The sequence below is a fragment of the Actinosynnema sp. NPDC049800 genome (assembly GCF_040656635.1).
In the GTDB taxonomy this organism is placed as follows: Bacteria; Actinomycetota; Actinomycetes; order Mycobacteriales; family Pseudonocardiaceae; genus Actinosynnema.
The window spans coordinates 1-56972 of sequence record NZ_JBFAMT010000047.1 but is presented as its reverse complement, the minus strand read 5'-3'; the positions used below and the strand labels follow the sequence as shown (position 1 = coordinate 56972).

The 56972-nt window shown below is 71.5% G+C and carries 57 protein-coding genes; 33 read left to right on the top strand and 24 right to left on the bottom strand.

Features of this window, described 5'->3' with window-relative positions:
- Positions 1 to 153 precede the first annotated feature (153 nt).
- From AB0I91_RS34635 to AB0I91_RS34625, 3 genes are read right to left on the bottom strand one after another with little or no spacing between them, the layout of a single operon-like run.
- Positions 154 to 1644, bottom strand: coding sequence for an aldehyde dehydrogenase (NADP(+)) (locus AB0I91_RS34635; protein ID WP_499640667.1), 1491 nt, complete (start codon positions 1642 to 1644; stop codon positions 154 to 156).
- Positions 1641 to 2462 (bottom strand): NAD-dependent epimerase/dehydratase family protein, encoded by an 822-nt coding sequence (locus tag AB0I91_RS34630; protein ID WP_498773984.1) that lies wholly within the window; start codon positions 2460 to 2462, stop codon positions 1641 to 1643. The genes AB0I91_RS34635 and AB0I91_RS34630 overlap by 4 nt, the downstream gene beginning before the upstream one ends.
- A 29-nt stretch (positions 2463 to 2491) precedes the next feature.
- A complete protein-coding gene (locus AB0I91_RS34625; RefSeq protein ID WP_073895339.1) occupies positions 2492 to 3274 on the bottom strand; it encodes an IclR family transcriptional regulator in 783 nt (260 codons plus the stop codon).
- 727 nt (positions 3275 to 4001) lie between these two features.
- On the opposite strand from AB0I91_RS34625, the gene AB0I91_RS34620 reads away from it, so the two are divergent.
- The 8 genes from AB0I91_RS34620 (at position 4002) to AB0I91_RS34585 (ending at position 11078) form a co-directional block, all read left to right on the top strand.
- A complete protein-coding gene (locus AB0I91_RS34620; RefSeq protein WP_498773986.1) occupies positions 4002 to 4904 on the top strand; it encodes a 5-dehydro-4-deoxyglucarate dehydratase in 903 nt (300 codons plus the stop codon).
- On the top strand, positions 4901 to 6157 hold the full coding sequence (locus AB0I91_RS34615) for a glucarate dehydratase family protein (protein WP_498773988.1): 1257 nt from the start codon (positions 4901 to 4903) through the stop codon (positions 6155 to 6157). Before AB0I91_RS34620 ends, AB0I91_RS34615 begins: the two co-directional genes overlap by 4 nt.
- Before the next feature lie 14 nt (positions 6158 to 6171).
- On the top strand, positions 6172 to 7293 hold the full coding sequence (locus tag AB0I91_RS34610; RefSeq protein ID WP_498773990.1) for a hypothetical protein: 1122 nt from the start codon (positions 6172 to 6174) through the stop codon (positions 7291 to 7293).
- Positions 7294 to 7485: 192 nt separating this feature from the next.
- Positions 7486 to 7962: a hypothetical protein gene (locus AB0I91_RS34605; protein ID WP_498773992.1), complete on the top strand. Its 477-nt coding sequence runs from the start codon at positions 7486 to 7488 to the stop codon at positions 7960 to 7962.
- An 88-nt stretch (positions 7963 to 8050) separates the two neighbouring features.
- Positions 8051 to 8569: a hypothetical protein gene (locus tag AB0I91_RS34600; protein ID WP_498773994.1), complete on the top strand. Its 519-nt coding sequence runs from the start codon at positions 8051 to 8053 to the stop codon at positions 8567 to 8569.
- A gap of 36 nt (positions 8570 to 8605) precedes the next feature.
- Positions 8606 to 9295 carry an SDR family NAD(P)-dependent oxidoreductase gene (locus AB0I91_RS34595; protein ID WP_499640665.1) on the top strand — a complete coding sequence of 230 codons (690 nt, stop codon included), beginning with the start codon at positions 8606 to 8608 and terminating at the stop codon, positions 9293 to 9295.
- Between the two features lie 14 nt (positions 9296 to 9309).
- Complete coding sequence (locus AB0I91_RS34590) at positions 9310 to 9678, top strand: MerR family transcriptional regulator (RefSeq protein ID WP_498773998.1); 369 nt, start codon at positions 9310 to 9312, stop codon at positions 9676 to 9678.
- 56 nt (positions 9679 to 9734) lie between these two features.
- Positions 9735 to 11078: a jacalin-like lectin gene (locus AB0I91_RS34585; RefSeq protein WP_499640663.1), complete on the top strand. Its 1344-nt coding sequence runs from the start codon at positions 9735 to 9737 to the stop codon at positions 11076 to 11078.
- Positions 11079 to 11082: 4 nt separating this feature from the next.
- On the opposite strand, the gene AB0I91_RS34580 is transcribed toward AB0I91_RS34585, so the two are convergent.
- The gene (locus tag AB0I91_RS34580) at positions 11083 to 11316 is read right to left on the bottom strand and encodes a hypothetical protein (RefSeq protein ID WP_498774002.1); all 234 of its coding nucleotides are present in this window, start codon (positions 11314 to 11316) and stop codon (positions 11083 to 11085) included.
- Positions 11317 to 11444: 128 nt separating this feature from the next.
- On the opposite strand from AB0I91_RS34580, the gene AB0I91_RS34575 reads away from it, so the two are divergent.
- Both AB0I91_RS34575 and AB0I91_RS34570 read left to right on the top strand, forming a co-directional pair.
- Complete coding sequence (locus AB0I91_RS34575) at positions 11445 to 12293, top strand: helix-turn-helix domain-containing protein (RefSeq protein WP_499640661.1); 849 nt, start codon at positions 11445 to 11447, stop codon at positions 12291 to 12293.
- A complete protein-coding gene (locus AB0I91_RS34570; protein ID WP_499640659.1) occupies positions 12290 to 12478 on the top strand; it encodes a DUF397 domain-containing protein in 189 nt (62 codons plus the stop codon). Before AB0I91_RS34575 ends, AB0I91_RS34570 begins: the two co-directional genes overlap by 4 nt.
- A 21-nt stretch (positions 12479 to 12499) precedes the next feature.
- Here AB0I91_RS34570 and AB0I91_RS34565 read toward each other — a convergent pair whose 3' ends face one another.
- On the bottom strand, positions 12500 to 14155 hold the full coding sequence (locus tag AB0I91_RS34565) for a fumarate hydratase (RefSeq protein WP_499640684.1): 1656 nt from the start codon (positions 14153 to 14155) through the stop codon (positions 12500 to 12502).
- A 105-nt stretch (positions 14156 to 14260) separates the two neighbouring features.
- Here AB0I91_RS34565 and AB0I91_RS34560 point away from each other — a divergent pair, with 105 nt between their 5' ends.
- Positions 14261 to 15181: a phosphotransferase family protein gene (locus tag AB0I91_RS34560; RefSeq protein ID WP_499640657.1), complete on the top strand. Its 921-nt coding sequence runs from the start codon at positions 14261 to 14263 to the stop codon at positions 15179 to 15181.
- A 184-nt stretch (positions 15182 to 15365) separates the two neighbouring features.
- On the opposite strand, the gene AB0I91_RS34555 is transcribed toward AB0I91_RS34560, so the two are convergent.
- From AB0I91_RS34555 to AB0I91_RS34540, 4 genes are all read right to left on the bottom strand, one after another.
- Positions 15366 to 16358 carry a sigma-70 family RNA polymerase sigma factor gene (locus tag AB0I91_RS34555; protein WP_498774010.1) on the bottom strand — a complete coding sequence of 331 codons (993 nt, stop codon included), beginning with the start codon at positions 16356 to 16358 and terminating at the stop codon, positions 15366 to 15368.
- A 202-nt stretch (positions 16359 to 16560) separates the two neighbouring features.
- The gene (gene dtd / locus AB0I91_RS34550; RefSeq protein ID WP_498774012.1) at positions 16561 to 16986 is read right to left on the bottom strand and encodes a D-aminoacyl-tRNA deacylase; all 426 of its coding nucleotides are present in this window, start codon (positions 16984 to 16986) and stop codon (positions 16561 to 16563) included.
- Positions 16983 to 18470: a DUF7782 domain-containing protein gene (locus tag AB0I91_RS34545; protein ID WP_498774014.1), complete on the bottom strand. Its 1488-nt coding sequence runs from the start codon at positions 18468 to 18470 to the stop codon at positions 16983 to 16985. The genes dtd and AB0I91_RS34545 overlap by 4 nt, the downstream gene beginning before the upstream one ends.
- 339 nt (positions 18471 to 18809) lie before the next feature.
- On the bottom strand, positions 18810 to 20303 hold the full coding sequence (locus AB0I91_RS34540) for a PucR family transcriptional regulator (protein ID WP_498774016.1): 1494 nt from the start codon (positions 20301 to 20303) through the stop codon (positions 18810 to 18812).
- A 118-nt stretch (positions 20304 to 20421) separates the two neighbouring features.
- On the opposite strand from AB0I91_RS34540, the gene AB0I91_RS34535 reads away from it, so the two are divergent.
- Positions 20422 to 20736 carry a DUF3099 domain-containing protein gene (locus AB0I91_RS34535; RefSeq protein ID WP_230566574.1) on the top strand — a complete coding sequence of 105 codons (315 nt, stop codon included), beginning with the start codon at positions 20422 to 20424 and terminating at the stop codon, positions 20734 to 20736.
- On the opposite strand, the gene AB0I91_RS34530 is transcribed toward AB0I91_RS34535, so the two are convergent.
- Entirely contained in the window at positions 20718 to 21608 is an 891-nt protein-coding gene (locus AB0I91_RS34530) for a carbohydrate kinase family protein (protein WP_498774018.1), read from the bottom strand. The two genes, AB0I91_RS34535 and AB0I91_RS34530, sit on opposite strands and share 19 nt — an antisense overlap.
- Positions 21609 to 21648: 40 nt before the next feature.
- Positions 21649 to 22557: a pseudouridine-5'-phosphate glycosidase gene (locus AB0I91_RS34525; protein ID WP_498774020.1), complete on the bottom strand. Its 909-nt coding sequence runs from the start codon at positions 22555 to 22557 to the stop codon at positions 21649 to 21651.
- Between the two features lie 31 nt (positions 22558 to 22588).
- On the opposite strand from AB0I91_RS34525, the gene AB0I91_RS34520 reads away from it, so the two are divergent.
- The gene (locus AB0I91_RS34520) at positions 22589 to 22837 is read left to right on the top strand and encodes a DUF3039 domain-containing protein (RefSeq protein WP_141978007.1); all 249 of its coding nucleotides are present in this window, start codon (positions 22589 to 22591) and stop codon (positions 22835 to 22837) included.
- Between the two features lie 6 nt (positions 22838 to 22843).
- On the opposite strand, the gene AB0I91_RS34515 is transcribed toward AB0I91_RS34520, so the two are convergent.
- Positions 22844 to 23992 (bottom strand): YihY/virulence factor BrkB family protein, encoded by a 1149-nt coding sequence (locus tag AB0I91_RS34515; RefSeq protein WP_498774022.1) that lies wholly within the window; start codon positions 23990 to 23992, stop codon positions 22844 to 22846.
- A gap of 173 nt (positions 23993 to 24165) precedes the next feature.
- On the opposite strand from AB0I91_RS34515, the gene AB0I91_RS34510 reads away from it, so the two are divergent.
- From AB0I91_RS34510 to AB0I91_RS34490, 5 genes are all read left to right on the top strand, one after another.
- Positions 24166 to 25881 (top strand): DEAD/DEAH box helicase, encoded by a 1716-nt coding sequence (locus AB0I91_RS34510; RefSeq protein ID WP_498774024.1) that lies wholly within the window; start codon positions 24166 to 24168, stop codon positions 25879 to 25881.
- A gap of 179 nt (positions 25882 to 26060) precedes the next feature.
- On the top strand, positions 26061 to 27197 hold the full coding sequence (locus tag AB0I91_RS34505; protein ID WP_498774026.1) for a sugar ABC transporter substrate-binding protein: 1137 nt from the start codon (positions 26061 to 26063) through the stop codon (positions 27195 to 27197).
- A 123-nt stretch (positions 27198 to 27320) separates the two neighbouring features.
- The gene (locus tag AB0I91_RS34500) at positions 27321 to 28094 is read left to right on the top strand and encodes an ATP-binding cassette domain-containing protein (protein WP_360460122.1); all 774 of its coding nucleotides are present in this window, start codon (positions 27321 to 27323) and stop codon (positions 28092 to 28094) included.
- A 56-nt stretch (positions 28095 to 28150) separates the two neighbouring features.
- On the top strand, positions 28151 to 29581 hold the full coding sequence (locus tag AB0I91_RS34495; protein ID WP_498774029.1) for a sugar ABC transporter permease: 1431 nt from the start codon (positions 28151 to 28153) through the stop codon (positions 29579 to 29581).
- Between the two features lies 1 nt (position 29582).
- Positions 29583 to 30755 carry an ROK family protein gene (locus AB0I91_RS34490; RefSeq protein WP_498774031.1) on the top strand — a complete coding sequence of 391 codons (1173 nt, stop codon included), beginning with the start codon at positions 29583 to 29585 and terminating at the stop codon, positions 30753 to 30755.
- Here the strand turns inward: AB0I91_RS34490 and AB0I91_RS34485 are convergent.
- The 6 genes from AB0I91_RS34485 to ppgK all read right to left on the bottom strand — a co-directional run bounded on the left by AB0I91_RS34485 (position 30648) and on the right by ppgK (position 37801).
- Complete coding sequence (locus tag AB0I91_RS34485; RefSeq protein ID WP_499615084.1) at positions 30648 to 32762, bottom strand: tetratricopeptide repeat protein; 2115 nt, start codon at positions 32760 to 32762, stop codon at positions 30648 to 30650. The genes AB0I91_RS34490 and AB0I91_RS34485 overlap by 108 nt on opposite strands.
- Before the next feature lie 7 nt (positions 32763 to 32769).
- Positions 32770 to 33126 carry an RIP homotypic interaction motif-containing protein gene (locus AB0I91_RS34480; protein ID WP_498774035.1) on the bottom strand — a complete coding sequence of 119 codons (357 nt, stop codon included), beginning with the start codon at positions 33124 to 33126 and terminating at the stop codon, positions 32770 to 32772.
- A 147-nt stretch (positions 33127 to 33273) separates the two neighbouring features.
- Positions 33274 to 33453: a DUF7455 domain-containing protein gene (locus AB0I91_RS34475; protein ID WP_015800348.1), complete on the bottom strand. Its 180-nt coding sequence runs from the start codon at positions 33451 to 33453 to the stop codon at positions 33274 to 33276.
- Between the two features lie 415 nt (positions 33454 to 33868).
- Entirely contained in the window at positions 33869 to 35362 is a 1494-nt protein-coding gene (locus tag AB0I91_RS34470) for a vanadium-dependent haloperoxidase (RefSeq protein ID WP_498774037.1), read from the bottom strand.
- Positions 35363 to 35540: 178 nt separating this feature from the next.
- Positions 35541 to 36869, bottom strand: coding sequence for an RNA polymerase sigma factor (locus tag AB0I91_RS34465; protein WP_211363475.1), 1329 nt, complete (start codon positions 36867 to 36869; stop codon positions 35541 to 35543).
- Between the two features lie 170 nt (positions 36870 to 37039).
- Positions 37040 to 37801, bottom strand: a complete 762-nt coding sequence (gene ppgK, locus AB0I91_RS34460) for a polyphosphate--glucose phosphotransferase (protein ID WP_499615089.1) — start codon at positions 37799 to 37801, stop codon at positions 37040 to 37042.
- Positions 37802 to 37896: 95 nt separating this feature from the next.
- On the opposite strand from ppgK, the gene AB0I91_RS34455 reads away from it, so the two are divergent.
- Positions 37897 to 38697: an inositol monophosphatase family protein gene (locus AB0I91_RS34455; RefSeq protein ID WP_499640655.1), complete on the top strand. Its 801-nt coding sequence runs from the start codon at positions 37897 to 37899 to the stop codon at positions 38695 to 38697.
- A 66-nt stretch (positions 38698 to 38763) separates the two neighbouring features.
- Here the strand turns inward: AB0I91_RS34455 and cei are convergent, their stop codons facing one another.
- Positions 38764 to 39486, bottom strand: coding sequence for an envelope integrity protein Cei (cei, locus tag AB0I91_RS34450; protein WP_498774043.1), 723 nt, complete (start codon positions 39484 to 39486; stop codon positions 38764 to 38766).
- 430 nt (positions 39487 to 39916) lie between these two features.
- Between cei and AB0I91_RS34445 the strand changes: the two genes are divergently transcribed.
- The gene (locus AB0I91_RS34445) at positions 39917 to 40216 is read left to right on the top strand and encodes a DUF4193 domain-containing protein (RefSeq protein ID WP_053717171.1); all 300 of its coding nucleotides are present in this window, start codon (positions 39917 to 39919) and stop codon (positions 40214 to 40216) included.
- A gap of 179 nt (positions 40217 to 40395) precedes the next feature.
- On the opposite strand, the gene AB0I91_RS34440 is transcribed toward AB0I91_RS34445, so the two are convergent.
- Positions 40396 to 40860, bottom strand: a complete 465-nt coding sequence (locus AB0I91_RS34440) for a DUF3093 domain-containing protein (protein ID WP_498774045.1) — start codon at positions 40858 to 40860, stop codon at positions 40396 to 40398.
- A 24-nt stretch (positions 40861 to 40884) separates the two neighbouring features.
- On the opposite strand from AB0I91_RS34440, the gene dut reads away from it, so the two are divergent.
- The gene (gene dut / locus AB0I91_RS34435) at positions 40885 to 41352 is read left to right on the top strand and encodes a dUTP diphosphatase (protein WP_053717169.1); all 468 of its coding nucleotides are present in this window, start codon (positions 40885 to 40887) and stop codon (positions 41350 to 41352) included.
- A 5-nt stretch (positions 41353 to 41357) separates the two neighbouring features.
- A complete protein-coding gene (locus AB0I91_RS34430; RefSeq protein WP_498774047.1) occupies positions 41358 to 41984 on the top strand; it encodes a DUF3710 domain-containing protein in 627 nt (208 codons plus the stop codon).
- Here AB0I91_RS34430 and AB0I91_RS34425 read toward each other — a convergent pair.
- Positions 41981 to 42667, bottom strand: a complete 687-nt coding sequence (locus tag AB0I91_RS34425) for an alpha/beta fold hydrolase (RefSeq protein WP_498774049.1) — start codon at positions 42665 to 42667, stop codon at positions 41981 to 41983. The two genes, AB0I91_RS34430 and AB0I91_RS34425, sit on opposite strands and share 4 nt — an antisense overlap.
- A gap of 105 nt (positions 42668 to 42772) precedes the next feature.
- On the opposite strand from AB0I91_RS34425, the gene AB0I91_RS34420 reads away from it, so the two are divergent.
- From AB0I91_RS34420 to AB0I91_RS34410, 3 genes are all read left to right on the top strand, one after another.
- Entirely contained in the window at positions 42773 to 43150 is a 378-nt protein-coding gene (locus AB0I91_RS34420) for an OB-fold nucleic acid binding domain-containing protein (protein WP_033437072.1), read from the top strand.
- The gene (locus tag AB0I91_RS34415) at positions 43147 to 43914 is read left to right on the top strand and encodes a DUF3159 domain-containing protein (RefSeq protein WP_499615095.1); all 768 of its coding nucleotides are present in this window, start codon (positions 43147 to 43149) and stop codon (positions 43912 to 43914) included. The genes AB0I91_RS34420 and AB0I91_RS34415 overlap by 4 nt, the downstream gene beginning before the upstream one ends.
- Positions 43915 to 44057: 143 nt before the next feature.
- Positions 44058 to 44243: a hypothetical protein gene (locus AB0I91_RS34410; protein ID WP_498774054.1), complete on the top strand. Its 186-nt coding sequence runs from the start codon at positions 44058 to 44060 to the stop codon at positions 44241 to 44243.
- 191 nt (positions 44244 to 44434) lie between these two features.
- Here AB0I91_RS34410 and AB0I91_RS34405 read toward each other — a convergent pair whose 3' ends face one another.
- On the bottom strand, positions 44435 to 45673 hold the full coding sequence (locus AB0I91_RS34405; protein WP_499640653.1) for a helix-turn-helix domain-containing protein: 1239 nt from the start codon (positions 45671 to 45673) through the stop codon (positions 44435 to 44437).
- Positions 45674 to 45807: 134 nt separating this feature from the next.
- Between AB0I91_RS34405 and AB0I91_RS34400 the strand changes: the two genes are divergently transcribed.
- Entirely contained in the window at positions 45808 to 46383 is a 576-nt protein-coding gene (locus tag AB0I91_RS34400) for a bifunctional DNA primase/polymerase (RefSeq protein ID WP_498774058.1), read from the top strand.
- Positions 46380 to 46688 (top strand): hypothetical protein, encoded by a 309-nt coding sequence (locus AB0I91_RS34395; RefSeq protein WP_499640651.1) that lies wholly within the window; start codon positions 46380 to 46382, stop codon positions 46686 to 46688. Before AB0I91_RS34400 ends, AB0I91_RS34395 begins: the two co-directional genes overlap by 4 nt.
- Before the next feature lie 124 nt (positions 46689 to 46812).
- Here the strand turns inward: AB0I91_RS34395 and AB0I91_RS34390 are convergent, their stop codons facing one another.
- Entirely contained in the window at positions 46813 to 47469 is a 657-nt protein-coding gene (locus tag AB0I91_RS34390) for a potassium channel family protein (protein ID WP_053717165.1), read from the bottom strand.
- Positions 47470 to 48132 carry a potassium channel family protein gene (locus AB0I91_RS34385; protein WP_498774062.1) on the bottom strand — a complete coding sequence of 221 codons (663 nt, stop codon included), beginning with the start codon at positions 48130 to 48132 and terminating at the stop codon, positions 47470 to 47472.
- 247 nt (positions 48133 to 48379) lie between these two features.
- Between AB0I91_RS34385 and AB0I91_RS34380 the strand changes: the two genes are divergently transcribed.
- From AB0I91_RS34380 to AB0I91_RS34355, 6 genes are all read left to right on the top strand, one after another.
- Positions 48380 to 50389, top strand: a complete 2010-nt coding sequence (locus AB0I91_RS34380) for an APC family permease (RefSeq protein ID WP_499640649.1) — start codon at positions 48380 to 48382, stop codon at positions 50387 to 50389.
- Complete coding sequence (locus AB0I91_RS34375; protein ID WP_499615107.1) at positions 50386 to 51615, top strand: class I SAM-dependent RNA methyltransferase; 1230 nt, start codon at positions 50386 to 50388, stop codon at positions 51613 to 51615. The genes AB0I91_RS34380 and AB0I91_RS34375 overlap by 4 nt, the downstream gene beginning before the upstream one ends.
- 75 nt (positions 51616 to 51690) lie before the next feature.
- On the top strand, positions 51691 to 53589 hold the full coding sequence (gene dxs / locus AB0I91_RS34370; RefSeq protein ID WP_498774068.1) for a 1-deoxy-D-xylulose-5-phosphate synthase: 1899 nt from the start codon (positions 51691 to 51693) through the stop codon (positions 53587 to 53589).
- A 231-nt stretch (positions 53590 to 53820) separates the two neighbouring features.
- Positions 53821 to 54453: a slipin family protein gene (locus tag AB0I91_RS34365; protein WP_499640647.1), complete on the top strand. Its 633-nt coding sequence runs from the start codon at positions 53821 to 53823 to the stop codon at positions 54451 to 54453.
- Between the two features lie 394 nt (positions 54454 to 54847).
- The gene (locus AB0I91_RS34360) at positions 54848 to 55525 is read left to right on the top strand and encodes a response regulator transcription factor (RefSeq protein WP_230566547.1); all 678 of its coding nucleotides are present in this window, start codon (positions 54848 to 54850) and stop codon (positions 55523 to 55525) included.
- Positions 55515 to 56669 carry a sensor histidine kinase gene (locus AB0I91_RS34355; protein WP_498774096.1) on the top strand — a complete coding sequence of 385 codons (1155 nt, stop codon included), beginning with the start codon at positions 55515 to 55517 and terminating at the stop codon, positions 56667 to 56669. Before AB0I91_RS34360 ends, AB0I91_RS34355 begins: the two co-directional genes overlap by 11 nt.
- Positions 56670 to 56972 lie beyond the last annotated feature (303 nt).

The following is a 56972-nucleotide window of genomic DNA, read 5'->3' as shown; positions in this document are numbered from 1 at the left end:
TTACCGAGGCCGTCGAACGTCGGTTGAAACGAAGAGGAGGCCCGACCAACCCACGGAACGCGCTCAGTGTCCAACTTACGGAACGTGCTCAGTGGCCAACCCGCAGAAGGCGCGTCCGTGACCAATCCGCGGGAGGCACCCGCGGAAGGCGCGTCAGTGCACCCCGAGCACGCCGTCCACCCGCCGCGGGATGCCCAGCGGGTTGCCCTCGCGCAGCTCGGCGGGCAGCAGGGCATCCGGCCAGGACTGGTAGGTCACCGGCGCCACCCACCGCCGGATCGAAGTCGCCCCGACGGACGTGTGGAGCGGGTTGGTGGTGGCCGGCCACGGGCCGCCGTGGTGCATGCCCCAGGCCACCGCGACACCGGTCGGCCAGGCGTTGAAGATCAGCCGACCCACGACCGGCCGCAGCGCCTCGGCGACGCGCCCCGCGTGCTCGTGCTCGGACTCGGCGGCGTGCACGGTGCCGGTGAGCGTGCCCGGCAGCCGGGGGAGGACCAACGCCAGCTCGGCCGGGTCGGTGTAGGTCACCACGACCGCCGCCGGGCCGAAGTGCTCCTCGGTCAGCTTCTCGAGGTTGTCCGCGAACGTCGCCAGCGGCACCTGGAACAGGCGCGGTTCGACGCTCCAGCCCTCGGTGGGCGCGGTGCCCTCGGCCACCAGGTCGGCCAGGCCGGAGGCGGCCAGGCCGTCGGTGCCGGAGCGGTACGAGTCGCGCATCCGCTCGTTCAGCATGGGGCCGCCCGCGGCGGCCGAGACGGCGTCCGCCAGGGCCGGGACGAGGGAGGCCGGGGCGAAGAGCAGGCCCGGGTTGGTGCAGAACTGGCCCACGCCCATGGTCAGGGAGCCGACGAACTCGGCCGCGAAGCCCTCGGGCCGCGCGGCGGCGGCGTCGGGCAGCACCACGGTCGGGTTGACGCTGCCCAGCTCGCCGTAGAACGGGATCGGGTCGGGACGGGCGCCGGCCAGGTCGTACAGGGCGCGGCCGCCCGCGGTGGACCCGGTGAAGCCGACCGCCTTGATCGCGGGGTGCTTGACCAGCGCCACCCCGGCCTGCTGACCGTGCACGATCCCGAACACGCCCGCCGGCACGGCGGAGGCCACGATCCGCGCCGTCTCCCGCGACGTGCCGGGGTGCGACGGGTGCGCCTTCACGATCACCGGGCAGCCCGCGGCCAGCGCGGACGCCGTGTCACCGCCCGCCACCGAGAACGCGAACGGGAAGTTCGACGCGGCGAAGACGCCCACCGTCCCGAGTGGACGGAGCATGCGCCGCAGCACGGGCCGCGGCGGGATGATGCCCGGGTCCGCCGAATCCAGCGTCGCCTCGACGTAGCTGCCCTCGCGCAGCACCTCGCCGAACAGCCGCAGCTGGTTCGTCGTCCGCTTCAGCTCTCCCGTCAATCGCGGCACGCCCAGCGCCGTCTCCGCGTCCGCCAGCTCCACCAGCGCGTCGGCCGAAGCGTCGAGGGCGTCGGCCACGGCGTCGAGCACCGAAGCCCGCTCCACCGCCGGCAACGACGACCAAGCCGGGAACGCCGCCGCGGCCGCCCGGGCCAGCGCGTCCACCTCGCGGTCCGACGTCTCCGGCACCGCCTCGCCCACCGGCTCACCGGTCCGCGGGTTGTAACCCTGCTCGCTCATCGGCCCGCCTCCTTCACCGCGGTGTCGAACTCGGGCGTGCACCACACGCCGCCCAAGTACGTCATGGCCGGGGAGCCGGGATCCGGCGCGCCCGCGGCCAGGACCTCCTCCGCGTACACCTCGGAGTCGTCGGCGGACTTGTACCCCAACGCCTCCGCCTCGCTCAGCGAGAACCACCGCCGCGTGTTGTCCGACACGCCCCACACCACCCGGAACCCGGGCGACGGCGCCGACAGGCACGCCTCGAACAGCCGCGCGCCGTCGTCCGGCGACAACCACGTCGACAACATCCGCGCGTCACGCGGCTTCTCGAAGCACGACCCGATCCGGACCGCGATCACGTCGAGCCCGTACCGCGACGCGTACAGGCTGCCCAACGCCTCCAACGCCACCTTGCTCACGCCGTAGTACGTGTCCGGCTGCGGGAACAGGTAGTCGCCCGCCTCACCCGACCCGCGCTCGTAGTACCCGACCGCGTGGTTGGAGCTGGCCAGCACCACCCGGGACACCCCGGCCCGCCGCGCCGCCTCCAGCACCACGTGCGTGCCGTTGATGTTGACGTCCAGGATCTCCGCCCACGGCCGCTCCAGGCTGTGCCCACCGAGGTGGATCACCGCGTCGACGCCCGCGCACGCCTCCTCCATCGCGGCCTGGTCGGTCACCGACGCCGTGACCAGCTCGACCCGCTCACCGTCGGCGGCGGCCGGCAGCGGCGCGATGTCGAGCAGGCGCAGGGTCCGGTCCGGCGCGGCCAGTCGGGTGCGCATGAGCGTGCCGACTATGCCGGCGGCGCCGGTGATGAGGATTCGCTCGGTCACGTCGAGCCCTTTCGGAATCGGAACGGGAATCAGCGGCCGAACTGGCGCAGCAGTTCGGTGATCGTGCGGGCCGCGTGCAGCAGCGCTTCGACGACCTGGCGCTCGTGGTCCGGGTCGAGCCGACCCAGCGGCACCGAGCAGCTCATCGCGTCGAGCACGGGATTGCGGTAGGGCAGGGCGACGGCGAAGCAGCCGAGGCCCGGCGTGTTCTCCTCGCGCTCGTGCGCGTACCCGACCGCGCGGAAGCCCGCGAGCTGGGCGTGCAGCGCCGGGCGTTCGATGATCGTGTTCGGGGTCAACGGCGTCAGCCGCGCGGGCAGGATCGCGTCGACCTCGGCGGGCGTGCGGGCGGCGAGCAGCGCCTTGCCCAGCGACGTGGAGTGCGCGGGCAGCCGCCGTCCGACGCGGGACACCACGCGCAGGTGGTGCTCGGACTCGCGGCTGGCGAGGTAGACCACGTCCGCGCCGTCGAGGCGGGCCAGGTGGACCGTCTCGTTGATCTCCCGGCGCACCTGCTCCATGACGCGGATGGCGACCTGCACCACCGGGTCGTGGTCGAGGTACGACGTGCCGACGAGCAGGGCGCGCACGCCGATGCCGTACGTGCCGCGGGTGGGGTCGAGCTCCACCCACCCCCTGGCGACGAGCGTCTGCAAGAGCATGTAGAGGCTCGACTTCGGGTAGCTCAGCTCGCGGTGCAGTTCGGTCAGGGTCAGCGGGCGGTCCGACGCCGACAGCACTTCGAGCAGTTCCACAGTCCGATCGGCCGACTTGACCGCGTTCGGCCGAGCGGGTGACGCGGGTCCAGTCACCAAGTCCTCCACGGGAAACGTTCCGGCAACACGCACTTGACACGTCGCTGCGCCGATTCTTACAGTCCGCCCAACACGTTCACAAGTACGACCCTAATTCATATATATGAACAGTACGGCCGTGAACAGGAGTCGCCGTCCATGACACTCTCCCGCCGGTGCGCCACGGCCGTCGCTGTAGTGACCGTTGCGGGTCCGATCACGCACCCGACCTGCGGCTACCGGCCGTCCGACGGAGCGGCGCACCGCCACGCGCCGCCCTCGGCTCGAACGCGCCGCGCGGCGAGGTCGCCCGAGGTCCGCACCAAGTCTCCCGGCGCACGGCTCGGCGTCGAGGCAGACCCCGCCGGAACGACGGCATCCGCCGAACCGGTGAACTCCCGCGAACGGCCCGGGTTGCGCAACTCCTGGACTCGGACCGTCCATTCGCTCAGGGTGTCCCGGTGACACCGGTGGACACCGCCTTGGACGTGGGTGCGACGGCCAGTGGCGGCGGTGCCGTCGCGGCCCACCCCGTGGGGCGATCCCGACCTCGGGGTCGCCCCACGGAACCACACCCGAACCATTGTCACGTCGGCGGGGACTCGCTCATCAGCGCCGATGGTGCCCCTGCTGCTCCACTTCGCCGTCAGTGCGCTCGCCGCCTGCGCGCTGCCGCGCGAGGAAACGCAAAAGTCCTTCCTGCGTGGGATCACCACGGGAGCGATCAAGGGATGAAGGTCTGGGTATGCAACTGGATGGGGTGCTGTTCTTCCCGGTGACGCCGTTCGACGCGGACGGCGCGCTCGCGGAGGACGTGCTGGCCGAGCACGTCGAACGAGGGGTGGCGGCGGGCGCGGGCGGCGTGTTCATCGCCTGCGGCACGGGCGAGTTCCACGCGTTGGAGCCGTCGGAGGTCGAGCGGGCGGTGGCCGTCGCGGTCGAGGCGACCGCCGGGCGGGTGCCGGTGTTCTCGGGTGTCGGCGGCCCGCTGCCGACGGCCAAGCTGATCGCGCGCGCCGCCGAACGGGTCGGTGCGGACGGTTTGCTGCTGCTGCCGCCGTACCTGGTGACCAACCCGCCGAAGGGCCTGGTCAGGTACGTGACGGAGGTGGCGGGCGCGTCGGACCTGTCGCTGATCGTCTACCAGCGCAACAACGCGGTGTTCACGCCGGAGACGGCGGTGGAGGTCGCGTCGCTGCCGACCGTGGTCGGGTTCAAGGACGGGCTCGGGGACATCGACCTCCTGCACCGCATCGTGCTCGCGGTGCGCTCGGGTGTCGACAAGCCGTTCCAGTTCTTCAACGGCCTGCCGACCGCGGAGCTGACCGTGCCCGCGTACCGGGGCATCGGCGTGGACCTGTACTCGTCCGCGGTGTTCTGCTTCGCGCCGGAGATCTCGCTCGGCTTCTACCACGCGGTGCGCAGTGGTGACGACGCGTTGGTCAACCGGTACCTGTTGGAGTTCTACAAGCCGCTGGTCGAGTTGCGCGACAAGGTGCCCGGCTACGCCGTGTCACTGGTGAAGGCGGCCGTGCGGGCCACCGGGCTCGACGTCGGCGGCGTCCGCGCGCCGCTGCTCGACCCGACGCCCGAGCACGTGGCGGAGCTGGAGAAGGTCGTCGCGGCCGGTCGGAGCCTGGCCGCATGAAGATCACCGACATCACCATCACCCCCGTCGCCTTCCGCGACCCGCCCCTGCTGAACTCGGTGGGCGTGCACGAGCCGTGGGCGCTGCGCACCATCGTGGAGGTGCACACCGACGAGGGGATCTCCGGGCTCGGCGAGAGCTACGGCGACATCGGCCACCTCACCCGGATGCGCACGGCCGCGCCCGCGCTGGTCGGCTTGGACGTGCACGCGCTGAACGACATGCACTCCCGGATCGCGGCGGCGCTCGGCGGCGAGGCGGGGTCGGACCGGCACGGGCTGACCGGGCCGCTGACCGTCGAGTCCACTGTGGACCGGGTGTTCTCGCCGTTCGAGGTGGCGTGCTGGGACATCCGCGGCAAGGCCCTCGGCCGCCCGGTGAGCGACCTGCTCGGCGGCGCCGTGCGCGACGCCGTGCCGTACAGCGCGTACCTGTTCTACAAGTGGGCGGGCCACCCCGGCGCGGAGCCGGACGAGTTCGGCGAGGCGCTCGACCCGGCGGGCATCGTGGAGCAGGCCCGGCTGCTCATCGAGCGGCACGGGTTCGGCTCGATCAAGCTCAAGGGCGGCGTGTTCCCGCCCGAGCAGGAGATCGAGGCGATCCACGCGCTGCGCGAGGCGTTCCCCGACCACCCGCTGCGGCTGGACCCCAACGCGGCGTGGACGCCGGAGACGTCGCTGAAGGTCGCCGAGGAGCTCGACGGCGTGGTCGAGTACCTGGAGGACCCCGCGCCGGAGATCGACGGGATGGCGGAGGTCGCGGCCCGCGCGCCGATGCCGTTGGCGACGAACATGTGCGTGATCGCGTTCGAGCACATCGCCCGGTCGGTGGAGGTGGACGCGGTGCAGGTCATCCTGTCCGACCACCACTACTGGGGCGGCCTGTCGCGGTCCAAGGAGCTGGCCGGGATCTGCCGGACGTTCGGCATCGGCCTGTCCATGCACTCCAACTCGCACCTGGGCATCAGCCTGGCCGCGATGACGCACCTCGCCGCGTCCACGCCGAACCTGAACTACGCGTGCGACACGCACTACCCGTGGAACGTCGCGGACGACGTGATCACCACGCCGTTCACGTTCGTGGACGGCGCCATCCCGGTGCCGACCGCGCCGGGGCTGGGCGTCGAGCTGGACCGCGACGCGTTGGCCCGGCTCGCGGAGAACTACCGGACGTGCGGCCTCGTGCAGCGCGACGACACCGGTTACATGCAGGAGCACGACCCGTCTTACGAGAGGAAGCGCCCCCGGTGGTGACCACCGTTGCGCACTTGTACCCCTGGGATGTCGTGGGGGACCCGTCCGCCGTCGAACGGGTCGCGTCGTTGGGGGTGGACGCGGTGGCCCTCGCCGCGTCCTACCACACGGTGCGGGCCGCGACGCCGTTCCACCCATCGCACCGGATGGTGGACGCGCGGCACGCGGCGTTCTACCTGCCCGTGCGGGAGGAGGCGTGGCGGGACAAGCGGTTGGTGCCCGCCGAACCGTCGTGGATGGGCGGTGCGGACTCCTACACCGAGGCTTCGGACGCCCTGCGGGCGGCCGGGTTGCCGGTGTACGCGTGGACCGTGCTGACGCACAGCAGCCGGCTGGGTGACGCTCATCCGGACGTGGCGGTGCGTAACGCTTTCGGTGACCTGTACCCGTACGCGCTGTGCCCGTCGAACGACGACGTGGTCGAGTACGCCCGGACGTTGGTGTCCGAGGTGCTCTCGCTCGGGCGGCCGGACGGGATCGTGCTGGAGGCGTGCGGGCCGCTGGGGTTCTTCCACGGCGGGCACCACGAGAAGACCGACGGCGCGGACTGGTCGGCCGTGCAGCAGAAGCTGCTGTCGCTGTGCTTCTGCGGGGCTTGCGCGCGGCGTTATGACGACCCGGAGGGGTTGCGCGCGCTGGTCCGCGCTGGGGTCGACAACGGTGTCGGCAGCGTGGACGAGGCGTTGGGGGATCGGACTGCCGACGTGCGCGCGGTGCGCACGGAGATCTCCCGTTCGCTGCGGCGCGACCTCGTGGGGTTGATCAGGTCGACGTCGCCGGGCACGCGCATCGCCGCGCACGCGACGGCCGACCCGTGGGGCACCGGGCCGTTCGCCACGGTGGCCGGGGGCGTCGACGCCGACGTCGACGTGCTGACGTTGACGTGCTGGCCGGGCGTGGACGCGTCGCTGCCCGCGATCCGCGCCTTGCGCGCGGAGACCGACGTGCGCACTGCCGCGTACGTGCTGGCCCTGCCGCCGAAGCCGGCGGACGGCGACGAGCTGCTGAAGGAGTGGCTGGCCTACGCGGAGGCCGGCGTCCAGGAGTTCCACCTCTACCACGCGGGCCTGGCCTCCGAACCCCGCCTGGCCGCCCTCCGCCACGCCATCACGGGCCTCGACCAAGCCCTCCGCTGACCCGCGTGTCGAACGTTCAGGTACCCCGAGTTCAACGCTCACGTCGGTCATCCAGGGCGCTGAGCGTTGAATTCAGGGGGTCCTGAGGGTTCGACACGCGGGACCTGGAGGTTCGGCGCGCGGGTTCACTGGATCGGGTAACTGTGAAGAAGGGTGGGCAACCCGCGGGGTGGGTTGGTCCGTCCTTGGGGCATGAGAAGCCTTGGAACCGCTATCGGCGCGGGTGTGCTGCTGGTCGTGCTCGCCGCCTGCGCAACGTCCACGCCCGTCGGTCCGGGCAACGGGCCGACGTTGACCACCTCGGCCGAACCCACCTCGCCCAGCGTCGAGGAGCCGGAGTTCGAGAGCCCCGTGCCGCCGGGCGGCCAGGAAGTGCCCGAGAACCGGATCGACGCGGCCGCCGTCCCCGAGGGCAACCCCACCACCACCTGGACCGAGGGTGACGGCAGCGTGCTCGGCGTCATCGCCCAGGAAGCCGGCTGCGGCAAGGCGAGCGTCGAGATCGCCGAGCAGAACGCCCAGGTGGTGAAGGTGGTGCTGGTCGAGACCACCCCGCTCGACCAGCCGGTCTGCACGATGGACATCCGCTACCCGCCGCTGACCGCGAAGCTCGACGCGCCGCTCGGTGACCGCACGGTCGTCCTGAGCACCCGGCAGGACCAGAAGTAATCCCCTCCGGTGCCCGGTCGGCCTGCCCCCGGTCGGCCGGGCATCGCCCGCTTTGCAACCTCGCGACCCCGAGTACCGTCCTCCAGCTATGAGGAACGTCAAGGTCGCCGTCGCCTTCTCCCTGCTCGCGCTCGCGGGGTGCAGCACCACCACCGACACCGCCCCGCCCGGCGGGTCGTCCACCACGGTCACCACGACGGGTTCGTCGTCTGCCCCGACAACGTTGTCATCCACCGCCGACGCCCAACCGACCGCACCGCCGCCGCAGACCAGCGCCGCGCCGCTGGCCGGCGGGCCGACCGAGGTGTCGGCCACCCAGGTCGACGGCGGCACGCTGCCCGACCACTACAAGCGGCAGGCGTGGACGTCGGCGGACGGCCGCACGGTCCAGGTCGTCGGCGTCGCGGGCGGCTGCCGGACGGCGAGCGCCGAGGTGACCGCCCAGTCCGGCGACCAGGTGTCGATCACCCTCGTCACGACCTACTACCCGCCGCCCGAGGGCGTCCAGTGCACGCAGGAACTGCGCGACGTGCCGCTGAACGTCACCCTCGACGCGCCCCTCGGCTCACGCCGCCTCGTCCTGGAGGCCCGCCAGGACCGGGCTTGACCTTCACGCGGACGTGAAGCTCTACGTTCGGTCCCCATGACGATCTTCACCGGCAAGGCAGTGGTCGTGACGGGCGCGGGCACGGGGATCGGACGTGCCGTCGCACGCGGGTTCGCCGCACAGGGCGCGTCCGTGCTCGCCGTCGGACGGACCGCCGAGACCTTGGCCGAGACCGCCGCCGACCACCCCGGGATCCGCCCGTTCACCGCCGACGTCTCCGCCGCCGAACGGGTGGTCGACGCCGCCGTCACCGAGTTCGGCCGGCTCGACGTGCTGGTCAACAACGCCGCCGTCCCCTCGGGCGACGCGATGGTCGCCACCAACCTGGTCGCCCCGATCCGCCTGGTCGAGGCGGCCCTGCCGCACCTGGAGGACACGCGCGGCGTCGTGGTCAACGTCAGCACGGCCATCGGTCAGCGCGGCTGGCCGATGCCCGGCGGTGAGCTGTACGCGGCGCTGAAGTCGGCGCTGGACTCCCTGACCAGGAGCTGGGCCGTGCAGTACGCGCCGCGCGGCGTGCGGGTGGTGGCCGTCGCGCCGGGTCCGATCGCGACGCCGATGCAGCACGACGAGGCACGGCGCGCAGCGCTGATCGCCCACGTGCCGCTGGGCCGGGTCGGGCAGCCGGACGAGGTCGCGTTCTGGGTGATCCAACTCGCCCGACCCGAAGCCGCGTACACGACCGGTGTGGTGCTGCCCGTCGACGGCGGCGCGCTGGTCGGGTGACTACCCTGCGACGGGTGCGGATCGGCGAACTGGCACGGGCCACCGGCACCTCGACGCGGGCGCTGCGGTTCTACGAGGAGCAAGGCCTCCTCGACTCCGAACGCGCGTCCAACGGCTACCGCCGCTACGGTCCCGACGCGGTCGCCCGCGTGCGAGCCATCCGCTACCTGCTCGACCACGGCCTCACGCTGGAGGACGTCGCCCACTTCCGGCACTGCCTGCACGGCGACGTGGCGAACGCCGAGCCGGCCCCGGAGCTGGTCGCGGTCGCCGAACGCAGGCTCGCCGTGCTGACCAGCCGGATCGACGCGCTGATCGAGGTGCGCGACCACCTCGCGGACGGCGTGCGGCGGGCGCGGGCGGCCGAGCGGGTGAATACCTGAGAAACTTTCGCGTCACGGCTTCCGGTCGGACGGCGGGGCCGCCAGACTCCGATGACGTGAGACGACCTCTCGGCCTGGTGCTCGCCGTCGTGCTCGCGACGACCGCCACCCCCGCGCTGACCGCCACCGCGCTGACCACCCCCGCGTCCGCCGACACCGCCACGTCCGCCGACACCGCCGGGCAGTTCTCCGTGCTGACCTACAACGTCGCCGGCCTTCCGGAACCGCTCTCCGGGTCCGACCCGGCCGAGAACACGCCGCTCATCGGCGCACGCATCCGGGACTACGGGGTGGTCAACGTCCAAGAGGACTTCAACTACCACGCCGCCCTGTACGCCGCCGACAACCACCCGCACCGCACGCCCACCAGCGGGGGAGTGCCGTTCGGCGACGGCCTGAACACCCTCTCGGCCTACCCGTACAGCGACTTCACGCGGGTGAAGTGGGACAAGTGCAACGGCACGGACTGCCTCACGCCCAAGGGCTTCACCTACGCCCGCCTCCACCTGGCCGAAGGCGTCCACGTCGACCTCTACAACGTCCACGCCAACGCCGGCAGCACGGACGCCGACCTGGCCGCCCGCCGCGCGAACATCACCCAGCTGTCCCAGTACGTAGCCCGGAACTCCGCCGGCAACGCGGTGATCATCATGGGCGACACCAACACCCGCTACACCCGCACCGGCGACAACATCCGCGACCTCGTCCGCGCCAACGGCCTCACCGACGCCTGGGTGGAGCGCGTCCGGGGAGGCGTCGAACCCGCCCTCGGGGCGCCCGCGCTGGTGTGCGACCCGGCGAACGTCACCGACACGTGCGAGGTCGTGGACAAGGTCTTCTACCGCGACAACGCCCACGTCGACCTCACCGCCACCGCCTACCGCAACGACCACGCCTCCTTCCTCGACCCGGACGGCGAACCGCTGTCCGACCACTACCCGCACGCCGTCGGCTTCTCCTGGCGGCTCGCCGACCACCTGCGCCTGAGCGAGGAGTTCGGCGGCCCGCACGGCACGCCGTTCACCGACGTAGAGGCCATCCGCCCCGGCACGACGGTGCGCGAGGTGACGCTGAGCGGCGGCGCACGCCTCGACCGCATCGGCCTCACGCTCGCCGACGGCACCGCGCTCGCACACGGCGGCACCGGCGGCACGCCGACCACGCTCACCCTCCAGCCCGGCGAGCACCTGACGACGGCCACGCTCACCCGAGGTCAGCGCGACGGCCGCACCCGGGTCTTCTCCGTCCGCATCACCACCACCCTCGGCCGAACCGTCACCGCCGGCACGCCCACCGCCGACCAGGTCACCTTCACCGCGCCCGCGGGCTGGCACATCGCCGGCTTCACGGGCCGTTCCGGGGCCGAGGTCGACCGGCTCGGCGTGGTCTACACCCGCTGACCCCTCACTCGGCGGTCGCGAAGGACGCCACCCCGTCCCACGCCAGCCACAGGTCCGCGTCGACCTGGTCCTCGTCCGCGACGATCGTGCCCGTCTCGCCGACGTAGAGGCCCAGGTCGCACCGGTGCGCCAGCAGCACCCGGGTCATCCACGCGTGCAGGTCCTCCTTCTCGTCGACGAGCTCCCGCGCGACCGTCCGGAAGTACACCCCGGTCCCGGACGTCTCGATCAAGCTCACCTGGTGGAAACGCGACCCCATTCGCACTCACTCCCCGCATGTGGTTGTATACTCTCTGAATTCGGGACGACTATCTCGTACGTACAGGATGTGCACAAGTCCCGATCGGGTGATGATCGAGGAGAGCGATGACCAGCCCACACCGCAGCGCCGCCCGCATCCAGATCGGCACCACGCTGCGCCGCATGCGCGAAGAGGCGGGCGTGCCCCGGGAGAAGGTGGGCGAGGTCCTGCACTGCACGATGACCAAGATCAGCAACATCGAGAACGCGATCAGCGGCGTCAAGCAGGCCGAGCTGGAGAAGCTGCTGGACCTCTACGGGGCCGACGAGGCGACCCGCGAGGACCTGCTCGCGCTCAACTCCGAGGCGCACCGCCGCCGGCCGAAGAGCAAGATCGGCGGCACGATCCAGCCCTGGCTGCGCCGCATCCTCGACGTGGAGGCCATCGCCACCGAGGCCCTCTACTCGTCGTTCGAGCTGCTCCCCGCCGTGCTCCAGACCGAGGAGTACGCCCGCACCCTGATGACCGGGGTCGGCCTCGGCGGCGAGGCCCTGGAGAAGAACCTCCAGCTGCGCCTGGAACGACGGGCGCTGCTGACCGACCGCGAGCCGCCGCTGCGGTTGTGGGCGGTGATCGCGGAGCCTGCGTTCCGGGCCAACGTCGGCGGCCCCGAGGTCATGCGCGACCAGCTCAAGCACGTGCTCGCCCTGACCGAGCTGGACAACGTCGTGGTGCAGGTGATGCCGCAAGGGGCCGGGGCCCACGCGTTGTCCGGTACTACGCTGACCTTGTTCCGGCTGCCCGAGAAGCTGCCATCGCTGGTCAGCGTCGACACCCCGTTCGGAGACCACTTCGAGGACGGGGCCAACCACGTGGAGAAGACGAGCCGCTGGTTCGACCACACGCGTGCGAAGGCGTTGGGGGTGGAGGAAAGCCGCGAACTCCTGACCCGGATCACGGAGGAGACCACATGACCCTGAAGCCCGGCGAGTGGACGAAGTTCAGCGGCGGCGGCTCGAACTGCGTCGAGGTCATGCGCACGGCCGACGAGGTGCTCGTCCGCAACAGCAACCGGCCTGAAGAAGTCCCACAGCGCTTCACCTTCAGCGAGTGGGACTTCTTCACGCGCGGCGCCAAGCTCGGCGTGTTCGACCTGTAAGACCTGCGAAGGCCGGAAGGGCTACTTCCGGAACGAGATCTGGAGGGTCGGGGCGGAGGTCTCGGCGAAGAAGTCGTTGCCCTTGTCGTCCACCACGACGAACGCCGGGAAGTCCTCCACCTCGATCTTCCAGACCGCTTCCATGCCCAGCTCGGGGTACTCCAGCACCTCGACCTTGCGGATGCAGTCCTGGGCCAGCCGCGCGGCCGGGCCGCCGATCGAGCCCAGGTAGAACCCGCCGTGCGTGGCGCACGCGGACGTCACCTGCTTGGAGCGGTTGCCCTTGGCCAGCATCACCAGCGACCCGCCGGCGGCCTGGAACTGCTCGACGTAGGAGTCCATCCGACCGGCCGTCGTCGGCCCGAACGACCCGGAGGCGTAACCCTCGGGCGTCTTGGCCGGTCCGGCGTAGTACACCGGGTGGTCCTTGAGGTACTGCGGCATCGGCTCGCCCGCGTCCAGCCGCTCCTTGATCTTGGCGTGCGCGATGTCCCGCGCCACCACCAACGGGCCGGTCAACGACACGCGCGTCTTCACCGGCAACGCCGACAGCGTCGCGCGGATCTCCGACATCGGCCGGGTCAGGTCGATGTTCACGACCTCGTCGGACAGGTTCTCGCCGGTCACGTCGGGCAGGAAGTGCGCCGGGTCGCGTTCCAGCTGCTCCAGGAAGATGCCCTCGGGGGTGATCTTCGCCTTGGCCTGCCGGTCCGCCGAGCACGACACCGCGATGCCGACCGGGCAGGACGCGCCGTGCCGGGGCAGCCGGATCACGCGCACGTCGTGGCAGAAGTACTTGCCGCCGAACTGGGCGCCGATGCCGAAGTTCCGGGTCAGCTCCAGCACCTGCTGCTCCAGGTCGACGTCCCGGAACGCGTGGCCCGCGGCGGAGCCCTCGGTGGGCAGGCCGTCGAGGTAGCGGGCGGACGCGAGCTTGGCGACCTTCAGGTTCTGCTCGGCCGACAGACCGCCGACGACCACGGCGAGGTGGTACGGCGGGCACGCGGCCGTGCCGAGCGAGCGCAGCTTCTCGTCCAGGAACTTGGCCAGCCGCGAGGGGTTCAGCAGCGCCTTCGTCTCCTGGTACAGGAACGTCTTGTTGGCCGAACCGCCGCCCTTGGCCATGAACAGGAACTCGTACTTCGGCTCGACGCCGGGCGCGGTGAACAGGTCGATCTGCGCGGGCAGGTTGGTGCCGGTGTTCTTCTCGTCCCAGAAGGTGACCGGCGCCATCTGCGAGTACCGGAGGTTCAGCTCCTGGTAGGCCTCGAAGATGCCGCGCGACAGGGCCTCTTCGTCGGTCCCGCCGGTGAGCACGGACTCGGTGCGCTTGCCCATCACGATGGCGGTGCCGGTGTCCTGGCACATGGGCAGCACGCCGCCGGCCGAGATGCACGCGTTGCGCAGCAGGTCCATCGCGACGAACCGGTCGTTGCCGCTGGCCTCGGGGTCGTCCACGATCGCGCGCAGCTGGGCCAGGTGCGAGGGCCTCAGCAGGTGCTGGATGTCCCGGATCGCCTCCTTGGCCAGCAGCGTCAACGCCGAGGGCTCGACCTGGAGGAACGTCCGGCCGGCGGCCTCGACGACCGACACCCCGTCCGGCGTCACGAGCCGGTACTCGGTGTGGTTGTCCTTGGCCAGCGGCAGGACGTCGGTGTACTGGAACGTCGGTGCCAGAAGGTTCGACGGGGTCACGTCGCGGGCTCCCTTGCGCGCTTCGGGTTCCGCCGAACTTATACCGATCGCGCTCCCGAGTCCGCACGACGTGGTGTGATTCGCGTCGTGGTCGACAGCCTCACCAAGCGCCGGCTCTCCGCCGCCGCCCTCGACGCGTTGGTCCGCCGGGCACTGGGCGTCCCGCTCGGCGCGCACGTCGAGCTGACCGACGGCATGTTCAACACCGCGTACCGGCTCACCGCGGCCGACGGTCGAGAGACCGTGCTGAAGGTCGCGCCACCGCCGGACGTGCCGCTGCTCACCTACGAGCGGGACCTGATGCGCACGGAGGCGTTGGCGTTCGGGCTGATGGCGGCACGCGGCCTGCCCGTGCCGGAGGTGCTGCTCCACGAAGACGACTTCCTGCTGATGACGGCGCTCAAGGGCGAACCGTGGTCGGCCGCGCGTCCCCGGCTGACCGACGCCGAGCACGGTGCGCTGCGCCGTGAGCTGGGCGCGATCGTCCGCGAGCTGCACACCATCCGGGGTGACGTGTTCGGCTACGCGCAGGGGCCGAACGCGGCGACGTGGCGCGAGGCGTTCACGAAGATGGTGGACGCGGTGCTGGCCGACGCGGACCGGTTCGGCGTGGAGCTGCCCGACGTGCGACCGGCGGTCGAGGCTCGCGCGCACCTGCTGGACGAGGTCACCGAGCCGGTGCTGGTGCACTTCGACCTGTGGGAGGCGAACATCTTCCTCGCCGACGGCCACGTCGAGGGGATCATCGACCCGGAACGGGCGTTGTTCGGCGACCCGTTGGCGGAGATCGCGACGCTGGCGCTGTTCACCGACCTGGACGACGACTTCAAGGCCGGTTACGGCTACGCGGGGTTCAGCGGGGCCGAGGAGACCCGGATCGCGCTCTACCGCGCGTACCTGTGCCTGGTGATGATCGTGGAGGGCGTGCCGCGCGGTTATGCCGGCGAGGAACGCGAGGCGCACGTGCGGTTCTTCCGCGAGAAGCTCGCGGAGTACCTGGGACTGTAGAGAAATGCGGAAGGCCGGGCCGGCCCCCGACCGCCCCGACCTTCCTCAGCGTGCGAGCACCTCCGCGCAATGGGGCGGAGGTGTCGCTTGGCTCGTGTAACGCACGACCGTGCCGTGACTGGCGTCACAAGTCAATCCCGCGCAGCGGTGACCGACCCCTGAATCGTCGCTGTATCGCGTCAGCTCAGCTCGCGTAGGCCCGCAGCTTGGCGGCCCGCTCGCCCTGCCGCAGCTTCGACATGACCTCCCGCTCGATCTGCCGCACCCGCTCCCGCGACAGGCCGAACTGCTTGCCGATCTGGTCCAGCGTGCGCGGCTGGCCGTCCTCCAGGCCGTAGCGCAGCCGGATCACCGCCTGCTCGCGCGGGTCCAACGTGGCCAGCACCCGGCGCAGGTCGTCCTGCAGCAGCCCCGAGATGACCGCGCTCTCCGCGTCCGTGGCGTCGGAGTCCTCGATGAAGTCGCCCAGCGGGGCGTCCTCCTCGGTGCCGACCGGCATGTCCAGGCTCACCGGGTCGCGGGCGTGGTCGAGCAGGTCGACGACCTTCTCCGGCGTCAGGCCCGACTCCTTGGCCAGCTCCTCGTTGGTCGCCTCACGGCCCAGCTGCTGGTGCAGGTCGCGCTTGATCCGGGCGAGCTTGTTGACCTGCTCCACGAGGTGGACGGGCAGCCGGATCGTGCGACCCTGGTCCGCCATTCCCCGCGTGATCGCCTGGCGGATCCACCAGGTCGCGTAGGTCGAGAACTTGAAGCCCTTGGTGTAGTCGAACTTCTCCACCGCGCGGATCAGGCCCAGGTTCCCTTCCTGGATCAGATCGAGCAGCGGCATTCCGCGACCGGTGTATCGCTTCGCAAGCGAAACGACCAACCGGAGATTCGCTTCGAGAAGGTGGTTCTTTGCCACGTGGCCATCGCGGATCAAAGCGCGCAGTTCCCGCCGGCGGTCCTCCGGCAGCTCCGGATGCGTCTCCAGCTTGTGCTGCGCGAAGACGCCCGCCTCGATCCGCTTGGCGAGCTCCACTTCGTCCGCCGCGGTCAGCAGCGCTGTCTTGCCGATCCCGTTCAGGTACACCCGAACCAGGTCTGCGGCGGGTCCCTGGGCGTCGAGGTCCAACTCGGCGCTCGTGGTGGTCGTCTCGTTCCCGACCTGACGGTCGAGGAGCTTCGGGACGGTCATGGAGCTCCCTCCCCCTTGTGTCGCGGGCTGGCAGTGCGGTCGTGTCGCACACTCCGCGCTGCGCTGCGCGGCACACCTTTCGGTGTCTGACACTGGTGGAAACGCGAACCGGGGCGAAATGGTTCCCGCTTCCCACGACCAGAAGACGTCACTGCCGTCACAGCGGTTGCGCCGCGAATCCTGAGGATTGGCTGAGAAGGATCTAGAGTTCCACCAACACGGTGAACGGACCGTCGTTCACACTCCGCACCGACATCATCGCGCCGAACCGTCCCGTTTGTACTCGGGCGCCCTTCCGGCGCAGTTCCGAGACCACCTCCGCGACCAACGGCTCGGCGTGCGCGGGCCGTGCGGCGGCGGTCCACGACGGCCGCCGCCCCTTCCGCGTCTCTCCGTAGAGTGTGAACTGGCTCACCACGAGCAGGGGCGCACCGGTCGTGGCGCACGACTCCTCGTCCCTCAGGACGCGCAGCTCGTAGAGCTTTCGGGCCATGACGTGCGCCTTGTCGGCGTCGTCGTCCACGTGGACGCCGAGCAGGACCAATAGGCCCGGTTCCTCGATCGCCCCCACGACCTCGTCGTCCACGGTGACCGACGCCTCTGTGACACGCGCCACAACCGCTCTCACGCGGGCACCACCATGCCGTGCCGGACGAGGTCGCGGACGATCGGGAGAGCCGACTCGGCGAGCGCGTCGGCGTCCAGGTCGTGGGCGTAGGCCAGCAGGGTGACCAGGTCCTCCAGCGGCAGCGCGCCCCGGAAGCCCGCGAGCAGCTTCGCCGCGGTCTCGTCCAGCTCGTGCTGCCAGCCGGGGCCGTCCACGCGGTGCAGGCGGCGCACGACCGCCTCCCAGCCCTCGTCGGTGGGGGAGGAGACCTCTTCCAGCAGCACGGTCTCGGGCACGGTGAAGCGGGTGCCCAGCAGCTGGGCGTTGTCGGTGGCGCGCAGCCAGGCGACGCGGTCCAGCCAGGCGGCGGACTCGGGGCCCAGCGGGTCGTCGAAGGCGTGGCGGAGGTCTTCGCACACGACCTCGGCGTGCTCGGTGTCCGTGCGGCGGAGCGTGACGAAGCCGAACCCGATGCCCTCGACCTCGTTCTCGGCGAACCAGTCCAGCCAGGCGGCGGCCTTGGCCCGGCCTTCGGCGCCGCGCGGGTCGACGCCCGCGTCACGCAGCCACGTGCCGACGTAGAGGGCGGGGTCGGCGACGTCGCGCTGCACGAACCAGGCGTCCACGCCGCCGCGCGGCAGCCACGCGGAGACCCGGTCGGCCCAGTCCTCGCCCTTGCGGTGCAGCCAGGAGGCCAGGAGCTGGCCCACGCCGCCCTCGTTGAGGAACGAGGGCATCTGGCGCACGACCAGGGCGCTGGCGTCGTCGCCGGCGAGGCCGGAGTCGCGGTAGGTGTAGTCGACCCGGGGCGGGCCCACGACGAACGGCGGGTTGCAGACGACCTGGTCGAACCGCCGGCCGCGCAGGGGGCCGAACCACTCGCCCTGGCGGAGCTCGACGTCGACCTCGTTGAGCCGGAACGTGCCCGCGGCCAGGGCGAGCGCGCGCTCCGACAGGTCCGTGGCGGTGATCCTGCGCGCGTGCCTGCTCGCGTGCAAAGCCTGGACGCCGCAGCCGGTGCCCAGGTCGAGCAGGGTGTCGACCTGGCGGCGCGACGTGGCGCGGGCGAGGCTGATGGACGCGTGGCCGACGCCGAGCACGTGGTCGGCCGGGACGGGCCCGCCGCGCTGGTCGGCGTCCTGGTCGGCGACGACCCACCAGGAGCCCTCGTCGTCGCCGTAGGGGCGGATGTCCAGCCCGGCGCGCAGCCCGTCGCCGTCACCGCGCAGCACCTCGGCCTTGACGGCGGTGTCCAGGTCGACGTCCGGGAGCGCGGCCCGCACGGCGGCCTCGGGCTCGGTGTCGCCGAGCAGGAACAGCCGGACCAGGGTGCCGAGGGCGCCCGCGTCCCGGGTGGCCCGCCGGGCGGCCTCGGGTTCGCCGCGGCCGAGCGCGGCGTGGGCCTGGGGCCCGAGCACGTCGACCACCCCGTCCGCGTCGTAGTCGGCGGCTCGGAACGCCTCGCGCAGCCGGGTGGTCAGGTCGGCAGAAAGATCAGGGAGCACGCCGTCATGGTCTCGCGCCCCACCCCCGGCCGCCTGACCAGCCCACCCGAACGCCCACCCCGCCCGTTCCGAACGCGGGACACGCCGGACCTGAGGGTTGGACGCGCGGGCGCCGAGTGTCGACCCGCGCGTGAGTCGAACGCTCAGGTCCCGCGTGTCGACCACCAGCCGCCCTGAGCGGCGACCGCCCGCACCTCGACCCGGCCGCGACCCGCCTCCCGGATCGCCGCCTCCACCCCGGCCGGCACGGCGTCCGGCGCCGCGGCGACGGCCGAGGTCAGCTCGACGCCGAGCGGTTCGAGTTCGGCTTGGACCTGCTGCTCGGCGGGCCGGCGGCGCTCAGGGCGTGATCGCCAGCGTGATGGCCATGGCCAGCCGCTGCTCGGGGTCGTCCAGCGGCAGTGACGTCACCGCCGCCATCCGCTGCATCCGGTAGCGCAGCGTGTTCGGGTGCACCGACAGCACCCGTGCGGCCTCGCGCGAGTCGCCCTGAGCCGCCAACCACGCCCGCAGCGTCGCGGCGTACTGCGTGCCGTGCTCGGCGTCGTGCCGCACGAGGTCCGCCACCGGTCCGCGCGACGGCAACCGCCCGGCCTCCGCCACCGCCGCCAACCGCCGCAACAGCACCCGCGCCCACGCCTGGTCGTACACGATGGGCTCGCCCTCGGACAGGGCCAGGCACTCGTCGGCCTCGCCCCGGGACGCGGGCAGCGACGCGGCGTCCGCCCTGCCACCCACCCCGGCCAGCACGACGGCCTCCGCGGGCAGCTCGCGCCCGAGCGCGCGCACCCAGTCCACCGCCACCGCCGGATCGTCCCCGCACGGCAGCACGGTGTAGAGCACGTTGCCGAACAACGCCGACCGCCCAGGCCGTGACCAGCCGAAACCCGCCGTCGCCCGGGAGAACGCCAGCAGGGCCGCCCCGTGCTCGCCCTCACCGGCGTGCGCCTGCACGGCGATCACCCGCAGGTCGGTCGACGGCAACCCCAGCCGGGCCAGGCCCGCGGGCGAGCCGGAGTCCAACGCCTCGATCACCAGGTCCGCCTCGGCCTGGCGCTCCAGGTCCGCCGACGCCCGCGCCCGCAGCAGGTGCAACGCCGCCGTCCGCGCGCCGTCCACCAGCGCCGCCGCGCGCACCGCGTCCACCGGGTCGTCCACCTCGACCCACACCGAACCGAGCAGCTCGCGCCCGGCCCGCACCGCCACCACCAGCCGCCCGCCGAGCTGGTCGGTCAGCTTCGGCACGAACAGCGGCTCGTCGGACCGGGCCAGGTGGGTGAACACGCCGTACGCGTCCAGGGCCTGCCAGGCCTCCTCCGGCACCCGCCTGCCCAGGATCGTCTGCACCCGAACCGGGTCGACGCCCTGCTGGCGGTAGGAGTACGCCAGCACCCGCGACTGCTGGTCCTCGATCGTCACGGGCCCGCCGACCACCGCCGCGATGACGTCCGCCACCGCGAACAGGTCGCCGGACCCCTGCCCGCCGAGCACGAGGGTCTGCGCGACGTTCGCCAACTGCCCCCACGGCACCGACGGGTCCACCAGCAGCACCGCCGCCCCGGACCTCTTCGCGGCGGCCAGCACCCGCTCGTCCAGCGGCGGCGCGCCGTGCAGCACGACCGCCGCCGCCGACGTGCCGCCGACCAACCGGGCCGCCGCGGCGGGGGAGGGCACGCCCAACCCGAGCAGCACGTCGTCCGCCGCGGCCGTGGTGTGCTCCGCCGGATCGTGCAGCGCCACCCCGCGCAACTCCACGTCACGCCCGCGTGGCGCGCAGCTCAGGTGCGTGCCGAGGCTCCCCAGCACGTCCACCAGGCGATCAAGGGCGACCACAACGGGATCCTAAGGTCACCGGCACGCCCGCGCGGCGGTTGCGGCGGGCCGGCGGAACAGCAAGCAAAAACACACCGGGCAGGTATCCGTCCGGCGCACGCGGTGGGACGATGGGGGCATGGTCAGTCCCGAGCGCGACGGCACACCGGTGCTCATCACCGAGGCGGCGCCCTCCTACGAGGAGCAGCACGCCGCGCGCAAGCGCAAGTACGCGATCATGATGGGCGCCCGCATCCCGTGCCTCATCCTGGCGATGGTCTTCTACCAGACCTGGTGGCTGGCCCTGGCCCTGATCGTGCTGTCCGTGCCGCTGCCGTGGATGGCCGTGCTGATCGCGAACGACCGGCCTCCCCGCAAGGCGGAGAAGGCCAGCCGGTTCGTCAAGGAGCACCGCGCCATCGAGGCGCGCCCGCATCACATCATCGAAGGCTGACGCGCCCCCGAGGGCTGCGCGCCGACCGCGGACACCGCCCGTGCCGCCGCGCGCACCCCGCCCAGCAGCGCGTCCACGCGTGACGCACCGGACAGCCACGCCGTGAGCAACCCGGCGTCGAACGCGTCACCGGCGCCCGTCGAGTCCACGCACTCGACGTCCTCGGCCGGCACGGACACCACGCCGTGGGAGTCCACCCAGCTCGCGCCGTCCGCGCCGGAGGTCAGCGCCACCGCGCCCACCACGTCCAGCAGCGCCGCGGCCGACGACGGCTCCGCCGACCCGGTGAGCGCGACCAGCTCCTCGGTGTTGGGCAGCAGCAGGTCGACGCCGCGGATGTCGTCCAGGAACCCGTCGTAGATCAACGCCGACGACTGCGGGTCGACCGACGTGGTCAACCCCGCCTCACGGGCCGCGCGCAGCACCGCCAGCCCCGCGGGCCGCGACGACGCGTCCAGCAGCACGTACCCGGAAAGGTGCAGGTGGGAGGCGTCCCGCAGCAACCCCTCGTCCAGGTCGCCGGGCGAGAAGCGGGCGTTCGCGCCCCGGTCGGGCAGCATGCTGCGCTGACCGGTCTCGTCCACCAGCACCACCACGCAGCAGGTCGCCGCCTCCAGGTCCACGGCGAACGCGCACCGCACCCCCGCCGACGTCAGCTCGGCGTGCACCTGACGGCCGGCCGAGTCCGCGCCGACCCGCGCCACCAGCACCGGCGACGCGCCGCACGCGGCCAGCCACACCGCCGTGTTGGCGCCCGCGCCACCGGGCTCGATGGTCACGGCCGCCCGCGAGTCGCCGCCGTGCACGATCGGGCCCGCGTGCCGGGCCACCACGTCCAGCCCGGCGTCGCCGACGACGACGATCCCGTTCACGCCGCCACCTCGCCGAGGCGCGTCCGGACCACGAGCCCGCTCACGCCGCCAACTCCACGGCCACCGCCGCGGCCAGGGTGGCGTTCGACACGACCAGCGCCTCGTTGGCGTCCAGGCTCACCCCGCCGCTCGCGGTGTGGAAGTGCTCCAGCAGCACGGGCGTGACCTCCTTGCCGTGCACGTTGCGCTCGCGCAGCAGCTCCAGGCCCTCGGACAGCAGCCGTTCGTGCAGGTCGGCGTCCATCTCGAACTCGACCGGGATGGGGTTGGCCAGCAGCACGCCCGCCGTGCCGGGCGCCCCGCGGTGCGCCGCGACCACGGCCGCGGCGTCGGACGCCGAATCGACCCGCCACGGCACGCCGAACTCCGACTCCCGCCGGTAGAACGCGGGGAAGCGGTCCGTGCCGAAGCCGATCACCGGCACCGAACGGGTCTCCAGCAGCTCCAGCGTCGCGCCCATGTCCAGGATCGACTTCACGCCCGAGCACACCACCAGCACCGGCGTCGTGGCCAGCACGTCCAGGTCGGCGGACACGTCCCACGTCTCGCGCGCGCCCCGGTGCACACCGCCCAGGCCGCCGGTGGCGAACACCCCGATGCCGGCGGCGTGCGCCAGCGCGGCCGTGCTCGCGACCGTCGTCGCGCCGTCGCGCTTCAGGGCGTACGCCGCGCCCAGGTCCCGCCGCGACAGCTTGACCAGGTCGTTGGCCGGGTCGCAGACGTAGTCGAGCTCGGCGGGGGTCAACCCGATCTTGGGCACGCCGCCGAGCACGGCGATCGTGGCGGGCACCGCGCCCGCGGCGCGCACCACGCCTTCGAGTCGTTCGGCGACCTCGCGGTTGCGGCCGGGCGGTAGCCCGTGGGACAGGATCGTGCTCTCCAACGCGACCACCGGCCGGTTCTCGGCCAGGGCGGATCGGACCTCTTCGGTGACGCTCGGCTTGCTCACGAGGGGCCATCATCCCAGGTACGCTGTTCGCGTGAGCACGCAGACTCTGCCCGAGGTGGAGACCCGGCCGGAAGGCACGGACCACACCGGGGACGACACCCCGAAGATGTTCCACTACGTGCGCAAGGCCAAGATCGCGGAAAGCGCGGTGATGGGCACGCACGTGGTGGCGTTGTGCGGCGAGGTGTTCCCGGTGACGAAGTCGCCCAAGCCGGGCTCCCCCGTCTGCCCCGAGTGCAAGAAGATCTACGACGGCCTGCCCAAGGGCGGCGGCGAGTAGGACCCGCTAGGACGGCCCCGGCGTCGAGCCGCCGGGGCCCGACCCGTGCCCGCTCACCGGCGTCTCGCGCGCCGCTCGGCGCTCCACCGGCAACGGCACGGTGTGGTTCGCGTCCGCGGGCGACGGCGCGGTGTGCCTGACCTCCGCCGGAGGCGGCGGACCCGGCCGCGCCCGCTTGTCCTCGTCCGAGCGGATCCGCTCGGCGACCCGCTCCAGCTCCAGCCGCTGCCACCGCCGCCGCTGGCGCCGGGTCATCCTCGCCGGCCACATCTCCTGCAACGCGCTGTTGAAGTACGCGCCCAGCGTGATCGCCAGCCCGATCAGGTAGGCGAACAGCAGGAACGCGATCGGCGTCGCCAACGCCCCGTAGGTGTACCCGGTCGTCGTGATCCACCGGATGTAGAGCCGCAGCCCGATGGACGACAGCAGGAACACCGCCATCGCCAGCACGGCGCCCGGCACGAGCCGGTGCCACGGCAGCTTGTTCGGCAGCGACAGCTTGTACAGCGTCGCCAGCGCCAGCACCAGCAGCACCGCCATGCCCGGGTAGTAGAACGCGCTCAGCCACGACTCGATCGTCGGCTGCCAGGAGTCCGGGAACACCTGCGGCAGCAGGTCCGGCCCCAGCGCCACCACCGGCAGGCCGATGATCAGCAGCACCAGGCTCGCCATGTACAGCAGCAGCGCGAAGATCCGCTGCCACACCTCGTTGCGCACGCCGTACTGGTCGTGCGCGGCGGTGATCGCGTCCACGAACGACGACATCGCCGACGAGCCGGCCCACAGCGAGATCAGGAACCCGACCGAGACGATCTCGCCCTTGCCGGTGGTGAGGATCTGGTCGACGGTGGGCACGATCACCCCGTTGACCACGTCCGGGCTGAAGATCGTCCGGCAGGTGGAGATGATCCGGTCCTTGACCGCGCTGACGACCTCGGGCCCGAACCAGTCGCCGAGGTAGCCCAGGCTGCCCAGCAGCCCGAGCAGCAGCGGCGGGAACGACAGGACCTGCCAGAACGCCGCCTCGGCCGCCTCGGAGAAGATGCTGCCGTCCCAGGCCTTGGACAGCGTGCGCGCCAACAGACGCAGGGGCCCCTTGCGACCCGCGCTGCGTGCTGTCTCGTCCCTCGGCGAACCCATCGCAACATCAAGCATGGTGCATGCCGGGTGATTTCGCGGCATCGGCGACCGTGCGTCGCGGGCGGAGCGGGTAGGCTGTCGATGCCCTCGACGGTCACCCGCACCGAGGGCATTTGCGTGTCCACCACCGCAACACCGCCGCACGGTCCCGCGGCACCGCCGCTGATCAGCGCAGAAAGGGTTCGAGGTTGTCGCAACCGCAAGTCGCCACGACCCGTCCCCTTCGTGCCTGGCAGCGCCGCGCGCTGACCAAGTACCTCGCCGCCCGGCCCAAGGACTTCCTGGCCGTCGCCACGCCCGGCGCGGGCAAGACGACGTTCGGCCTGCGCGTCGCCGCCGAGCTGCTGGCCGACCGCACGGTCGAGGCCGTCACGATCGTCACGCCCACCGAGCACCTCAAACACCAGTGGGCGCAGGCGGCGGCCGAGGCGGGCATCGCGATCGACTCGAACTTCCGCAACACCAACGCGATGACCTCCCGCGACTACCACGGCGTCGCGCTGACCTACGCCCAGGTCGCCGCCCACCCGATGCTGCACCGGGTGCGCACGGAGAACCGCAAGACGCTCGTGCTGCTCGACGAGATCCACCACGGCGGCGACGCCAAGTCGTGGGGCGACGCGATCCGCGAGGCGTTCACGCCAGCGGTGCGGCGGATGTGCCTGACCGGAACGCCGTTCCGCTCGGACGACTCGCCGATCCCGTTCGTCAACTACGAGCCGGGCCCCGACGGCGTGCAGCGCAGCCGCGCGGACCACTCCTACGGCTACTCCGACGCGCTGCGCGACGGCGTCGTCCGGCCGGTGATCTTCCTCGCCTACTCGGGCGAGGCCCAGTGGCGCACCAGCGCGGGGGAGGAGTTCTCCGCCCGGCTCGGCGAACCGCTGACGCAGGAGCAGACGGCGCGGGCGTGGCGGGTGGCGCTCGACCCGACGGGCGAGTGGATGCCGTCGGTGCTCAAGGCCGCCGACATGCGCCTGACCCAGCTGCGCCAGGGCGGCATGCCGGACGCGGGCGGCCTGGTGATCGCCACCGACCAGACCGTGGCCAAGGCCTACGCCGAGATCCTCAAGCGCACCACCGGCCACGACGCCACCCTCGTGCTGTCCGACGACCCGAAGGCGTCCGGCCGGATCGCCGAGTTCGCCGCCTCGCAGGACCGCTGGCTGATCGCGGTCCGCATGGTGTCCGAAGGCGTGGACGTGCCGCGGCTGGCCGTCGGCGTGTACGCGACCAGCGCCTCGACGCCCCTGTTCTTCGCCCAGGCCGTCGGCCGGTTCGTGCGGCAGCGGGCCAGGGGCGAGACGGCCAGCGTGTTCCTGCCCAGCGTGCCGGTCCTGCTCGGGCTGGCCAGCGAGCTGGAGCAGCAGCGCGACCACGTGCTCGGCAAGCCGCACCGGGAGAAGGACGGCTGGGACGACGAGCTGCTGGCCCAGGCCAACCAGGCCAAGGACGAGCCGGGCGAGGAGGAGAAGGCGTTCACCGCGCTGGGCGCCTCCGCCGAGCTCGACCAGGTGATCTACGACGGCTCGTCGTTCGGCACGGCCGCGTTCGCGGGCAGCGACGAGGAGCAGGAGTACCTGGGGCTGCCGGGCCTGCTGGAGCCCGACCAGGTGCGCGCCCTGCTGCGGCAGCGCCAGGAGAAGCAGCTGGTCGAGGCCAGCAAGCGCCAGGTCGCCGCGCCGGCGCCGCCACCGGCCGCGACCCGCCCGGCGAGCGTGCAGGAACGGCTGGCGCAGCTGCGCAAGGAGCTCAACACCCTCGTGGCCATGCACCACCACCGCACGAAGAAGCCGCACGGCAAGATCCACAACCAGCTGCGCGAGTACTGCGGGGGCCCGCCGACGGCGATGGCCAGCATCGAACAGCTCGAGGAGCGGATCGCCACGCTGCGCTCGTGGTGACCTTTGTTGTGACCTGCCGTAACCGGTTACTGCATTAGACGTAGTCAGATGTCCGTTCGGTTACCTCGTCGTTAGCGCATCGTGCCTACTTTACCGGTCAAGTGTGCTTCCGGTCACCGCCTGTCCCGGCATACGTTGTGCGCCACAACATTTACGCTCCTGCGTGAAAGGGATGGCGGATGCGCAGCAAGAGCCTCGCTCTCATCGCCCTTGGCACCGGCCTCGCCGTTGCCATGACGGCATGTGGCGCCAACACGTCCGGCGGGAACACCCCCGCGTCGGACACCAACACGAACAGCGGCTCGGGCGGCGCGAAGGTCGGCGTCATCCTCCCCGAGACCGCCAGCTCCGCGCGCTGGGAGGGCTTCGACAAGCCGCTCCTGAAGAAGGCGCTGGAGGCCGAGGGCCTCCAGGCGGACATCCAGAACGCCCAGGGCGACGTGCAGAAGTTCTCCACGCTCGCCGACGGCATGATCAACGCCGGCGTCAAGGTGCTGATCATCGCCACGCCGAACAGCGAGATCGGCGCGACGGTCGCGAAGAAGGCCGAGGCGCAGGGCATCCCGGTCATCGACTACGACCGGCTGAACCTGGGCGGCAGCTCGAAGTACTACGTCTCGTTCGACAACGAGAAGGTCGGCGAGCTGCAGGGCCAGGGCCTCGTCGAGGGCCTCGCCGCGCTGGCGCCGGGCAAGAAGCCGGCCGAGATCATCGAGATCGAGGGCGCGCCGACGGACAACAACGCGACGCTGTTCTACAACGGCCAGCAGAAGGTCCTCAAGCCCAAGTACGAGGCCGGCGACCTGAAGCTCGTCCAGTCGAAGCCGATCGACAAGTGGGACAACCAGGTCGGTGGCACCACCTTCGAGCAGATCCTGACCGGCAACGGCCAGAAGGTGGACGGCGTCGTCGCCGCCAACGACGGCCTCGCGGGCGCGATCATCACCGTGCTGAAGAAGTACGGCCTGAACGGCAAGGTCCCGGTCACCGGCCAGGACGCCACCCCGGAGGGCCTGCAGGCCATCCTGCGCGGCGACCAGTTCATGACCGTGTTCAAGCCGATCAACGAGGAGGCCGAGGCCACCGCCAAGCTGGCCGCCGCGCTGGCCAAGAACGACACCGCCGCCGCGGACAAGATCGCCACCGCGTCCGTCAACGACCCCACGGGCAAGCGTGAGGTCAAGTCCGTGCTGCTCACGCCGCAGCTGATCACCAAGGACAAGGTCAAGGTCGTCATCGACGCCGGCTTCGTCAAGGCGTCGGAGGTCTGCGTCGCCGACCTGGCCGCCGTCTGCACCGAGCTCGGCATCAAGTAAGTCAAGGCTCGCGCCGGGGCGGGGTGTGCCAGACGCACCCCGTTCCGGCGCGCCCACCCACGTGTGGGGCTGCACCCGAGAACGGGTTGGACCCCTTCAGACGGGTTAGACGGAGGAATTCCAGTGAGCGAGCCGATCCTCGAGCTGCGCGGCATCAACAAGAGCTTCGGTCCCGTGCACGTCCTGCACGACATCGACTTCGACGTGCACCCGGGCCAGGTGACCGCCCTCGTCGGCGACAACGGCGCGGGCAAGTCGACGTTGGTCAAGTGCATCGCGGGCATCCACCCGACCGACTCCGGTCAGGTCCTGTTCGACGGCGAGGAAGTGCACATCCACGGCCCGCGTGACGCCGCGCACCTGGGCATCGAGGTCGTCTACCAGGACCTCGCGCTGTGCGACAACCTCGACATCGTGCAGAACATGTTCCTCGGCCGGGAACGCGGCAAGCTGGGCATGCTCGACGAGGCCGACATGGAGCAGGCCGCCCGCAAGACGCTGACCTCGCTGTCGGTGCGCACGGTCAAGTCGGTGCGCACGCAGGTCGCGTCGCTGTCCGGCGGCCAGCGGCAGACCGTGGCCATCGCCAAGGCCGTGCTGTGGAACAGCAAGGTCGTGCTGCTGGACGAGCCGACCGCGGCGCTGGGCGTCGCGCAGACCCGCCAGGTCCTCGACCTGGTGCGCCGGCTGGCCGAGCAGGGCCTGGGTGTCGTGCTGATCAGCCACAACATGAACGACGTGTTCGAGGTCGCGGACCGCATCGCGTGCCTGTACCTGGGCCGGATGGCGGCCGAGGTCAACACCAAGGACGTCACCCACGGCCAGGTGGTCGAGCTGATCACCGCCGGCCGCTCCGGGGACCTGGGCATCGCCCGCCCCGAAACCGCGACCATCTGATGCCTGCCTCGGATCGACACCGGCACAGCAAAGCTCCCCACGACGAGGAACGCAGCATGTCCAACACCACGAGCGAGACCGCACCGGACGCGCCCCAGGGCGCGGCGATCTCCGACTTCGGCATCGACACCACGTCCCAGTCCACCGGCGAGGCGGTGCGCGACTACGCGGCCCGGCTGCGCGGCGGCGAACTCGGCTCCCTGCCCGCGCTGCTCGGCGTGGTCGTGCTGCTGATCGTGTTCAGCTCCCTCGCGGACACCTTCCTCACCCTGGGCAACATCGCCAACCTCCTCGCGCAGGGCGCGAGCGTCGTGATCATCGCCATGGGCCTGGTGTTCGTCCTGCTCCTGGGCGAGATCGACCTGTCCGCGGGCACCGCGTCCGGCGTCACCGCCTCGGTGATGGCGCTGCACCTGATCCACGGCGGCAACCTGCTCGGGGGCATGGGCGACACCGTCTTCTACCTCTTCTGCGGCCTGCTGGCGCTGGCCGCCGTGCTGGCCGGGATCATGCGCATCTGGGCGGGCGTCGCCCTGTCGGTGGTGGCACTGGCCGTCGCCCTGATCGGCGTGCCCGCCAACCCGTGGGTCGAGATGCTGCTGGCCGTCTGCGTCGGCGCCGCCATCGGCTGCATCACCGGCTTCCTCGTCGCCCGCGTCGGCATCCCGTCGTTCGTGGTGACCCTGGCGCTGTTCCTGGCCTGGGGCGGCGTCATCCTCCAGTTCATCGGCGAGGGCGGCACGCTCGGCCTGCGCGACGACATCATCTTCAACGTCGCCAACGGCAACCTGAGCACGGCGGGCTCGTGGGCGCTGTTCGTCCTCGCTGCGGGCGGCTACGGTGCGGTCGTGCTCGGCCGCCACTTCAGCAGGTTGCGCCGCGGCCTGGTCGCGTCGCCCACCCCGATCGTGCTGGTCAAGGTCGGCGCGGTCCTCGTGCTGGGCGCGGTGGCCACCTACGCGCTGACGCTCAACCGCTCCAAGAGCGACCTCGTGGTGATCACCGGCGTGCCGTTCGTGGTGCCGATCGTGCTCGTGCTGCTGGTCATCGGCACGTTCGTGCTCGAACGCACCCGCTACGGCCGGCACGTCTACGCCGTCGGCGGCAACCAGGAAGCGGCCCGCCGCGCCGGCATCAACGTGGCGCAGATCCGGATGAGCGTGTTCGTGATCGCCTCCTCGATGGCGGCCATCGGCGCGATCGTCTACTCCTCGAAGGTCGGCTCGGTCGACCCGAACGCCGGTGGCGGCAACACGCTGCTGATGGCGGTCGGCGCGGCCGTGATCGGCGGCACGTCGCTGTTCGGCGGCAAGGGCAAGCTGCGCGACGCGGTCATCGGTGGCGCGGTGCTCGCGATCATCCAGAACGGCATGGGCCTGCTCGACCAGCCCGCCGCCGTGGTGTTCATCGTGACCGGCCTGGTGCTGCTCCTGGCCGCGAGCGTCGACGCGCTGTCCCGCCGCCGGGCGGCGTCCGCCGTCCGCTGACGTGAGCACACCGACCGCGGGAGCCCGACCCGACGAGGTCCGCAGGCACAACCGAACGGCGCTGCTGCGCCGACTGCACGTGGACGGGCCCTCCACCAGGGCGTCGCTGGCGGCTGAGCTGGGCCTCAACCGCAGCACGATCAAAGCCCTGGTGGACGGCCTGGCCGAGTCCGGCGTGGTGGCCGAACGCGTGCCGGCGCAGCGCTCCGGCGCCGGCCGGCCGTCACTGCTCGTGCTGCCGCAGCCGCACGCGGCCGTGGTGATGGCCATCGACGTCCGCGTCGAGCAGGTGGCGATGGCCATGGTCGGCCTCGGCGGCGACATCCTCGGCCGGGACTCGTGGAACCTGCACCACCGGTCCCGCGACCCCGGCGAGGTGATCACGCACATCGCCGACTCGGCCAAGCTCCTGGCCGACGAGCTCGACGTGCGGGCGGTCGGCGTCGGCGTCTCGGTGCCCGGTGTGGTGCGCCGCGCCGACGGCCTCGTGCACGAGGCGCCGAACCTGCACTGGACCGACGTGGCGTTGGGCGAACGGCTGTCGTCGGTGCTCAAGGTCCCCGTCCAGGTCGGCAACGACGCCGAGCTGGGCGCCTTGGCCGAGCACGTGCGCGGCGCGGCCCGCGGTTCGTCGGACGTGGTCTACATCTCCGCCGACGTCGGCATCGGCGGCGGCGTGATCTCCAGCGGCCAGCCGCTGCGCGGCACCGGCGGGTACGTCGGCGAACTGGGGCACATGGTCGTGCGCCCCGGCGGCCGTCGGTGCTACTGCGGCTGCCAGGGCTGCTGGGAGACCGAGGTCGGCGAGGCGGCGCTGTGCCGTGCCCTGTCCCTGCCGGAGGACGCGCCGCGCGGCACGGTGGTGGCGGAGCTGCGGTCGCTGGCCGGCTCGCCGGACAGCGTCGCGCACCGGTTGGGCGAGTTCACCGAGTGGCTGGCCATGGGGTTGATCACGGTGGTCAACATGCTCGGGCCGGAACTGGTGGTGCTGGGCGACTTGTTCACCGCGCTGCCGGAGTCGTTGGTGGACCAGCTGCGGCGCACCGTGCAGCAGCGGTCGTTGGTGTCACGCGCGGTCGGCGGCACCAGGATCGTCTCGTCGCCCCTCGGCCGTGACGCCAAGCTCGTCGGCGCCGCCGAGCTCGCCTTCGAGCCCGTCCTGGGCGAGGTCTGACCACTCCCGGACCGCTCGTCGGATGATCACCGTCTCGGGGTGGTCGGGCCCGAGCACCCTGACGTGGTCGGCGAGCAGTTCCCGCGTCTCGGCCACCGCGGTCGCGAGGTCCCCGGACTTCAAGCGGGCGAGCGCGAGGTTGAACCGGGTCATGAGGGTGTCGGGGTGGTCGACGCCCAGGACGCGCCCGCGATCGACGACGAGCCGGCCGAACTCGCCGACGACCCGATCGTGCTCGCCCGCCATCCCGCGCCACGCGGCCAGGTTGTAGCGGGCGGTGAGGGTCTGCGGGTGGTCCGGCCCGAGCGCGCGGACGTGGTCGGCCACCACCCGTTCGAACTCGGCGATCGCCCCCGCGTGGTCGCCCGCCGCGGCCCGCCACCCGGCCAGGTTGTGCCGGGTGCCGAGGGTGTGCTGGTGGTCGGGGCCCAAGACCTCGATCCGGTGGGCGAGGATCCGTTCGAGCTCGGCGATCGCCCCAGCGTGATCGCCGCTCCGGGCGAGCCAGTGCGCGTGGTTGCTGCGCGCGGCGAGGGTGTTCACGTCGTCGGGACCCAGGATCCGGGTCGTGTCGGCCACCAACCGCTCGTCCTCGGCGACGGCCTCGTCGTGCCGCCCCGCCCGGCCGGTCCAGGTGGCGATCTCGTTGCGCGCGGCCAAGCCGTCCCCGTGGTCGGGCCCGAGGTGGTGCTCAGCCTGTCGTCGCAGCTCGCGGAAGTAGTCGATGGCGTCGGTGTGCAGGCCCGCCTCGCCCAAGGACCTGCCCGAGTGGAACAGGATCGCGTGGCCCGTGGGCTGCCAGAGCGCCGGTGTGGTGTTGGTGTGGAGGGCTGCCGCGGCGGACCGCAACGTGCCGGCCAGCGCGCTGTTCGCCTCGTACCCCGGCCAGGTCAGCAGGAGCGCGTCCGCGGCGAGGTGGGCCAGGGGAGTGAGGCGTGCCGGCTCGACGGTGTCGCGGACCGCGCGCTGGAGCAGGGCGTGCGCCTGGATCGTGCTGCTGTCGAGCGTGATGAGGCTCAGCCGGTGCAGGCAGCCGAGAGCGTCGTGGACGTCGTCGGCGCCGGCGGCCAGGTGCGCCAGGACGTTGCCGGCCGTGAGCACGGCGACCGGGGTGCCTGCCGGGTCGAGCAGGCTGACGATCTCCAGCAGTGGCCGCGCGAGCCCTGCCGGGCGCAGCGCGTCGGCGCGTTCGATCGACAACGACCAGGTCGCCGCGACCGTGGCCCGGTGCTCGTCGGGCAGTTCGCCCTCCTCCGGCAGCACCTGGGCCAGGGAACGGCGGTCGGCCAAGCGCTTGCGGTAGTCGGCGACGGTGAGCAGCGGCTTGTCCGCGATGAACGCCGCCGCCTGCGCCAAGGCCAGCGGCAGGTGGCCCAGGTCGTCCGCCAGGGCCGCGAGCTGGTCGTGGCCGGGGAGCTTCGCGGTCAGGTAGGCCAGTGACTCGGCCTCGGTGAACACGCCCACCTCGACCAACCGGCGGTCGTCGCGGGACAGCGCGGCGTCACGGCGCCGGGTCGTCACGACGACCTGGCCGGTCGGGGTGTTCGGCGGCCACAAGCCCTTGAGGTCGGCGGGGTCCTGGACGTCGTCGAGGACGACCAGCCACCGCCGGCCGGTCGAGCTGAGCCACGTCTGGAAGGCGGCCGCCGCGTCCTCGGGCGTGCCACCGGGATCGAGCCGGACCCGGCCGGCCGCGTCCGCGTAGGCGCTGATCACGGCGACCCGCGTCACGGCGGCGATCCACACCACCAGGTCCACCGACTCGTCCCGCCACACCGCGTGCGCGTGGCGTGCGGCCACCTGGGACTTGCCCACACCGCCCAAACCGGACAGCACCGCGGACGTCCCGGCCAACCGGGACTCGGCTTCCCGGTGCTGGTACCGGTCCGCGACCGGCGGCAGCACGCCGACCCGCACGGGCCACGTCACCGGCGCTGCCGGCGGCAGGTGGAGGTGCTGGGTGTTCCCGTCACCGACCTGCACGCCGACGTTGTCGTGGACCTGCACGGCGGAGCTACTCGCGGCCGAAGTTCAGCGTCATCGTGTTGCCGTCGCCGACCTGCACGCCCTGGTTGTCGTGCACGTCGATGCGGTACTTGGCCGCGGCGTCGGGGTCCGCCAGCGCCAACACCTCGCGTGCGGCGGCGACCAGCTCGACATCCGACCCGGCGTCCGCGGCCGTCAGGGCGGCCGTCAACTCCTCCGGATCGGTCGGCACCTCCGTCACCCCACCGCGGCGCAACGCGCGCCGTGTCAGCGACTTCAGGCCCTGGTACGCGTCTTTCACGGCGGTCGAGGCCGTGTCCGTCACGCCCGCCACCGCACCGGCGGCCAGCGCCGCCACCACCAGGTCGACCGACTCGATCACCACGCACCACTCCCGCCCGCGTCCGTCACCACCAGTATCGGCGAGACCACGGCGAGCGCGTCCGCCGAAATGAGGGGGGCGGGGATCCTCTCGGATCCCCGCCCCGGACGGCTAGGGTGCTACGGGTCCCGTGCCTGGGACCCGTGGTGTTCAGCCCTGCTGCAACTCGGCAGCGAGCTCACGCAGCTTGGTGCTGTGCTCACGGGCGTGGTGCCCGCAGAACAGCAACTCGCCCCCGGAGGGGAGCACGGCGCGAACCTGGGCAGCAGCCCCGCAGCGGTCGCAGCGGTCGGCAGCGGTCAACGCGGGGCGGGTGAGCGTCGTAGTCATGGAAATCTCCCTCCGTCCCGGCACCGGGGATCGGTGCCCTCACACCTAGCTGCGACCACTTCGCATCTGGCGGGTGCGCCGTGTTCGCTGCCTTCACTCTTGCAGACGTTCGGGCGGAAGTCAGTGTTCCCCTGACCGTGGCGACCCGCGTCACTCCTCATTTACCCGGCGCCCGGGTGGTCGGAACCTGTCGGTTCCACCGGTTCGATCCGCCCGTGCTCACGTTCCGCTGTCGTGGCAACGGATTTCCGACCTGCGAATACGGCGTTCGACGCACCCTTGATGCTCCAGAAGGGCGGTTCGCGGCCGGCGGCGCTGTGACGGGTAACACTTTGGTCAGCCCAGAGCGAACACGGCCTCGCGTTCCACGATCCGGACATGATCCGTCCGGTTCACGGGCCGCTTCACCGCCCGTTCAGATGGTCAGGCGCCGCCCGTCGAACCGGGTCAGGCCGAACGACGCGTCCTCGTGGTTGACCCGGACGTGGTCCCGCAGGATCCCGATGCCGACCGCCTCGCCCAGGAGCACGGCCTCGGTGAAGTCGGTCCGCCAGTGCACGCCGGCCATGTTCCGGGCGGTCGCGATGTTCGCCGCCACCTTGTCCAGCTCGCCGCCCACGGTGAGCGCCTCGCCACCGGTGAAGGGCACGAGGGCGGTGCCGTCGGCGTTGGCCACGACGGGGTCGGGCAGCACCCACGACTCGTCGAACCACGCCTTCAGCACCGTGACGCACGCGCCGGCGACGGTCGCGTGACCCGAGCCGTAGGACGGGTGCGTCGGCGAGCCCTCCGGGAACGCCTGCGGCAGCAGGTACGAGCCGTGCTTCTCGTAGGAGAGCTTGACCGCCTCCGAGTCCAGCACCTCGCGGTCGATCATGGCGTAGTCGCGCATCCCGGACAGGTGCGCGTGGACCCGGCCGCCGAACGCCTCCGGCCGCAGCCTGCGGTGCACGTACCACTTCTGGAACCACATCGCCTTCAACGCCCGCGTCGCCACCTCGGTCACCAGCGACAACAGGTGCGGCGCGCCGTAGGTGCCGAAGCCGACCTGGTTGGCCGAGTGCCGGTACGGGTTGCCCGCGTCGACCGGCGCGCCCAGGTCCAGCAGGATCAGCGCCGCGTTGAGGTAGGCCTCGTACAACGCGTCGAAGTGCACGTAGTTGGCCACGTCACGGCCGTTGCGCAGGTACCGGCGGTTGACGTGGTCCCGCTTGATCGGCTTGGTGGTCGCGCCCTCCTGCACCGCGCGCCACGCGTCGAAGTCGGTCAGGAAGTCGCGGTTCGGCCGCACGGTGTCGTGCAGCTGCTGGACGCGCAGCGTGCCGTACTGGATGTCGCGCAGCAGGAACTGCGACAGGAACGGTCCCCGCAGGTCACCGCGCGTGCCGCCGCGGAAGATCGTGGCGGGCGTGACGCGGCCGTCGACCTTCGGCGCCCGGTAGTCGCTCAACCGCGACAGCTCGTCGGCCGCCTGCGCGATCAAGGGGTGCCGGTCGTACTCGCCGAACGGGACGTCCCTGGTCAGCGCCATCCAGTACAGCTCGACCGCCTCGGCCGAGTTGCGCGCGCTGTCGATGCGCGGCGCGGGCGGCAGGGCCAGCGACTGCGGGTCCGGGCCCTCCAGGTCGAACGCCAGGCCGGCCTGCGGGTTGGTGAGCTTGACGCCCCGGCCCAGCGGGATGCGCTCGAAGTCCTCCGTCCGACCCGTGGACAGGGCCCTGAGCAGCGTGTTGTACGCCTCCGGGCGCACCTCGCCCGCCTCGTCGTGCGGCAGGCCCTTGCTGTAGTTGGCGACGTGCGGGTAGTCGCCCTCCTCGCCGTTGTTGACGTGCTCCGGCCACGGCTGCCGGTCCAACGCCTCGGCCGAGGCCAGGCGCGAAAGGCGTGCTTCAGTGCGACGTTCACTCATGCGAATTCCCCCTGCTTCGGCGCGCCCCGTGCCGCCCCCCGGCGGCCGCGCCACATCCAGAACACCACGGAGAGTGATCGACGGCAGCGGCCATTCGGGTGAAGAAGCGCACAAAAACCAGGGCCCCTCGACCGAACGGTCGAGGGGCCCTGGCTCTGCGTGATCTTCAGCCCGGGTACTAGTCCAGGTAGTCGCGCAACACCTGCGACCGCGACGGGTGGCGCAGCTTCGACATCGTCTTCGACTCGATCTGCCGGATCCGCTCGCGCGTCACGCCGTAGACCTGGCCGATCTCGTCCAGCGTGCGCGGCTGGCCGTCGGTGAGGCCGAACCGCAGCCGCACCACACCCGCCTCGCGCTCGGACAACGTCGCCAGCACCGACTGCAGCTGGTCCTGCAGCAGCGTGAACGACACCGCGTCCACCGCCACCACGGCCTCGGAGTCCTCGATGAAGTCACCGAGCTGGCTGTCGCCCTCGTCGCCGATCGTCTGGTCGAGCGAGATGGGCTCCCGGGCGTACTGCTGGATCTCCAGCACCTTCTCCGGGGTGATGTCCATTTCCTTGGCGAGCTCCTCCGGGGTGGGCTCGCGGCCCAGGTCCTGGAGCAGTTCGCGCTGGATGCGACCCAGCTTGTTGATGACCTCGACCATGTGCACCGGGATGCGGATGGTGCGGGCCTGGTCGGCCATCGCGCGGGTGATCGCCTGGCGGATCCACCACGTCGCGTACGTGGAGAACTTGTAGCCCTTGGTGTAGTCGAACTTCTCCACCGCGCGGATCAGGCCGAGGTTGCCCTCCTGGATCAGGTCCAGGAACGCCATGCCACGACCGGTGTAGCGCTTGGCCAGCGAGACCACGAGCCGGAGGTTCGCCTCCAGCAGGTGGTTCTTGGCCCGCTCGCCGTCCCGCACGATCCACCGCAGGTCGCGGCGCATCTGGGGGGTCAGCTTCTCCTGCTCGTCCTCGGCGCGGCGCACCCGCTCGGCGGCGTAGAGGCCGGCCTCGATGCGCTTGGCGAGCTCGACCTCCTCCTCCGCGTTGAGCAGGGCGACCTTGCCGATCTGCTTGAGGTAGGCGCGGACCGAGTCGGCCGAGGCGGTGAGCTCGGCGTCCTTGCGGGCCTGCCGCAGGGCCTCCGACTCCTCCTCGTCCCAGACGAAGTCGCCCTCGCCGGGCTTGGCCTCCTCCTCGGCGGGCTCCTCCTCGACCGGCTCGTCGATCAACTCGACGTCGTCGACGAGGTCTTCGGCGTCTGGAGCGCCTTCGAGGTCCTCGGGCTCCTCGCCGTCCTTCTTCACCTTGCCAGGCGCGGCAGCGGCGGCCTTGGCGGCCGTCTTGCGCGGCGCCCGCGTGGCCGTCTTCCCCGCCGCGGCGGTCTTCGCCGCCGGCTTCTTCGCCGGGGCCTTCCTCGCCGAGGTGGCCTTGGGCGTCTCCTCGGCGTCAGCCTTAGCTGCCTGAGTCGTCTTCGCGGCTGCCACGTACGCCCTTTCGCGACTGTCGATCAAGGCCGACCGAAGGGCGCGAACCTCGGTCGCCTGAGTACGGGGGATCCCCCGCCGGATCGTTCGTCAGCGGGGCACCGTTCCATTGTAACGACGAGAATCGCGTGCCGTTGCCCCCCGGCGTCATCCGAGGTGGTCCGGCACGCGTTCTCGCAGGTGGAACGCCGCGTAAATCAGTGCCGGAGACCTTGCGCGGCGGCCACGGCGGCGCCCACGATGCCCGCGTCGTTCTTCAGCGCGGCGGCCACCACCTCGGTGCGCACCTCGAGCAGCGGGAGCCACTTCTCCGCCTTCTTGCTGACACCGCCGCCCGCGATGACCAGGTCCGGCCAGATCAGGTCCTCCAGCACGTTGATGTACCGGGACACGCGGGGCGTCCACTCGGCCCACGTCAGGCCCTTGTCCTCCTTCACCGAGGCCGCGGCGCGCTTCTCCGCGTCGTGGCCGTCGACCTCGAGGTGGCCGAACTCGGTGTTGGGCACGAGCTTGCCGTCCAGGAACAGGGCGCTGCCGATGCCCGTGCCGAACGTCAGCAGGACCACCAGGCCGTCCCGGTCGACACCGGAACCGAACCGCATCTCGGCGATGCCGGCCGCGTCGGCGTCGTTGAGGACGACGACCTGGTCGGTCGGCCGGCCGAGCCGCTCGGCGAACAGCGCCGCGGCGTCCGTGCCGATCCACCCCTTGTCGACGTTCGCGGCGGAGTGCGCGACACCGTGCTTCACCACGCACGGCAGGGTGACGCCGACGGGACCGTCCCAGTTGAACTTCTCGACGATCTCGGCGACGACGTCGGCGACCGCGTCCGGGGTCGACGGCTGGGGCGTGGTGATGCGCAGGCGCTCACCGTCCAGCGCCCCCGCTTCGAGGTCCACGAGCCCGCCCTTGATGCCGGAACCGCCGATGTCCACGCCGAACCCGCGGGTCATGCCCATCCCCGTGGCCCTTCCTACTCGATTCAGTAACCGTGGCCGCAGACATTAGCCTGCAGGTCTCCGATAGTCCCGTGAGAGTGACGCAGGAGGAACAGTTGCGTTTCGATCCGCGCTCATTGGTCGATGTCGCCGTGCTCGTGGCCCGCGAGGCGGGCGAGCTGGTCGTGACCACGCGCGATGCCGCCGTGACCGATGTCGACACCAAGAGCAGCGCCACCGACGTGGTGACCGCGGCCGACCGCGCGGCCGAGCAGCTCGTCCGGCAGCGGCTCGCCGAGTTGCGGCCGGGTGAGCCCGTAATCGGGGAGGAGGAGGGCGGCAGCGCCGCCCTGGAGGGCCTGACCTGGGTCGTGGACCCGATCGACGGCACCGTGAACTACCTCTACGGCATCCCCCAGTACGCCGTGTCGATCGCCGCGCAGGTCGACGGCGAGTCCGTGGCCGGTGCGGTGGTGGAACCCGTCGGCGGTCGGGTGTGGACGGCGGCGCGGGGCGGCGGGGCCTGGTTGGACGGTCGGCGGCTCCGGGTCTCCGACGCCACCCGATTGGACCTGTCCCTTCTGGGTTACGGCTTCGCCTACCGGGCGGAGCGGCGGCAGCGGCAGGCGGACGCGTGGGCGGGCCTGGCGACCAGGGTGCGGGACATGCGGCGGGCCGGTGCGGCGTCGTTGGACCTGTGCGCCGTGGCGGCGGGCCGGCTGGACGCCTACGCCGAGCACGGCCTCGGCCGGTGGGACTGGGCGGCGGGCGCGCTGGTGGCCCGTGAGGCGGGCGCGGTCGTCCACCTGGCGGGTGAGGCCCCGGAGCTGGGCGCGGACGCCACCCTCGCCGCCGCGCCGGGCATCGCCGACGCCCTCTTCACCGCTCTCGTGGAGTGCGGCTTCGGCAAGGTCTGACCACCCGCGTGTCGAACCTCCGCGTCCCGCGGGCGCTGAGCGTTCGACACGCGCGGGGTGGCGTGGTCAGCAGGTGATGTCGCGGGCGCCCTTGAGGTTGTCGGCGTTCAACGAGAGCGGGGTGGAGCCCTCGGCGGCCTGGCCGCCCTGCTGCTCCGGCTGCTGCATCGCCCACTCCGCGAGCTGGTCGAGCACCTTGCGGGCGTCGCTGTTCGGCTTCACCTCGCTGAACTTCTGCCCGATCGCCACGTCCACCGTCGCGTCCTGGCGCTCGTCGCGCACCAGCTCGAGGCAGGGCTCGACCAGGCTCAACGTCCGCGCCGCGCCCGCGCCGGGCGCGCCGAACCGGATCTGGCCGCGGCAGTCCATGTCCTGCGCCGGGTACACCGGGTCGTTGCCCGGCTCGGCCGCCTGCTTCATGCCCAGCTCGGCCAACGTCGTCGCCACGAACCGCGCCTGGTTGCGCTGCGTGCTCGCGTTGAACACGCGGAACTGCACGCTGCCGACCGGCACCGGGTCGGTCCGGTCCAGGGCGTCGTGCGCCAGCACCGTCCCCAACGCGGGCACCGGCTCGGCCGCCGGCGCGACGGGCGCGCCCGACGACGGCGCCGGCACCCCGCCGGGCGGGTTGCACTTGATCGCCGCGTCCACGTCGCCCGCGTCCGTCAGCACGCGGTTCCACACCACGACGGCGGTCACGGCGAGCACCAGGAACAGGACGAGCGCCGGCAACGGTCGCCGCTTCCGGTACCGCGACGACCCGCTGCTCCCCGTACCGGGTCGTCCCACGTCCGTCGACCTCCCCTGGCGCAGTGTTGACAGTGATCAGGCTATGCCGCTCCTCACCGCCCCGCGTCTCGGGCGGGGTTGTGGCGGGGTGCGATCACCCGGTCGCGGACGGTCAACGCCCTGGTCTGGCGGCGGAGCACGGGAGGACCGGGTGGGTGGTGCCCGTCCAAGCCTATCTGGCCAGCGTGGGAAGGGCCTGTCACCCGTCTGCTCAATTAGGGGGAACCCGCTGCGCGACCGCCCGATCAATGAGCTACCCTCTCGGCGCTCCGCGCACCGCCGGACACCGGAAAGCGTCGACGAACAGGGGGTTGGCGCCCGGCCGCACGAGCGAGACCTCCGTCACTGGGGACGGAGGGCACAAATAGGGGCGCTGGTGCGTTAACCAGCGACACGAACAGTCTCCGTTGACCGCAGGGGTGAAAGAAGTATGGCGACCGACTACGACGCACCGCGTCGCAGCGAGGCGGACGAACTCGCTGAGGACTCCCTCGAGGAGCTGAAGGCGCGGCGCAATGAAACGCAGTCCGGGGTCGTCGACATCGACGAGGACGCGACCGCCGAGAACTTCGAGCTGCCGGGCGCCGACCTGTCCGGTGAGGAGCTCACGTTCAAGGTCCTGCCGAAGCAGGCGGACGAGTTCACGTGCTCGAAGTGCTTCCTGGTGCACCACCGCAGCAGGCTGGCCGAGGAAGTCAACGGCCAGTACATCTGCCGCGACTGCGCCTGAGGCACGTCCACCGGGCACGAACCCGCACGACACCGCACGACCAGCACCACCGCCGGATCGACCGGCACGGCGCCACCGCACGACCGGCGCCGCGGCACGACCGAACACGCACCTACGACCAGACCTGGGCGCTCACCCCCACCGCCGGGGTGGCGCCCAGTCCCCGTTGCCGACCCACGTCACCGATCGCGCAGCAACGCCGCCAGCTCCTCCGCCGACCGCACGCTGAACAGCCAGTACGGCGTCGGGTCCGCCGGGTCGCGCAGCTCGACCTTCACCATCGGCCCGACCCAACCCCGGTGCGTGACGAACGCCATCGGGTCCAGGTTCGGGCCCATCGCCTTCCGCTTGTCCTTCGAGTCGAACACCTCGACCTCGCCGAGCAGCTCCAGCGGCACGTGCGCCGAGGCGACCCGCAGCTCGCCGCCGGACACCTCCACCTTCGCCGAGCCCATCCGCACGATCAGCAGCACGGCCAGCGGCACGGTGATCACGTACGGCAGCCACGACCGCACGCCGGGGAACCCCATGTGGATCTCGGCGGCCAGCAGCACGGCCGCGGCCAGCGGCAGCGGCCAACCCCACCAGGGCACGTACAACCGCTCGCGGAACGCGATCGGGGCGGTCACAGCAGTCTCGCTCACGCCACCAGGGTAGTCTCGCGCGCCGTGCCCAGCGTCGAGGTCCTGTTGTCCCGGCTCGATCCCGCCGTGCCGCTCCCGGCCTACGCCCGACCGGGTGATGCCGGCGCCGACCTGGTGACCACCACCGACGTGGTGATCGAACCGGGGGAGCGCGCGGTGGTAGGCACTGGTGTCGCGATCGCGTTGCCGGAGGGGTACGCGGGGTTCGTGCACCCGCGTTCCGGCCTGGCCGCGCGCGTCGGCCTGAGCGTGGTCAACACCCCGGGCACGATCGACGCGGGCTACCGGGGCGAGATCAAGGTGTGCCTGGTGAACCACGACCTGCGCGAGCCCGTAGTGCTGACGCGCGGTGACCGGATCGCCCAGCTGGTGGTGCAGAAGGTGGAGCACGCGGTGTTCCGCGAAGTCGACGAGCTGCCCGACTCCGCACGGGGCGCGGGCGGCTACGGCTCTACAGGCGGGCACGACGTGCTCGCCCGGACGGAGGGGTGAAGGCGATGTTCGGAAAGCGCCGCAAGCGCGGTAGGCACTCCGCGAACCGGGGGACGGCGCAACCCGAGGTCGAGTTCGACGGCGTGGAGGAGGTCGAGGACGGGCCGTTCGACTCGACGTGGGCCCCGGACGACGGCCTGAACCGGCTGGACCTCGGCTCGATCCGGCTGCCCGTGCCCGAGGGCGTGCAGTTGCAGGTGGAGATGGACCCGGCGGGCGCGGTGCGGGCGGTGCACCTGCTGACGACCGTCGGCCAGCTCACCGTGAGCGCGTTCGCCGCGCCGAAGCAGGACCGGCTGTGGCCGGACGTGAGCGGCGAGATGATCGCCCAGTTCAAGAGCGACGGCTTCCGGATCCTGCGGGAGAACGGCGAGTGGGGCGAGGAGATCACCGCCCGCAACAACGAGGTGCACCTGCGGGTGGTCGGCGTGGACGGGCCGCGGTGGATGCTGCGGGGCATCGCGGCGGCGCCGACGGAGGAGCAGAGCGCCCAGGCGACCGAGGCCCTCTACGCGTTGATGCGGGACACGGTCGTGGTGCGCGGCGAGCAGGCGATGCCGGTGCGCACGCCGTTGCCGATCGAGCTGCCCGAGGCCATCGCCCGGCACATCCAGGCGCAGCAGCAGAGCTAGTACAGCCAGTCCGCCGCCGACGCGGAGCGGTAGGCGTCGAGCGCGGCGCGGCCCAGGGACTCCCGGTCCGCGCCCAGCGCCGCCAACGTCGTCGTGCGCAGAGCGGCACGGGGGAGCGCTCCGACCCACGTCCGGGCGATCTCCACGGGGTGAACGGGGTCGTCGGTGCAGGCGGCGACCCCCACCGGCGCCGTGAGCCCCGCCAGTTCGGCCACCGTCGGCGCGGACGACCCGGCGGCCTCCCGCAGCACGTCGGCGAGCCGCGAGCCGTACCGGGGCCACGCCCGCCGCAGCTCGTCGCCGAGCCACCCGTCGACGCCGGTCAACGCGGCCTCGACGCCCTCCGACTCCACCACCGAGGCGCTGGCCCGTGCCGCCGACGCCGCGGGCGCGCCGTCCGCCGGGCCGTTCCAGGCGGGCAGCGCCACCAGCAGACCGGCGCACCGCTCGGGGTGCCGCACCGCCCACGCCGCCGCCACGTGCGCGCCCAGCGACACCCCGCCCACGACCAGCGGCGTGCCGTCCCAGGCGGCGTCCAACGCCTCGACGTGCTCCCGGACACCCCGTGACGCGGGCGCGACCAGCACCAACCCGGCCTCGGCCAGCGGGCGGGCGAACACCGAGGACACGAACACCTCGTCGGAGGCGGTGCCCGGCAGCAGAACGGCACGTGACGAGCTCATGACGGCAGATCCTCCCCCAGTCGGATACCCGGTCGGGTGCACCCGGTTACGCTGGCTGTTGGACGGGCTTCGTCGTCGAGGCCCCGCGCATTCCAGGAGTCGGGGATGACTGGTACTGGGGGTGGCTACTGGCGCCGCCTCGTGCGTCGGCTGACCACCGACGTCAGCGAGTTGGACGCCGACGACCTGTCTCGAAAAGCCGAGGCCGTCGGGGCCATCCGAGCGTGCGACTGCAAGTCCGGGCAAGAGGTGACGGTGTTGGGCCGGTTGCGCAGCGTGGAGCTGTGCCCCCGTGACGCCGCGGCCACCCTGGAGGCGGAGCTGTACGACGGCACCGAGGGCGTGACGCTGGTCTGGCTGGGCCGTCGTCGGATCGCGGGCATCGAGCCGGGTCGCACCATCAAGGCCAGAGGCCGGATCGCGGTGCGCGACGGGCGCAAGGTGCTCTACAACCCCTACTACGAGTTGCAGAACGCTTCATGACACAAGTGAACGAGTCCGAGAAGCAGCCCACCCTCCTCGAGCAGATGGGCGGCGTGAGCGGCCTGCTGTTCTCCTCGTTGCCCGTCGTGGTGTTCGTGCTGGTCAACGCGTTCGCCGGGCTCATGCCCGCGATCTGGAGCGCGCTGGCGTTCTCGGTCGCGATCGGCGTCGTGCTGGCCCTGCGCAAGGGCTCCGTGCAGCCGGCCGTCTCGGCGGTCTTCGGCGTCGGCATCGCCGCGTTCATCGCCTACCGGACCGGCGACGCCAAGGGCTTCTTCCTGTTCGGCATCTGGCAGAGCCTCGTCTACGGCGGCGGGTTCATCCTGTCGATCCTGGTCAGATGGCCTCTCGCGGGCGTGATCTGGTCGTTCCTCAACGGCCAGGGCCAGGCGTGGCGCAAGGACAAGGCGAGCGTCCGGGACTACGACATCGCCACCCTCGTGTGGGCGCTGGTCTTCCTGGCGCGGTTCGTGGTGCAGCGGTGGCTCTACGACGAGGCGTCGGTGGGCTGGCTGGCGGCGGCGCGCCTGGCCATGGGCTACCCGCTGATGGCGGTGGCGCTGATCGCCACGGTCTGGGCGGTGCGCCGCTCGGACAAGCGCCTGAAAGCCACCCTCGCCCGCGAGGAGGAGGAGAACCGGGCCGCCGAGGAACGCCTCCGCGCCCAAGCCGAGGCCGACCACGAGCCGACCATCTACGACCGGCTGCTGGACTCCTCCACCGACAACCCCAACCCCGCGCCCGCCCGGGCCGAGGAACGCTGACTCATCCGACCTGCGCCCCACCGGTTCCGCGGCACACCAGCCGGCCCGGTGGGGCAGGTCCGATCCCCCTCGCGACTGCGCCGATCGCTAACCTTGATGGGTTCGCGCACGTCGTGTGGCCAGCCGTCTTCGGAGGGGGTCGCGTGAAATTCTTCGACAGGGAACCCACCACGGTCGACATCGCGCAGAACCTGCTGGACGCCGCACGCCAGTGGCCGCTCGGCTCGCAGGAGCGCGCCAACCTGTTGGCCGAAGCCCAGCTCATCGTGTCGGTGGACATCATGACGCACGGCAGAACGGCGTTCGGCGAGATCAACCACCCGCGATAAGGTCGGCCATCCGACGGTGCGGCCATCGGTCTGACCAGCCACAACCCGATTGCTGCGCAGGGGTCTCCGCCAAGGGGACCCCTGCTTTTGTCCTGCCGGCGTGCACCGACGGGAACGAGCCGCTCTCCCACCGCCTGTGGACAACCGAGCAGGTACAGAGCCGGTCGGCGGTTCTGCTCGAAACCACCGGGTCAGGCCGCGACACCGACGAAGTCCGCCAGCCTGCGCAGGTCGGCCTTCACCGAACGTCGTTCGCGTTTCAGCATGCCCCGAAGCATCGAGTGGACCCTGCCGGTGAACAGGAGCTGTTCCGGGGCGGCCATCCTGGCCAACGTGAGCGCGTCCAGCGCTTCGCGGTCCTTCCGGCGCAGGTAGTAGGCCCAGGCGACGGTGATGAGGTGCGAAGTCCTGCGCTCGGACAGTTCGGGGGGCAGGTTGTCGTACGGCACACGCTCCGCTTCCGCGATGGCTCGACCCGGATCGCCCAGTTCGAGTGCGAGCCAGACGCGGTGGATGGCGATGTTCGTCGGCCCGAACGCGAGCCAGAAGTCGTTCCGGTCCCCGATCTCCTCCGCTGCCCGTGAGGCTTCGCCCAGGTAGTCGTGCGCGGCCCGGTGGTCGCCGAGCGTGGCGGCGCCGACTGCGCCTTTCAACATGAGCGACCCGTACATGCTGTACGACTCCGGAACGTCCAGATCCCGTCGGAGCGCGTCGGCCGCGGCGACGGGCGCGTCGGTCGACTCCGTGAGCCGGCCCGCGTGGCGGAGGACGACCGCCAGTCGCCACGCCCCGCCCGCGATCAGCAACCGGTCGTCCGACTCCTCGGCGGCGTGCATCGAACGCTCGGCGGCGACCCAGGGCAGGTGCGGCTCGCCCAGCCGATCCAGCATCCCTGACGTCACCCGGTACACCAGGGCTTGCAACTTCGACGCTTCCCGCCGTTGGCGCTCGTCCTCGGCGTCGTGCACCAGGTGCCAGGCGTCCGCGATCATGCCCGGGACGAGCGGGGCCATGTCGGACCACCGCTCGGTCTGCGAATGCAGGAATGCTTTTTCCACTCGGATCCGAAGGTGTTCCGGTGTGACCGGTTTCCGATCCGGAACGCCGAGCAGCGGGGAAATGCCGTTGTAGCGCAACATCGCGGCTTCGATGTCCGGAACAATGGCCGGGGCGGTGCCGAGGGAATCCGTGCGCCGCGCTGTCGTCCGGAAAGGACCCGGCAGCAGCGCTGACGGCGAAACGCGCAGTGCCTCGGCCACGGCCACGATGGTGGACAGCTTGTCCACCTCCCGTTTGCCGTTCTCGATCTGCCTGAGCCACTCGGTGGTGCGCCCACCCACCAAGCCGCACAACACTTCCTGCGTCATGCCCTGGCGCTTGCGGTAGTAGGCGATGCGCTCACCTACCGTCGCCTCGTTGTCCTGCCGCATACGCCCAGAGTACCCATCCGAAACCGCGCCGAGGACACCCCAACAGAGATTTTGGGTTGATCGCGGAAAGGGGAACTAGCGTTCCTCTCAGGCGAACCGATGGCGATGGCGATCGCCTGGGCGGAAGTGAGGTCGTGGTGCAGAGCAGCACACCGGATATTCGACAGGCCACCTTGCAAGCGGCCCTGGACTACGCCGCCCTCGGGTGGCCGGTCGTGCCCGGAGCCATCTGGCGCGGGGGACGCTTCGCCGATCCGGTCGACGGTGCCCCTGTCCTGAGCCCGCACCTGCGGCCGCTCGCGGACGCGACCACCGATGCCGACCTGGTTCGGAGGTGGTGGTCGGCGCCCGGCAGGTTCGTGCCGAACATCCTCACCCCGGTCTCGGCGAACCTCGGTGTGTTCACGGTCTTCGCCACCTTGGCCGAGGCCGTCGCCCGGCACCCGTGGTTCGGCGCCGACCCGACGCCGGTGTTGGCGATCCAAGGCATGCCGCTGACCTACTTCCTCGTCAGGCCGCCAATGCCGGTGGTGCTGCTTAGCGACCACGCGAGCGTGGTCGACCGTGGCATGCCCCTGCCTTTGCCGCCCACGTCCATCGGGGGAACGGAGGTGCTGTGGCTGATCACTCCCGAAGAAGCGGGCAACACCCTCGTGACCGGTGACGACCTCGCCGACTTCATCCACCACGTCGAAAGGAAGACCGCGTGAACGAGCCGACCCGAGTCGAGTGGACCGTCGACGTGGGAAAGGCCTTCACGGCGCTGATGCACGAGGTGGCGCGCGAAGACGCGCCCCGGTTGTTCGCCATCGTGGAGGAGTACGGAGAGGGTGAAGACGCCCGGGTCGCGGGTTATGGCCTGGCCTACGCAGACCGTGCCGAGTCCAACTCGGTCGAGGGCGATTTCCGCCTCAGCTCGGAGTGCGCCGAGAATGCCCGGACCTGGTACGAGATCAGCACGGATGAGACCGTGCGGCGAGTGCACCTGGTGTGGTTGGACCAGACCACCACCTAATGGCTGCGCGGGGGTCCTCGCCAAGGGGACCCCTGCTTTCATCCTGCCGGCGGGCACCGACGGGAACGAGCCGCCCACCCGTCGCCTGTGGACAGCTCCACCGCCTGTGGACAACCCGGACGCGTCAGTAGCCCAGAGCCGAACGGATCTCCTGCTCCACGTCCGCCGCCGCCACGAAGAGCAGCTCGTCCCCGCCCTCCAGCGTGTCGTCCGGCGTCGGCACGATCACCCGGCCGCCCCGCAGGATGGTCACCAAAGCGGCGTCCCGGGGCAGCGCCAGGCCGTTCACCGGCGACCCCGCGAGCGGTGTGTCACCTGGAAGCGTGATTTCCACCAGGTTGGCCTGGCCCTGGCGCAACGTCATCAGCCGCACCACGTCCCCGACCGTCACGGCCTCCTCCACCAGCGCGGACAGGATGCGCGGCGTCGACACGGCCACGTCCACCCCCCACGACTCGGTGAACAGCCACTCGTTCGCCGGGTCGTTCACCCGCGCCACCACGCGCCGCACCGCGAACTCGGTCTTCGCCAGCAACGACACCACCAGGTTGACCTTGTCGTCACCGGTCGCGGCGATCACCACGTCGCACAGCTGCATCCCCGCGTCTTCCAACGACGACAGCTCGCACGCGTCGGCCTGCACCCACTCGGCCTGCTCCACGGTGTGCGGCTCGAAGTGCGTGCGGTCACGTTCGATCAGCATCACCTGGTGCCCGTCGGACACCAGCTCGGCCGCGATGGAACGACCCACCGCACCGGCACCCGCAATCGCGATACGCACTCAGCTCTCCTCGGGCGCGTGAGCCGCAGCCGCGGCCACGTCGGTCACGGTGCCGGACAGGGCGGCCACGTACACCTGGTCGTCCTCCTGCAGCACGGTCTTCGAGTCCGGCAGCACACCCGTCCCGAACCGCATCACGAACGCCACCCGGCACCCGGTGGCCTCCTCCAGGTCGCGCACGGTGCGCCCGACCCAGTCCTCGTGCAGCTCCAGCGGCAGCACGGCCACCGTGCCCGACGGGTCGCGCCACGCGGTCGCCGTGCCCTCGGGCAGCAGCATCCGCAGGAACCGGTCGGTCGACCACGGCACGGTCGCCACGGTCGGGATGCCCAGCCGCTCGTACACCGCGGCGCGCTTCTCGTCGTAGATCCGCGCGACCACCGCCTCCACCCCGAACGTCTCCCGCGCCACCCGCGCCGAGATGATGTTGGAGTTGTCGCCGCTGGACACGGCCGCGAACGCGCCCGCCCGCTCGATACCGGCCTCGATCAGCACCTTCTGGTCGAAACCGTTGCCGACGACCTGCTGGCCGTGGAAGTCCGGGCCGAGTCTGCGGAAGGACTGGGCGTCCTTGTCGATCACCGATACCTGGTGGTCGAGGCGCTCCAGCGCCTTGGCCAGGGACGAGCCCACCCGGCCGCAGCCCATGATCACCACGTGCACGAAAGCCTCCCCGAACGACGCTTACGGAGAACCTACCGTCCCTGATCAGTGAACGAGAGCGGTGCGTCCGGCGCCGCACGCGTCCCGCACGGCCCAACGCCTCGAACACCTGAGCGAATACCGCGCCGGCCACGCGCGTGACCACGCGTTCGAGCCGCCACCCGGACCCGCGACGCACGTCACAAGCGACCCGGCGCCCACCGGACGACGACGCCCGCCCGGTCACCACCCCTTACGCTCTCGACCCGTGTCCAAGCTCGCAACCGCGGCCAAGCGCCTCCTCGTCGGCAGGCCCTTCCGCAGCGATCGCCTAGCCCACACCCTGCTGCCCAAGCGCATCGCCCTGCCCGTGTTCGCCTCGGACGCGATGTCGAGCGTGGCCTACGCGCCCGAGGAGATCTTCCTCGTGCTCTCGGTGGCGGGTCTGTCGGCCTACGCGCTGGCGCCGTGGGTCGGCGTGGCGGTGGTCGTCGTGATGCTCACGGTGGTCGCGAGCTACCGGCAGAACGTGCACGCCTACCCGTCCGGCGGCGGCGACTACGAGGTCGCCACGGTCAACCTCGGCCGCAGAGCGGGCCTCACCGTGGCGAGCGCACTGCTCGTCGACTACATCCTCACGGTCGCCGTGTCGATCTCGGCGGCGGCGGCGAACATCGGCTCGGCCATCCCGTTCGTCGCCACCCACAAGGCCGAGTTCGCGGTCGCCGCGATCGTCCTGCTCACCGCCGTCAACCTGCGCGGCATCCGCGAGTCCGGCAGCGCGTTCGCCATCCCGACCTACGCGTTCATGGTCGGCGTCCTGTTCATGATCGGCTACGGCCTGTTCCGCGGCCTCGTCCTGGGCGACGAGATGCGCGCCGAGAGCGCGGGCCTGGAGCTGCGGGCCGGGGACGACCACCTGATGGGCCTGGCGTTCGTGTTCCTCGTCCTGCGCGCCTTCTCGTCCGGCAGCGCGGCGCTCACGGGCGTGGAGGCGATCAGCAACGGCGTGCCGGCGTTCCGCAAGCCGAAGTCGCGCAACGCGGCGACCACCCTGCTCATGATGGGCCTGATCGCGGTCACGATGCTGATGGGCCTGATCGTGCTGGCCCAGCTCACCGGCGTGAAGATGGCCGTTGACCCGGCGCACCAGCTCGTCAACGCGCCCGAGGGCTACGAGCAGAAGACGATGGTGGCCCAGATCGCGGGCGCGGTGTTCGAGGGCTTCCCGGTCGGGTTCTTCTTCATCACCACGGTCACCGCGCTGATCCTCGTCCTGGCCGCGAACACCGCGTTCAACGGCTTCCCGGTGCTCGGCTCGATCCTCGCCCAGGACCGCTACCTGCCGCGCCAGCTGCACACCCGCGGCGACCGGCTCGCGTTCAGCAACGGCATCGTCTTCCTCGCCGGCGCCGCGATCGTGCTGGTCATCGCGTTCGACGCCGAGGTCACCAAGCTCATCCAGCTCTACATCGTGGGCGTGTTCGTCTCGTTCACGATGAGCCAGACCGGCATGGTCCGGCACTGGAACCGGCTGCTCAAGACCGAGACCGACCCCAACGCCCGCCGCCGGATGCGCCGGTCGCAGTCGATCAACGCGTTCGGCCTGGCGCTCACCGCCTCGGTGCTGGTCGTCGTGCTGATCACGAAGTTCACGCACGGCGCGTGGATCGCCATCGCCGCGATGGCCGCCCTCTACGCCCTGATGACGGCGATCCGCAGGCACTACGACCGGGTCGCCGAGGAACTGCGCCAGCAGGAGCGGCAGAAGCTGCTGCCCGCCCGCAACCACGCCATGGTGCTGGTCTCCAAGCTGCACATGCCCACCCTGCGGGCCCTGGCGTACGCGAAGGCCACCCGGCCCGACATGCTGGAGGCGGTCACCGTCAACGTGGACGACGGCGACACCCGCCGCCTGGTGCGGGAATGGGAGAAGGAGAACTTCAAGGTGCCGCTGAAGGTGATCGAGTCGCCCTACCGCGAGATCACCAAACCGGTCCTCGACTACGTCAAGCGGGTCCGCACGGACAACCCGCGCGACGTGGTCACCGTGTTCATCCCGGAGTACGTGGTGGGCCACTGGTGGGAGCAGTTCCTGCACAACCAGAGCGCGCTGCGGCTCAAGGGCAGGCTGCTGTTCCAACCGGGCGTGATGGTGACGAGCGTGCCGTGGCAGCTGGCCTCATCCTCGAAGGTGACCGACAAGGACGACGTGGTCGCGCCCGGCGCGATCCGACGCGGCCTGGACAAGCGCGGCCAAGACAAGGACGGCAAGTGACGGCGACCTGGAAGCAGCGGCTGATCGAGGTCGAGGTCGGCGCGGTCGCCCACGGCGGGCACTGCGTGGCCCGGCACGAGGGCCGCGTCGTGTTCGTCCGGCACGCGCTGCCCGGCGAACGGGTGGTCGTGCGGATCACCGAGGACACCGGCGGCTCGTTCTGCCGCGGCGACGCCGTCGAGGTGCTGGAGGCCTCGCCGGACCGCGTGCCGGCGCCGTGCCCGTTCGCCGGTCCCGGCCTCTGCGGCGGCTGCGACTGGCAGCACGCGTCGTGGCAGGCCCAGCGCGAGCTGAAGGCCGCCGTGGTCAGCGAGCAGCTGCACCGCCTGGCCAAGCTCGACTGGGAGGTCATCGTCGAGGACCTGCCCGGCGGCCCGGAGGACTGGCGCACCAGGATGCGCATGGCCGTCGGCCCGGACGGCCGCCCCGGCTTCCGCGCCCACCGCAGCCACCAGGTCGTCCCCGTGGACGACTGCGTGATCGCCGTCCCGGGTGCCCTGGACGACGTGGTCCACCACACGTGGCCGCCGAAGTCCGAGCTCGTCGTCACCCGCGACGCGGGCGGCCGGACGCACGTCACCGAGATCGGCCCGCCCATCATCCGCCGGGGCCGCCCCGTCCCCGGCCCCTCCCGCCTGCGACAAGGCAGCGGCACGGCCACCGAACTGGCCGCCGGCCGCACGTGGAACCTCCGCGCGGACGGCTTCTGGCAGGTCCACCCCGCCGCCGCGGACACCTTCGCCAAGGTCGTCGGCGACTGGGCCGACTGCCGCCCCGGCGACCGCGCCTGGGACCTCTACGGCGGCGTCGGCCTGTTCGCCTCCGTGCTCGCCGAGCAGGTCGGCCACCGCGGCTCCGTCGCCGTGGTCGAGTCGTCGTACGGCGCCGTCGCCGACGGCCGGCTCAACCTCTCCGACCAGCCGCAGATCAGCTGGCACACCGGCCGCACCGAAGCCGTGCTCGAATCACCCGAGTTCACCGACCTGCCACCCGACGTCGTCGTCCTCGACCCGCCGCGCAAGGGCGCGGGCAAGGTCGTGGTGACCGCGATCGCACGCAGCCGACCCTCCCGTGTGGTCTACGTCGCGTGCGACCCCGCAGCGCTGGCCCGCGACATCGCCGCCTTCGCCCAGCACGGCTACGAGTTGGCCCAGCTCAGGGCGTTCGACGCGTTCCCGATGACCCACCACGTGGAATGCATCGCCCTGCTGACCCCCGCACGCTGACAGGCGTCTCAGCCTGTGGTCCGTAGACTGACCGGACGAATCGGGGGACCCGAACCACAGGGCGAGGTGGAGCGAGTGACGCTGCTGGAATCCGTGCACGGACCGGCGGATCTGAAACGGCTGGGACCTGACGAGCTGCCCGCGCTCGCCGACGAGATCCGGCGTTTCCTGGTCGACAAGGTCTCCCGGACCGGCGGGCACCTCGGTCCGAACCTCGGCGTGGTCGAGCTGACCATGGCCGTGCACCGGGTCTTCGACTCACCGCACGACTCGGTGGTCTTCGACACCGGCCACCAGAGCTACGTGCACAAGATCCTCACCGGCCGCCGCGACGGCTTCGACACGCTCCGCCAGAAGGGCGGCCTCTCGGGCTACCCCTCCCGCGCCGAGAGCGAGCACGACGTCGAGGAGAACAGCCACGCCTCGACCGCCCTGTCCTACGCCGACGGCCTGGCCAAGGCCTACCAGCTCGGCGGCCAGCGGCGGCACGTCGTCGCGGTCGTCGGCGACGGCGCCCTGACCGGCGGCATGTGCTGGGAGGCGCTGAACAACATCGCCTCCGGCACCGACCGACCCGTCGTCATCGTGGTCAACGACAACGGCCGCTCCTACTCGCCCACCATCGGCGGCCTGGCCGACCACCTCTCGTCGCTGCGCCTGCAGCCCGGCTACGAACGCGCCCTCGAGCGCGGCAAGAACGCCCTGCAGGGCACCCCGTTCGTCGGCAAGCCCGTCTACGCCGCACTGCACGCCGCCAAGCGCGGCATCAAGGACGCCCTCAGCCCGCAGGCCATGTTCGAGGACCTCGGCCTCAAGTACATCGGCCCCGTCGACGGCCACGACCACGCCGTCCTGGAGTCGGCCCTGCGCCGCGCCAAGTCCTTCGGCGGCCCGGTGATCGTCCACACCGTCACCCGCAAGGGCAACGGCTTCGCGCCCGCCGAGAACCACGAGGCCGACCAGATGCACGCCACCGGCGTCATCGACCCCATCACCGGCGAGAACATCGGCCCGTCCAAGCGCACCTGGACCCACGTCTTCGCCGACGAACTGGCCACCCTCGGCGGCGAACGCCCCGACCTGGTCGCCATCACCGCCGCCATGCGCGGCCCCACAGGCCTGGACAAGTTCGCCGGCCTCTACCCGGAGCGCTGCTTCGACGTCGGCATCGCCGAACAGCACGCCATGACCTCCGCCGCCGGCCTCGCCATGGGCGGCATGCACCCGGTCGTCGCGATCTACGCCACCTTCCTCAACCGCGCGTTCGACCAGCTCCTGCTGGACGTCGCCATGCACAAGCAGGGCGTCACCGTGGTCCTCGACCGCGCCGGCATCACCGGCCCGGACGGCGCCTCCCACCACGGCATGTGGGACCTCTCCATCTGCGGCCTCATCCCGGGCATCCACGTGGCCGCCCCCCGCGACGCCGCCACGCTCCGCGAAGAACTCCGCGAGGCCGTCCGCATCTCCGACGGGCCCTCCGTCATCCGCTACCCGAAGGCCTCCGTGGGCCCCGACCTGCCCGCCCTCGAACGCATCGGCAAGGTCGACGTCCTGCACCGCTCCGGCTCCGACGTCCTGCTGGTCACCGTGGGCGCGTTCGGCGAACTCGGCCTGGCCGCCGCCCAGCGCCTCGCCGACCAGGGCATCGGCGTCACCGTCGTGGACCCCCGCTGGGTCTTCCCCGTCTCGGACGACCTGGTCGCCCTCGCCGCCGACCACCGCCTCGTCGTCACCGTCGAGGACAACGGCCGGCACGGCGGCTTCGGCTGGGCCCTGGCCGCCGCCCTCCGCGACAACTCCGTCGACACCCCGCTCCGCGACCTGGGCATCCCCCAGACCTTCCAGGAGCACGGCGAACGCAGCGAGGTCCTCTCCGACATCGGCCTGACCGCCCAGGACGTCTCCCGCCGCATCACCGAGTGGGTCGTCGCCGCCGAGCCCGCGGAAATGGGCGCGACGGTCGAGAAGTAGCCCGGTTACCCTCCTCCCGCCCGGTCAGCGGCTCGGACGGCACTGCCGAACCCGAGTCCCGCGATCGCAGCCGGGCGAACCTTTCAGAGAGGCGCGTTGCCAACGCGGCGGGTTGCGACACCCAAGCCGCGACCCCGGTCGACCACGGGGCGTGGGGCCCTGCGAGCCCCGTGCTCCCGCCCACCGCCCCACGACCGGGGTCGCGGTCCGCGCAACGCAGGAGGAGGACCGGTGAAGCACACCCTCATGCCGTGGGAACGCGGTGTGGTCTTCCGGCACGGCGAGCTCGTCGAGGTCCTGGGCCCCGGCCGCCACCGCCGCAGCTTCCGCCACCAGGTCCGCCACCTCGACATCCGCCCCCGGTCGCAGACCCCCGGCTGGCAGGACATCCCGACCTCCGACGGCGTCCTGATCCGCGTCACCCTCGTCCTGGTCTGGTCGATCTCCGACCCGGCCCAGCACGTCCAGGCCGCCGCCACCCCCGAGGTCGAACTCCACCTCGCCACCCAGATCGCCCTGCGCACCGCCGTGCTGACCCGCACCCACGACGAGGTCGACCCGACCCGCCCGGCCATCGCCGCCGAAATCCTCGCCGCCGTCACCACCCGCGCCACCGACCTGGGCATCGACCTGCGCGAAGTCGCCGTCCGCGACGTCGTCATGCCCACCGAACTGCGCAAAGCCGCCCTGTCCGAACTCCTGGCCCGCTCGGAAGCCCGAGCATCCCTGGAACGCGCGCGCGGCGAGACAGCAGCCCTCCGCACCCTCCTCAACGCCGCCCGCCTGGCCGAGGACCACCCGGCCCTCCTCCAACTGCGCGCCCTTCAATCCGCCAACACCGTCGTCGTCGAACGCAACCGCTGACCTCGTCCACTGACACGCCCTTGCCCACGCCCTTCCCAAAGGAAGGGCTTCGTGTCATCCCGCCGACCTGGCTCCGCCCTACCGCGCGTGTCAAGGGGGCCTGTGCACCGATACCCATCCCCTCCACCGATGCCTGCCCCCTTGATACGTGTGGTAGCCCGTAGGGAGGTCGGTGGGATGACACGAAACCCGCACCACAACGGACCCGGCGCGTACCCACCCACCGGCCCGTCATCCTGCTGATCTGCCCGTCCGGCGAGGACTCTTTTGATCTTTCCCACGCACCCCGCCCCACCCACCGCTTCGCCCCGCCTTGCCCCTCAACAGCACCTCGACAGCGGCCCGACAGCTTCACGCTAAGCACCTTCTCAGGGATGTGTGGCACCTTTGTGGGGTGCGGATCCTGGTAGTCGAGGACGAGGTGCCGTTGGCCGACGCGATCGCGCGTGGCCTGCGGCGCGAAGGCATGGCGGTCGACGTCGCCTACGACGGCGAGACCGGCCATGAGAAGTCGACCGTGACCCGGTACGACGTGGTCGTGCTCGACCGCGACCTACCCGGCATGTCCGGCGACGAACTGTGCAAGGAGATCCTCAGCTCGGGCGCCCTGACCAGGGTCATGATGCTCACCGCCAGCGCCGGCGTGGACGACCGCGTCGCGGGCCTGTCCCTCGGCGCCGACGACTACCTGGCCAAGCCGTTCGCCTTCCCGGAGCTGGTCGCCCGCGTCCGGGCCCTCGCCCGCCGCGCCACCCCGGCCACGCCGCCGTTGCTGACCGCTCGCGACGTCGAGCTCGACCCGGCCCGCCGCACGGTGCGCCGCGCCGGCCAGCCCGTCGACCTGACCCGCAAGGAGTTCGGCGTGCTGGAGGTGCTGCTGGCCGCCAAGGGCTCGGTGGTCTCCAGCGAGGAGCTGCTGGAACGCGTGTGGGACGAGAACGCCGACCCGTTCACCACGACCGTCCGCGTCACCGTGATGACGCTGCGCAAGAAGCTCGGCGAACCGGGCATCATCGACACGGTGGTCGGCTCGGGCTACCGCGTGCCCACGGCAGGTTCCGCTGAACTCTGAGCTGGCCCGCAGGCGCGGACCCGGGCTGCGGACGCGGCTCACCCTCCTCGCGACCGGACTGGTCGCGTTCGTCAGCGGCCTGCTGCTCCTGCTCGGCTGGCTGCTCGTCGGCCGGGTCATCGCCTCCTCGCCCCGCTTCGCCGAGGGCAGCACCGTGGTCGTCGACGGTCGTGAGGTCGCGGCTGACGCGCTGATGGACCTGCTCGGCGAGCAGGCACGGGACGACGTGCTGCGATCCGGCTCGATCGCGTTCCTCTGCGTGGTTGCCGCGGCGGCACTGCTCGCCTGGACCATCACCGGCCGCGTGCTCCAGCCCGTGCACGACGTGACCGACGCGGCCCGTCGGCTGTCCGCCGAGTCCCTCGGCGAGCGGCTGCGCCTGGCCGGTCCCCGGGACGAGGTCGCGGAGCTGGCCGACACGTTCGACGAGATGCTCGACCGGCTCCAGGCGGCGTTCGAGTCGCAACGGCGGTTCGTCGCCAACGCCTCCCACGAGCTGCGCACACCGTTGGCCGTGATCCGGACCGAGCTCGACGTCACGCTCGCCGACCCGGACGCCGACGACGCCGAGCTGCGCCGCATGGCGGGCGTGGTGCGTGCCGCCACCGAACGGGCCGAGCAGCTGGTCAGCGCTCTGTTGCTGCTCGCGCGCACAGATGGGCTGGGATTGGCGGTGCGCGAGCCGGTGGACCTCAACGCCGTGGTCGAGTCCGCGTGGCGTGCCGTGCGGGGGGAGGCGGAGGAGCGCCAGCTGCGGGTCTCGTTCCTCACCGCGCCGGCGCCCGCCGTCGGCGACCCGGCGTTGCTGGAGCGGATCGCGGGGAACCTCCTGGAGAACGCCGTGCGGCACAACCTGCCCGGCGGGTGGATCGAGGTGCGCACCGAAGGCGGCCCCGAGTGGACGTTGCTGCGGGTGTCGTCGTCCGGGCCCGTCATCGCTCCGGACCGGGTGGAGGAGCTGTTCGAGCCGTTCCGCCGGGGTGGCACGGACCGGACCGCGCGCACCGGCACCGGGCTCGGGCTGTCCATCGTGCGGGCCGCCGTCGCAGCTCACGAGGGTCAGGCTCACGCCGTGGCGGTGCCCGGCGGAGGGCTCTCGGTGGCCGTGCACCTGCCGTCCACGCCGCATGGAAAACTAGTCTGAGTGGTCCCGATCACACATGATCCGGTTTGAGGGTCGCCGCAGGGGGTACTACCTGCGCAGACGTGCCTCCCGACCCCGATTTGTCTCCGCGTTGGGCGGGGTGTAACTTTCTCTCTGCCAGCGCGGAACGGGCCGGAGAGAGACCGGAACGGAGCGCGGCGAACATCAGCCCCGGATCGAGTCGCTGCACAGCGACGAGCTACGGTGAGCGCGTGTTCTTTGAGAACTCAACAGCGTGCCGAATAGCCAGTAAATTTATGAACCTCGTCAAGAGGTTTCCTTTGAGATTGTTACTGGACAACT

Excerpts from the sequence above, each read along its gene's own strand:
- AB0I91_RS34405 (WP_499640653.1), bottom strand. The coding sequence starts at position 45,673 with ATGCGGCAGGACAACGAGGCGACGGTAGGTGAGCGCATCGCCTACTAC.
- AB0I91_RS34425 (WP_498774049.1), bottom strand. The coding sequence starts at position 42,667 with ATGAGCTCGTCACGTGCCGTTCTGCTGCCGGGCACCGCCTCCGACGAG.
- AB0I91_RS34615 (WP_498773988.1), top strand. The coding sequence starts at position 4,901 with ATGAAGATCACCGACATCACCATCACCCCCGTCGCCTTCCGCGACCCG.
- AB0I91_RS34420 (WP_033437072.1), top strand. The coding sequence starts at position 42,773 with ATGACTGGTACTGGGGGTGGCTACTGGCGCCGCCTCGTGCGTCGGCTG.
- AB0I91_RS34595 (WP_499640665.1), top strand. The coding sequence starts at position 8,606 with ATGACGATCTTCACCGGCAAGGCAGTGGTCGTGACGGGCGCGGGCACG.
- AB0I91_RS34635 (WP_499640667.1), bottom strand. The coding sequence starts at position 1,644 with ATGAGCGAGCAGGGTTACAACCCGCGGACCGGTGAGCCGGTGGGCGAG.
- AB0I91_RS34575 (WP_499640661.1), top strand. The coding sequence starts at position 11,445 with ATGACCAGCCCACACCGCAGCGCCGCCCGCATCCAGATCGGCACCACG.
- AB0I91_RS34430 (WP_498774047.1), top strand. The coding sequence starts at position 41,358 with ATGTTCGGAAAGCGCCGCAAGCGCGGTAGGCACTCCGCGAACCGGGGG.
- AB0I91_RS34445 (WP_053717171.1), top strand. The coding sequence starts at position 39,917 with ATGGCGACCGACTACGACGCACCGCGTCGCAGCGAGGCGGACGAACTC.
- AB0I91_RS34495 (WP_498774029.1), top strand. The coding sequence starts at position 28,151 with ATGTCCAACACCACGAGCGAGACCGCACCGGACGCGCCCCAGGGCGCG.
- AB0I91_RS34535 (WP_230566574.1), top strand. The coding sequence starts at position 20,422 with ATGGTCAGTCCCGAGCGCGACGGCACACCGGTGCTCATCACCGAGGCG.
- AB0I91_RS34600 (WP_498773994.1), top strand. The coding sequence starts at position 8,051 with ATGAGGAACGTCAAGGTCGCCGTCGCCTTCTCCCTGCTCGCGCTCGCG.
- AB0I91_RS34415 (WP_499615095.1), top strand. The coding sequence starts at position 43,147 with ATGACACAAGTGAACGAGTCCGAGAAGCAGCCCACCCTCCTCGAGCAG.
- ppgK (WP_499615089.1), bottom strand. The coding sequence starts at position 37,801 with ATGGGCATGACCCGCGGGTTCGGCGTGGACATCGGCGGTTCCGGCATC.
- AB0I91_RS34570 (WP_499640659.1), top strand. The coding sequence starts at position 12,290 with ATGACCCTGAAGCCCGGCGAGTGGACGAAGTTCAGCGGCGGCGGCTCG.
- AB0I91_RS34605 (WP_498773992.1), top strand. The coding sequence starts at position 7,486 with ATGAGAAGCCTTGGAACCGCTATCGGCGCGGGTGTGCTGCTGGTCGTG.
- AB0I91_RS34505 (WP_498774026.1), top strand. The coding sequence starts at position 26,061 with ATGCGCAGCAAGAGCCTCGCTCTCATCGCCCTTGGCACCGGCCTCGCC.
- AB0I91_RS34475 (WP_015800348.1), bottom strand. The coding sequence starts at position 33,453 with ATGACTACGACGCTCACCCGCCCCGCGTTGACCGCTGCCGACCGCTGC.
- AB0I91_RS34620 (WP_498773986.1), top strand. The coding sequence starts at position 4,002 with ATGCAACTGGATGGGGTGCTGTTCTTCCCGGTGACGCCGTTCGACGCG.
- AB0I91_RS34515 (WP_498774022.1), bottom strand. The coding sequence starts at position 23,992 with ATGCTTGATGTTGCGATGGGTTCGCCGAGGGACGAGACAGCACGCAGC.
- AB0I91_RS34555 (WP_498774010.1), bottom strand. The coding sequence starts at position 16,358 with ATGACCGTCCCGAAGCTCCTCGACCGTCAGGTCGGGAACGAGACGACC.
- AB0I91_RS34470 (WP_498774037.1), bottom strand. The coding sequence starts at position 35,362 with ATGAGTGAACGTCGCACTGAAGCACGCCTTTCGCGCCTGGCCTCGGCC.